A 55,056-nucleotide genomic window follows, 5' to 3' on the forward strand; every position below is an offset into this window, starting at 1 on the left:
GAGGAGGTGGAGGCGGAGGCGGGGGTGCCGGGGGCGTTGATCCCTTTGCGAGCACGTCCGCAGGCCAGAACAGAAGTACGCCGGCGCCGTCCTATCCAAATCGCTCCAACACGAAGGCCACCCAGAAGGGCAAGAGGCCCTACAACCAGTCGGGCATCGGCGATCCTGCCTTTGCGGCGGCCTATCGCGCCGCCTACGACACGATCTACGAGCGCAACGACTACGCCTCCGCGATCGCACAGTTGAAGGCGCTCGGCCGCGAAGACAACCCGAACGTCGCCAATCTCATCGGTTATTCCTATCGCAAGCTCGGTGACTACAAGCAGTCGCAGGTCTGGTACGAGCACGCCCTGGCGATCGATCCGAACCACGTGCTGACCTGGCAGTATTACGGCCTGTGGCAACTCGAACAGGGCAATCGCGAGCAGGCGATGTATCACCTGGAAAGGATCGCCGCGATCTGCGGTACGAGTTGCGAGGAATACAAGTCGCTCGCGGCGGCACTGGATAAGCCGACGGGCACGGCGTTGGTGTATTGAATTCGTAGGGTGGGTTAGCGAAGCGTAACCCACCTCTTCCGTCGCAGAACGGGAACACCTTTGGTGGGTTACGCCTTCGGCTAACCCACCCTACAAGGTGACAAGCCGCAAAAATTTCCGCATTGTCCCGGCCGGGGGCGCGATCGGGACAATTGGATGCCGCTGACGCGCGACAAGATCATTGGCCATGACCTCGAACGTCTGGCCTTCCGCTTCACCATGCTGAGTGATGGCGAGGAAGTGACGTGCCAGATCAGCGACGCCGCGATGGATGAGCTCGCCGGCATGCAAGGTACGGAAAGCAGCGCACGCCAGGCGCAATTCCTCTCGCTGCGCGAGACGATCGAACGGATGGCGTCAGACCTCTACGACGAGGCGCCGCGCTTCAGGGGATACGTGGTGCGGATTTTCACCAAGCATCTGGGGAGGTAGCAGCAACAGGCCCAATGTCGTCCTGGCGACGGCCAGGACGACACCGAGTGTGCGACGCGCATCTCGCGCTCACTGCTCCAAATTCTTCAGCAACAGCTTGAGCGCCGTCGCGGCAAACGTCTCCATGTTCGCCAAGCGGTCGTTGCTGCCGGTTTCCAGCGTCATCACCTCGGCCGCAGGGCCGGCGATTGCCATGCAGCTATGGCCGGCGGCGTCGCCGTAGCGATTGCCGGTCGGGCCGGCCGCGCCGGTCTCGGACAGGCCCCAGTCGCAGTCGAAACGCTCGCGCATCCGCTCGGCGAGCAGTTTTGCGTAAGGCTCGGACGACGAGCGAAAGCTCTTCATGCCGTCATCCGAAATATCCATCAGCACGCGCCGCGCATCGCGCGTGTAGACGACGGCGCCGCCGAGGAAATAGGCCGACGCGCCGGGCACCGCGAGCAGGCTTGCGGCGATCAGGCCGCCTGCGGAGGATTCCGCCACCGCAATCGTCTGTTTGCGCGCGATCAATTTGGCCGCGACCTGTTCCGCAATCCCCACGAGCTCTTTCATCTTGCGCTTCACTCCCGAGCAGCCTAGCTGCTCTCTTCTAGCATATGACAGCGGCGCTGGCCGAGTTGCAGGCGGCTTGCAGGCCTGCTTGAATGGCATCAACAAGCGATGCAGCCAAGCGCGCGTGAAGAGGAAGCGTCATGACGTCCCTGATCGCCGGCGGTGTGGACTGCGACGTGCACCCGGCGGTGCCGCACCTCACCAGTCTTTTGCCGTATCTGGATGATTACTGGCGTGACCAGGTGACGACGCGTGGCATGGTCGATCTGATCTCGCAGTCCTATCCGCAGAATTCGCCGATCACGGCACGCCCCGATTGGCGTCCTCAGGCCGGCAAGCCGGGATCGCAGCTGGAGGACATGCGGCGCCATGTGCTCGATCCCTTCGCGCTCAGCTACGCCATCTGCAACCCGCTCTATGGCGTACAGATGGTGTTTTCCGAAGACATGCAAAACGCCTTCTGCCGCGCGCTGAACGATTGGCTGGCGAGGGAATGGCTCGACCGGGAACCGCGGCTGCGCGGCTCGATCGTCGTCCCCTTGCAAAATGTCGAGAAGTCGGTGGCCGAGATCGAACGCTGCGCGGCGGACAGGCGCTTCGTGCAGGTGCTGATGCTCGTCATGGGCGACACGCCGCTGGGAAAGCGCGCGCTGTGGCCGATTTATTCGGCTGCGGAGCGGCTCGACCTCGCGGTCGGTATCCATGCCGGTTCCGCCTATCACAATCCGCCGACCGCAGTGGGATGGGGCTCCTATCACATCGAGGACTATGTTGGTCAGGCGCAAGCGTTCCAGACTCAGCTGACCAGCCTGATCGTCGAGGGCGTCTTCGCCCGCCATCCGCGGCTGAAGATGGTGATGCTGGAATCCGGCATCACCTGGATCGCGCCCTTTCTCTGGCGGCTGCACAAGTTCTGGCGCGGGGTGCGGATGGAGACGCCTTGGGTCGACCGCGCGCCACTGGAAATTGTGCGCAGCAACATCCGCTTCTCGTTACAACCATTTGACGCACCGCCGGACCAGGCGACATTAATTCGCCTGTTTGAGCATATGCAGTCCGGCGAATTAGTCCTATTCTCCACGGACTATCCGCACTGGCAGTTCGACGGCCAGGACGCGCTGCCCGAAGGTCTCGCCCCCGATCTCGTGCGCAAGATCATGATCGACAATCCGCGCGCCACCTATCCCCGCCTGAGTTAGCCGCTGCCAAAGGAGGCAAGGCGATGAATATCCAGTTCCGCGAAGCGTCCGAGTCCGCGTCTGCCCTGACTACCAAGACCGCAATTGCGGACTGCGATATCCACCCGTCGCGTGCGACCCGAACCGAGCTCTATCCCTATCTCGCCAAGCGCTGGCAGCATCATCTCGACGTCTACGGCGTGCATGCCTATCAAGGCATGATGGAAGGCCCGCCCTATCCGAAAGCCCAGCCCAACGCCTCGCGCCGCGATGCCTATCCACCGGAAGGCGGTCCGCAAGGCTCTTCGCTCTCCTTCATGCAGGAGCAGCATCTCGATCCCAACAACGTGCAACTGGGGGTCCTCAATCCGCTCGGCACCGGGCAGGGCATTCGCAATCACGAGCTCTCAGCGGCGCTGTGCTCGGCGATCAACGATTGGCAGATCGACAAATGGACCAGCAAGGACAAGCGGCTGAAGGCCTCGATCGTCGTCGGCAATGAGGATGCGATGACGGCGGCCGCCGAAATCCGCGAGCGTGCTGGTGACAAGAACTTCGTGCAGGTGCTGCTGCTGAGCCGCAACGTCGAGCCGCTCGGCCAGCGTCGCTATTGGCCGATCTACCAGGCCGCGGAAGAGGCCGGCCTCCCGGTCGGCGTGCATGCCTTCGGCTTCGGCGGCAATCCGATCACGCCGTCGGGCTGGCCGAGCTATTACGTCGAGGAGATGGTGGGACATTCGCAGTGCCAGCAATCGGCGCTCGCGAGCCTCGTACTGGAAGGCGTGTTCGAGCGCTTCCCGAAACTGAAGATGGTGATGATCGAGGCCGGCTTCGGCTGGGCGCCGTCGCTCGCCTGGCGGCTCGACAAGGTCTGGCAGCGGCTGCGTAGCGAGGTGCCGCATGTGAAGCGGCCGCCGTCCGAATATATCCGCGCGCAGGTGTGGTGGACGACGCAGCCGATGGAAGATCCGGAGCGGCGCGAAGACCTGTTCGACGTCATCAAATGGGTCGGCTGGGACCGGCTCCTGTTCGCGACCGACTATCCGCATTGGGACTATGACGAGCCGTCGCGCGTGCTGCCGCCGGGGGTGAATGAGGCCAACCGCGAGGCGTTCTATCTGGGTAACGCGCGGACGCTGTACGGGATCACCGCATGATCCGAAAAAGTGTGCAGCGGTTTTTCGATCAGATCATGCGAAAGACATAAGGCATGGCCCGTCACGTCATCGCCTCGGTGGAGGAGCTTCCGCCGGGGACGCGAAAATTTCTTGAGATCGACGGGCGGCCGATCGCGGTCTTCAACATCAAGGGCGAGTATTTCGGCCTGCTCAATCGCTGTCCGCATCAAGGCGCGGCGTTGTGCGAGGGACCGCTGATCGGGCTCGCGCAATCAAAAGATCCCGGCGAGATCGAATACACCAGGTTCGGCGAGATCATCCGTTGCCCCTGGCACGGCTGGGAATTCGACGTGCGCACCGGTCAATCCTACTGCGATCCGCGCCGCTTCCGCGTCAAGGCGTATCCGGCCCATGTCGAACCGGGCACAAGGGTCGTGAAGGGGCCGTATGTCGCCGAGACGATTTCGGTGCGCGTCGAGAGCGACTACGTGGTGGTGGAGCTGTAACCCCGCTGTCATTCCGGGCTCGATGCTGCGCATCGCCCCGGAATGACGATGCGGCTAGTGGCCGGCGACCGGCTCGGCCACCGGATCATACGTCGCGACCGCCTTGCCGCCGCCGCGATAGACGGTCGCCGCCGCGATGATGCCGAGCACGGCGGCGAACATCAGCCAGAAGCCGGGCGAGGCCTTGTCGCCGGTTTTGTCGATCAGCCAAGTCGCGGCGAACGGCGTGAAGGTGCCGAACAAGGCGGCCGCGAGCGCAAAGGCTAGCGAGAAGCAGGTGGTACGCACATGTGCCGGCACGATCTCGACGAGTGCGCCAAGCATGGTGCCGCTGTAGATGCCGAAATAAAACGAGAACATCATCTCGACCGCGAGCAGCTTGCCGAAGGTTGGCGCGGCCACCAGCCAATGCAGCGCCGGATAGGCGGTCAGCAGCGACAGGCAGGCGATGGTGAGCAGCACCGGCTTGCGCCCGATGCGGTCCGACAGCGCGCCGCCGACCGGATTCCAGATGAAGTTCGTCACGGCGACCAGCAGCGTGACCAGCAGCGCATCCTGCGTCGACAGCTTCAACACGGTCTTGCCGAAGGTCGGCGTATAGACCGTTACGAAATAGAACGTCGTGGTGGTGAGGATCGCGATCATCATGCCGAGGATGACGATGCGCCAGTTGGCGAGGGCCGACGCGAACACCTGTGCAGCGGTCGGATGTTTCTTCATCGCCAGGAATTCCGGCGTTTCCTGGAGTGTCCGCCGCAGGAAGAAGATCAACGGAATGATCAGGCAGCCGACGAAAAACGGAATGCGCCAGCCCCAGGCGGTGACGATATCGGCCGGCATCAGCTCGGAGAGGATGTAGCCGAGGATCGAAGCCACGAAGATCGCGACCTGCTGGCTCGACGATTGGAACGAGGTGTAGAAGCCGCGATTGCCGGGCGTCGAGATCTCCGCAAGATAAACCGAGACGCCGCCGAGCTCGACGCCGGCAGAGAAGCCCTGCAACAGGCGGCCGAGCAGCACGATGATCGGCGCCGCGATGCCGATGGTCGCATAGCTCGGGCAGAACGCGATCACCACCGTGCCGGCGGCCATGATCGCGAGCGTGACGATCAGACCCTGACGGCGGCCGATGCGGTCGATATAGGCCCCTAACACGATCGCGCCGACAGGGCGCATCAACGCGCCGAGCCAGAACACACCAAAGGTGTTGAGCAGCGAGGCCGTCTCATTCGTCGAGGGGAAGAACGCCTTGCCGATCGCCGCGGCATAGAAGCCGAACAGGAAGAAATCGAACTGTTCGAGGAAATTGCCCGAGGTCGCGCGCAGGATGGCGCCGATGCGCGACTTGATTTCGGGCGGATTGGTTGAAGTGGCCGGTCCAGCCATGACGCTTACTCCCTGAAGATGTAGCCGGACCGGAACTCATTTTCACGGCAGGCGACGGATCGTGCTGCGACAATCTGACTTACCCCTCTCGCGCAGGATTGCGCGAGTCAACCAATTTCGCCTCCGAAGCTGATGATTATTCAGGCTTTATTCTGCGCTGCAGCGACCAGCCAATCGCGGAAAGCGACCAATTTCGGCGCCTCGCGGCGGCCGTCCGGTGCGACCAGGTAGAACCCGGCATCCGCGGGAAGCGCGATGCGGAAGGGGACCACGAGGCGGCCCTTGGCGATGTCATCCTGGACGTAGGTGGTCCGTCCCATCGCCACCCCCATGCCGTCGATCGCCGCCTGCACCGTCATGAGCGTCATGTCGAAGGTGATACCGGGCTGCTTGGAAATGCTGGTCGAAAGCCCCGCAGCCGTCAGCCACAGCCGCCAGTCGTCGCCATTGTTGGTGTGCAGCAGCACGTGGTCTTTCAGGTCCTGTGGCGTGCGCAGCGGCTTGTCGCTCCTCAGCAGCGACGGGCTGCACACCGGGAACAGCTCGTCCCGCATCAACCATTCGGCGCGCACGCCCGGCCATTGGCCTCGGCCGTAACGAATCGCGGCATCGACATTGTCGCGCTGGAAATCCACGAGGCTCGTCGATGTGGTGATGCGGACGTCGATGCCGGGATGCTGCTCCTGGAAATTGGTCAGCCGCGGCAACAACCATTTGGCAGCAAGCGAGGCGATGGTCGAGACGGTCAGCACCTTGTCGTCGTCCTTGCGGAGTAGCCGGTCGGTCGCAAGCCTGAGATCGTTGAACGCCGCACGGACGCCCGGCAGGTAGTCGCGGGCCTCTGGCGTCAACCCCAGCGCGCGGTTCTGACGGACGAACAGGCGGATGCCGAGCTCCTCCTCGAGCCTGCGGATCTGATGGCTGATTGCGGTCTGCGTCACGTTCAGCTCGGCCGCGGCCAGCGTGAAGCTGAGGTGGCGCGCGGCGGCCTCAAAGGCACGCAAACCGTTCAGGGAGGGCAATCTGGCAGTCATTTGGCAGCAGGATGCATGAGCTTATTTCATGCGAATGGGTACAAATTGTCGTTTGTCGAAACGCCAACCAGAGCAGATATTACGCGTACAAGTTAGCTCTAGGAGCTGAAAATGTCTACGTTGACCCACAATTCGATGACAAATCATCATGCGCCGAGCCTGCTCTACCAGATCGGGGAGACCCTTCATGTCTGGCATGAGCGCTACCGCACCCGCCAAGAGCTCTACCAGTGGACCAGCCGCGATCTCCAGGACGTCGGCTTGTCCTGGAGCGACATTGCCTTTGAGGCTGAAAAACCCTTCTGGCGGGCCTGATTGGCCGCCCGGCCGGCGCCGCCTCCGGAGAGGGGCGCCGGCGGTCCTTTGTCCCGCGGGAGAATCCCATGAGCACGCTGCGCCTGGATGATCTCAAGCAATATTCGGATACGCTGCGCACCCGTCACGGGGAGGCGCTCACGTTGCGCTTCGTTGAGCCGCGCGACACCGATGAGCTCCAGCACTATTTCCGCTCGCTGTCGTCCCGTTCCCGCTACAATCGTTTCTTCGGCGCGCTGAGCGAGCTGCCCAAGGCGCTGCTGCACGACTTCACCCATGTCGGCGAGCGCGAGCGTTTCAGCGTGATCGCGACCCTGATGGTCGACGGTTTCGAGACCATCGTGGGAGAAGCGCGCTATGCCTTCCACGCCGAGAGTTCGAGCCTCGAATTCGGTCTGTCGGTCGACGACCACTGGCAGGGCCACGGCATCGGCACGGCGCTGCTCAAAAATCTCGAATGCCGTGCGGCGGCCTTCGGTGCCGAGCATCTCTTCGGCGACACGCTGCGCGCCAACGATGTGATGATTTCGCTCGCCCGGAAGTCCGGCTTCGCTTTCGTCAATCATCCCGACGACTGGAAGCTCGTTCGCTTCGACAAGGAGATCGCCGTCGAGCCGAAGGACATTCCCTGCGCAAGCTGGCGTCTCGCTGCCCTTTCCCGTCAGGCCGAAAGTCCCTCAGCCACAGCCTGACCGTACTCGAAGCCCGGTTCTGGTGAAGCCAGAATCGGGCTTGTTTTTTGCCAGATCACGAGGTGGCAGCGCCGCTAAAGTCGGTCGAGGTCGCCACCGTCAGCCACTCCGCAAGCTCCCGTTCGACAAAGGCGTTCTTTGCCTCGATCCGTTCCACGGTGTCGCTGCCGAGCGGCAAGCGCAGCGGCGGTGTGGCCGCGTCGGCCAGTTTGAGGAAGGCCTGCGCCAGCTTGCGCGGATCGCCGCGCTGACCGTGATTGACGTCGGCAGCGTGCGCCCGCGTCTTGCCGACGGTCTCACTGTAGTCAACGATCTGGAGTGCCGTGCGCGACAGTGAGGTCTCGTCGAGGAAATCGGTGCGGAAGAAGCCCGGCTCGACCACCGTCACCTTGATTCCGAGGGGAGCCACTTCGCCGGCAAGCGCCTCGCTGATCCCTTCGACCGCGAACTTGGTGGCGCCATAGACGCCCCAGCCGGGATAGCCGGTGTAGCCGCCGACCGACGAGACGTTGATGATGTGGCCTGAACGTTGGCGGCGCATATGCGGCAGCACCGCGCGGGTGACGCTCAGCAGGCCGAACACGTTCGTGCCGAACAGCCTCTGCGTTTCCGCAGCACTCGCCTCCTCGATCGCACCGAGCAGGCCGTAGCCGGCATTGTTGACGAGAATGTCGATGCGCCCGAACCGCTTGACCGCCTGGCCTGCAGCTTCATGCGCCTCCGTTTCGCTGGTGACGTCGAGCCGGGTGGCCAGGAGCCGCTCGTGACTGCCGAGCCGGGCAGTGACGGTCGAGGGATCGCGCGCGGTCGCAACCACGGCATCGCCGGCGCCAAGTGCTGCCTCGGCGATCAACGCGCCAAATCCGCGGGACGCTCCTGTGATGAACCAGACACGCATGATGTTGCCCTTCCATTAGAGGCTCCGGCGACGTGCCGAAGCTGATGGGCAAGGTGTAGCGCCTCGCCATAGATGAGATAATCCGCTATATATTCCACAAGCTACTGAGTAAAAATCATCAATGCGGATCGACCCGTCCGACCTCGCGACCTTCCTCGCCATCGCCCGTCACCGCAGCTTTCGGGCGGCGGCGACCGAGCTCGGCGTCACGCCGTCGGCGTTGTCCCATGCGTTGCGTAACATCGAGGAACGGCTCGCCCTGCGGCTGGTGAACCGCACCACGCGCAGCGTGGCCTTGACCGAAGCCGGCGAGCGGCTGTTCGCTCGCATCAAGCCGGCGTTTCGCGATATCGACGACGCGCTCGAAGACCTCAACAATTTCCGCGGCAGGCCGGCCGGCACGCTGCGGTTCACCGCCGCCCGCCAGTCCGCGCAGCTCGTTTTATTGCCGATCGTGACGCGCTTCCTGAAGGCGTTCCCGGACGTCGGCATCGAGATCATGATCAATGATGCCCTGATCGACATGGTCGCGGCCGGCTTCGATGCCGGCGTGCGCTTTGGCGAGACCATCGCCGCAGACATGATCGCGGTGCCGATCGGTCCGCGGCATCGCTTTGCGGTGATTGGCTCGCCTGCTTTCTTCAAGTCCCACAAGACGCCGGCGATGCCGCACGATCTGAAGGGCCTGCCCTGCATTCGCTACCGCTTCACCAGCGGCGCGGTCTATCATTGGGAGTTCGAGCGCGGCGGCATCGGGGTCGATATCGATGTCACGGGACCGCTGACGCTGAACGACCAGGATCTGATGGTCGATGCGGCACTCGACGGGCTCGGCCTTGCCTATGTGTTCGAAGGCCAAGTCGAAGCACTGCTGGCCAGGCGCAAGCTGGTTCGCGTGCTCGCAGATTGGTGCCCGGCCTATCCGGGTTTCTTCTTGTACTATCCGAGCCGCCGGCAATTGCCGGCAGCACTGCGGGCCTTTGTCGATTTTGCACGGACGCCTGCCGCGTAACCTGGATGGAGTGAAGCGCAATCCGGGATTCGTGGCACGCTGGCAGGCGTTCCCGGATTTCGCTTCGTTCATCCGGGCTACATTGTCGCTCCCGTATGAGCCGAGCTCCTACTTCCCCGTGAATACCGGCTTGCGCTTCTCGATGAACGCCTGCACCGCTTCCTTGTGATCGGCGGTCGTGGTCAGGCGGATCAGCCGCCCAGCCTCGTGGTCGCGAGCGGTTTCGAAATCGAACAGCAGCGCCTCGTCGAGATTGTCCTTCATGTAGCGCAGCGCGAGCCGCGGGCCCTCGGCCAGCGATCTGGCCAGCGCGAAGGCTTCATCCTGCAATTTGTCGTCCGGCACCACGCGATTGACGAGACCAATCGCCTCGCACCTGGCGGCATCGACCTTGTCGCCGGTGAACATCAATTCGCGCGCCCGCGCGGTGCCGACGAGCCGCGTCAAAAGCCAGGCAATGCCGTAATCGCCACTCAGCGCCACGCGGGCGTAGCCGGTGGTGACAAAAGCCGATTGCGCAGCGATGCGGATGTCGCAGGCCATGGCGATTGCGAGCCCGGCGCCAGCCGCAGGCCCGGGCAGGGCGGCGATCGTCGGCTTGCGCACCGAGACCAAAGCGCCGGTGAGCAGGCGCTGCCGTTCCTGGAGGTCGGCGACCTTGTCGTCGAAGGACATTTCGAGCTTGGCCTTGTCGCGATGCGCGCCCATGCCTTTGACGTCGCCGCCAGCGCAGAAGGCTTGCCCTGCGCCTGTGATCAGGAGCACGCCGACATTGGGATCCTCGCCACAGGTTCGGATCATCGTGCGCAGCGCCGGCGTCAGCGTGTCCGACAGTGAATTGCGCGCCTCGGGCCGGTTCAGCGTGATCACCGCGACGCGGTCGCGAATGACGCAAACGAGTTCGTCGGTGCCGGTGTCGATGGTGGTTTCGGTGGTCATGCTTCCCTGCTCCGGTAGGGTGGGCAAAGCGCAGCGTGCCCACCACTTCTGCTTCCCGTGTCGATCATGAGAGGTGGGCACGGCGCTGCGCGCCTTTGCCTACTCTACGGTAGTGCACCTCAAAACTTCTCCACCCAGGGCCGCAGCTCCATTTCCCAGGCCCAGGCGCTGCGCGGCTGTTGCAGGACGTTCCAATAGCTCTGTGCGATCGCATCGGGATCGAGCATCGAATCCGGCCTGTCCGACGCCTCCGCGCGCGCTGCGCTACGGATGCCGCCGTCGATGACGAAATGGGCGACGTGAATACCCTGCGGCGCGAGCTCACGCGCCATGCTCTGCGCAAGCCCGCGCAGCGCGAACTTGCCCATCGCGAACGGCGCCGACTGCGCATAGCCCTTCACGCTCGCCGATGCGCCCGTGAACAGGATCGCACCGTGCTTGTTGGGCAGCATGCGCTTTGCCGCCTCTTGCGCCACCAGGAAACCGCCGAAGGCGCTGACCGTGATCGACTGCGCGACATCGGCTGCGACGAGCTCGACGAACGGTCCACGCGTCCGGCCGCTCGCATTGTAGACCACGACGTCGGGCGTGCCGATCTCGCGCTCGACGAGGCCGAACAGCCGCTCGACCTCCTCCGGCTTGGTCGCGTCGCACGCAAAGGCCTTCGCGCTGGTCTCGCCGCAGAGCGCGCCGAGTTTTTCGATCTTCCGCGCGGCGAGCGCCACGCGCAGGCCCTGGGCGGACAACAGCCGTGCCAGCGAGGCGCTCAGGCCTTCGCCGGCACCGACGATGAGCGCGATGTTGTATTTGGGATGTTCCATGTTGCGATCCTCTGGGAAGCAGGAACAGCGGATTTATGCATGCTTCGTTCGAACGACCAGCCGCGCGCGCCAAAACGGCTGATCACAATTCCGCAGAGCGGTCTGGGCCATCGCCAGCGCTCATGCCTCCCTGACAATTTGCGGCTTTATCGGCCTCCTCGCCTGGAGCATGATCGACATCATCCAAAGCAGCAAGCACCAAAGCGGCAGGAAATCCCGCAGGACGGAAACGAGAGAGGTCGATCATGCACAAGCCGGGCACGTCACAGCAGGAGAGCGTCGCGGCCGAGCAACCGGGCCTGCTTGCGCCCGACACCACTGGCATGAACTTCTACCGCGCCGATCCGGCATTGACCGATCTCTTGCGCATTCATCTGCCCGATCCACTATTCCGTCACATCGAGCCGCACCTGGACCGTCTCGGCGAGCTCGCCGGCGGCACTCTCGACGAATGCGCGCGGCTTGCCGACCGGCATACGCCGGTGCTGCATCAGCGCGACAAGTTCGGCCGCGACGTGCAGTGGATCGAATATCATCCGGCCTATCGCGAGCTGGAAAAAGCTGCGTTCGGCGAGTTCGGCATTCACGCGCTGTCGATTCGCAAAGGCATCATGGGCTGGCCGGACAAATATCCGGTGGTCGCAAAGCACGCCTTCACCTTCCTGTTCAACCAGACCGAATTCGGCATGGGCTGCCCGATCAATGTCACCGATGGCTGCGCCAAGCTCTTGGCGAATTTTGGCAGCGAGGTGCTGAAGGCAAAATATCTGGACGGCCTGACCCAGACCGACATGAGCAAGCTGACCCAGGGCGGCCAGTTCATGACCGAGAAGGAGGGTGGCTCCGACGTCGGCACGCTGACTACTCGTGCGGTTCGGGAGGGCGACCATTGGCGGCTCTATGGCGAAAAATGGTTCTGCTCGAATGCCGACGCCAAGGTCGTGATGCTGCTGGCTCGCCCTGAAGGCGCAGGCCCCGGCACGCGTGGCGTCGGCCTGTTCCTGATGCCACGCTTCCTCGATGACGGTTCGCAGAACCACTACCGGATAGTTCGGCTGAAGGACAAGCTCGGCACCCGTTCGATGGCCTCGGGCGAGATCAAGCTCGAAGGTGCAATCGCTTATGCGGTTGGCAAGCTCGATCGCGGCTTCGTGCAGATGGCAGAGATGGTCAATTCGTCGCGGCTCTCGAACGGCGTGAAGTCGACGGCGCTGATGCGCCGCGCCTACCACGATGCGATGACGGTAGCGACCAATCGCGTGGTGTTCGGCAAGCGCATCATCGACCTGCCGCTCGGACGGCGCCAGATGATGAAGATCATGCTGCCGGTCGAGCAGGCACTGTCGATGAGCTTTCTGACCGCCGACGCGCTCGACCGCGCCGAGGCCGGCAGCCAGGATGCCGCGGCGCTGCTGCGCATCCTCACCCCGACGCTGAAGTTCCGCGCCACGCGCGATGCGCGAAAGGCCTGCGGCGACGCGCTCGAGATGCGTGGTGGCATCGGCTATATCGAGGAGTTCGCCACATCGCGGCTGCTCCGCGATGCCCATCTCGGCTCGATCTGGGAAGGCACCGGCAATATCGTGGCGATCGACACCTTGACGCGCGCGGTCGGTCGCCATGGCGCAGAAGCCGCACTCGCCGCCGATCTGCATGCGCGGCTCGACGACAGCCCGTCCGTGCCACAGGCCTGGCGCGATCGGTTGCGCGGGCTCACCGATCGTGCAGTCGGCTTCGCGCGCGAGGTCGCTGGTAGCGCCGACAACGAAGCCGATGCGCGGCGCGCCACGAGCCTGCTCTATCACGTCGCGAGCGCCGTGGCGCTCGCATGGGAATCGCACCGCATTCACGAGATGCGCGGTGATGCGCGACGGCTCCTGTTGTCGCGGCTCGTGATCGATCATCGGGTATCGCCAAGCGATCCGTTCCGGCTCACGGAAAATCGAACCCAGCAAGCCGTCGTGTCGCTGCTGCTGGGCGACCGCGCGGCTGCGATGGCCGAGGTTGGCGAACTGGTCTTGGCAGCGTAGGCTGCGCCGCGCGCATAAACCAAGAAAAGCGATAGGGAGTGCTCGATGAAGGCTGCCGTTCTCTATGAAGTCAACAAGCCGCTCGTCATCGAGGACATCAGCCTGCCGAAGCCGGGCCCGCGCGAGGTCCTGATCCGCACCGCTGTCGCCGGCCTCTGCCACTCGGATCTGCACTTCATGGAGGGGCTCTATCCGCATCCGCTGCCCGCGGTGCTCGGTCATGAGTCGGCTGGTGTCGTCGAGCAGGTCGGCTCCGACGTGACTTACGTGAAGCCGGGCGATCACGTCGTCACCTGCCTGTCCGTGTTCTGCGGCACCTGCGACAACTGCACGACGGGCCGCACGGTGCTCTGCACCGACACGACGGTGAAGATGCTGCCGGGCGTCTCCGATCGGATGCAGTGGTCGAAGCCGGAGAAGCTGCACCAGTTCCTCAATTTGTCGTCCTTCGCCGAGCAGATGCTGGTACATGAGAACGCGATCGTCAAAATCCGCAAGGACATGCCGCTCGAGCTTGCTGCGCTGATCGGCTGCGGGGTGATCACTGGCTATGGCGCGGTGGTGAACACCGCAAAAGTCCAGGCCGGCGAGACCGTGGCGGTGATCGGCTGCGGCGGCGTCGGCATGGCCGCGATCAACGGCGCCGAGATCGCCGGTGCCGGCCGCATCATCGCGATCGATACCAACCCCTCAAAACTCCAGCTCGCGACCAAGTTAGGGGCGACCGACATCATCAATCCCGCCGATGGCGATGTGGTCAAGCAGGTGCGCGACCTCACCAATGGCGGCGTGCAGCATTCCTTCGAGGTGCTTGGTCGCAAGGAGACCGCGGAGCAGGCGTTCGGCATGCTCGCCGCCGGCGGCACGGCGACGATCGTCGGCATGATCCCGTTCGGGCAGAAGATCGAGCTTCACGGCTTCGACTTCCTGCGCGAGCGCAAGATACAGGGCTCGTCGATGGGCTCGAACCACTTCCGCGTCGACATGCCGCGCCTGGTCGAATTCTATCTGCGCGGCCGCTTGCATCTGGAAGACTGGATTTCGGCCAAGCTGAAGCTCAGCGAGATCAACGAGGGCTTTGCCAGCATGAAAGCTGGTAAGACGCTGCGCAGCGTGATTGTTTTTGATAGCTGAGCGACAATTTCAGGCGTCGTCTGCTACTCAGGCGTCATCGCCCGGCTTGACCGGGCGATCCAGTATTCCAGAGACGGCTGTGGGATACGGAGAAGCTGCGGCGTACTGGATGCCCCGGTCAAGCCGGGGCATGACGGCGGAGAGTGTGGGGCGATGCGCCCGCCTCACCGCGACACGTGCCCTCGCAGCACCGCTCGCCTCACCGCGAGACGTGTGCCGACACCGCGAGCCACTTCCCGTTCTGCTTCGCCCAGCAGTCGGTGTAACGGCCGGTGGCCTGCTGGCCATCCGCGGTCGTATAGCTGGTCGCGCCGTGAATGATGGCGAAATCGCCCATGATGCGGATCTTGACGTCATGCTCCCTGAGATTGCGGATCGCGATCGGCTGTGCCGTCTGCTCCAAAAAACCGGCGCGATCGACCAGCGTCTTGTCGGGATTGGAGCAATAAAACTCCGGCGCGAGGATCTCGTCGAAGCGCCCGACGTCGCAGTTCTGCACGGACGCGACATAGTCGCGGTTGAGCACGGTCAGCTCTTCCAGATCTCTGTTCATGACATTTCTTTCCCTTCTGCTCGCTCCGGGGCGCGCGAGGTACGATCCCACAGTCTCAAGCTTCAGCGAGATTCGGTTGATGACGGACAAGAGCATGCCTGATCGCAATGATGTTTCGGTCTCGACCGAAGCGTCATGGCGCCATGATGGTGGCGCCATCATGGCTACGCTAGTCATCAAACATCGGCGGCGGCTTGAAGCCGCCGAATTCCCGCTCGATCAGTTCGGCGAGCTTCAGCGGTGTCCGGTCTTCGAGGAAGGGGCCGACGATTTGCACTCCGAGCGGCAGGCCATCCTTCGAGAACCCGAGCGGAACGGCCGTTGCCGGCAGGCCGGGCAGCGTTGCGATGCCGGGCCAGGCCAGCTGGTCGATATAAGGATAGTCCTCGCCATCGATCCTGATACGCCGGTCGTTCTGATCCGGGGTGTGGTCATGCGGATAGGCGGGCGTCGGCATGATCGGGCAGATCACCGCATCGAAGCTCTTGAATAGCGCGCGCCATTGGGCCCGCAAGCCGGCGCGGACGCTGGCATCGAGCACCCAGGCGCGATGACTCGCAGCGATGCCGCGCAGCCGCTCGGCGCCGAGGCTCTTGTCGGCCGGCGAAAGCTGGCTCGCGCCCGCCTGCGCGTCCGCATAGATGTCGGGCATGAAGAATGCGCCGAGGAAGCCGAGGAGCATACGCATATAGAGCCGAGAGGTCTCCGCGAAGTCCGGCAGCAGGGCGCTCTCGCGTTCGACGGTCACGCCGGCCTTTGCGAGGTTGGCTGCTAGCGTCTCGATCGCGCCGCGGACTTCCCGGTCCGGCGGCAGCAGCGGATGGCTGCCAATGACCAGCACGCGAAATTCCTTCAGTACCTGATGACGTGCGGCCGGCAGGTCGAGCTTGTAGCCGACGCCGGCCTCCAGCGGATCCGGCCCGGCCATGACGTCCAGCAGCAGGGTGAGGTCCGCCGCCGTGCGCGCCATCGGGCCGATGACGGCGAGGTCGTTGTCGCGGGGGATCGCCGGAAACGGCGGTGGCGTCTCGCCACGCGCCGCGCAAATATTGATGGTCGGCTTGTGGGCATAGATGCCGCAATGGAAGGCCGGCACGCGCAGGGAGCCGCCGATGTCGGAGCCGGTGGCAAGGACCGAGAAGCCGGCGGCAAGCGCCGCCGACGAGCCGCCGGACGAGCCGCCCGGTGTGCGGGTGAGATCGTATGGATTGTTCGTGGTGCCGTAGATCTCGTTGTAGCTCTGCCAGTCGCCGAGCCCCACCGGTATGTTGGTCTTGCCGAGGATCACGCCGCCAGCGGCCTTGATGCGGGTCACGGCAAGCGCATCTTCCGCCGGCTTGAAATCCTTTTGCGGCACGAGACCCCAGGTCGTGGGCAGGCCCGCGATGTTGAAGGATTCCTTGATCGTCACGGGCAGGCCGAGTAGCGGCCGCCTCTCGCCACGTCCGAGCGCGGCGTCAGCCTCGCGTGCGGCGGCCAACGCGCGCTCGAAATCGCGCACGCAGATGGCGTTGATCTTGCCGTCATGACGTTCGATACGGCTGATGGCGTCCTGCGTGAGTTCGACCGCGGACACTTTTCTTGCGGTCAGCGCGGCCGACAATTCGACCGCGCTCTTGAAACTCCATTCCGACTTGGCCACGGCGCTTCTCCTGCTCTTGTTGGAGGGATGATGCGCAGTTTGGCCGAACGCCGCAACCGCCGTTTGACGGTGGTTGCGGTGGGACGAAGGAATGCAGCAAGACCTATGCCGCCCCGATCAATATCCCCACCCCGAGCACGATGGCGCCGCCGAGCACGATCTGGAACACGGCCTGAAGGAACGGCGTGTCCATGTAGCGCGCGCGGATGAAGGCGATCGCCCACAATTCGAAGAACACGACGACGCAAGCAATCGCGGTGGCAATCCAGAACGCGTTCTGCCAGCTATCGGGCACCAGATAGGGCATGGTGTGGCCGAGCCCGCCGAGCGTCGTCATCAAGCCGCAGGTGATACCGCGCAGCCAGGGCGAGCCGCGGCCGGTGAGCGAGCCGTCGTCGGACAGCGCTTCCGCAAAGCCCATGCTGATGCCGGCGCCGATCGAAGCGGCGAGTCCCACCAGAAACGTCTGCCAGTTCTGGTGGGTGGCGAAGGCGGCGGCGAACAGCGGCGCCAGCGTCGAGACCGAGCCGTCCATCAGACCGGCGAGGCCCGGCTGCACATATTGCAGCACGAACATGCGGCGGCGCGTGCGGTCTTCCTCCGCGCGCACATCGGGCTTGAGAATCTCGTCCGTCAGCTTGGCAGCGGTATTCTCGTGATGCTTCTCCTCCTCGGCGAGATCGCCGAGGAGGCGGCGCACGCCGACATCCTCGGCCTGCTCGGCAGCGCGCGCGTAGAACCGCTCGGCCTCGAGCTCCATGGTCTCGACCTCTTTCCGGATCGTGTCGAGCGGCAGGTTCTTGGTCAGCCAGATCGGGCGGCGGCGCAGGAAGCCCCGTACGTCCTCGCGGCGGATCGGCGGCAGATGCGGGCCAAAGCGTTCTTCGTACAGCTGAAGCAGGCGATGGCGGTGGCCGCGTTCCTCCTCCGCCATCTGCTCGAAGATCTTGGCCGAGTCCGGATAGCGTTCGTTCAGGTCCTCGGCGAAGGTCATGTAGATGCGGCTGTCTTCCTCTTCGGAGGAAATCGCAACCGCGAGCACCTCTCGCTCGGTCAGATCGGCAAAATTCTTCACGGCGCGTCCCAATCAATTTAGAATGGTTCTAAATTGTTATAGAGCGCGCTGGTTCCGGGGTCAAATCATGCTGCTTGAGCCTTGGGCTCGGCGGGGCCGCGTCAGCGGGTCCTCGTCAGCGTGTCTTGGCGAGGAACTCGATCAGCAGCCGGCTGACCTCGGCGGGCTGCTCCTGCTGCACCCAATGACCGGCGCCGTCGACGAGATGGCAGCCGATCATGTTCGTGCAGGCGCGGGCCTGCATCGCCTCGAACCCGCCAGGTCGTTGATATGTGCCCCAATCCTGTTTGCCGGAGATGAAGCAGGAGGGCACGTCGATGGTGCGGCCCGCGAGCAGTTGCAATTCGTTGTTGAAGGCACCCGACGTGCCGCAGCGGTACCATTGCAGTCCGCCCTGGAATCCGGTGCGGTCATATTCGGCGCTGTAGTAGGCCAACTCGCGATCTGGCAGCCATTGATTGGCGGCGATCTCGGCCAGTGACGGCATCTCCTTTGCCACTGTCTGCGGCATGGTCTCGCCGAGATCCATCACGTAATAGGTCGGCAGCTTTGCGAGCTCGCTCGCGGACCAGAATTTCAGCGCATACGGCTTGTTGTCTTTCCAGTCTGCGCTCTTGTGATGATAGTAGGCGCGCAGAAAATCGTGCACGCCCTGCGGCGCGCGGTGCATGTCGGCATTCGCTTCGCGTGTCGAATAGTACCACTGGTAGTGTTTGCGCGGCCGCGGCAGCGCGGCGAGCTCGCGATGCACGGGATCATCGCTCGGCGGCGCCGCCGGCTTGTCGGCTGTGTCGAACGGCAAGGTTGGCGGTCCGCCGAACGGCGCGCTCATCATCACCACCGAGCGGAACACGTCCGGCCGCACCAGCGCGCACCAGGACGCAACCGGACTGCCGAAATCATGCCCGATCACGTCGACATGCCGATAGCCGAACGCCGACACCAGTCCGAGCGCGTCGCGTACCAGGTTGAAAAGCCGGAAGGGCGCGAGATCGCCGTCATAGTCCGTCTGCCATCCGGTGGTGCGCCCGTAGCCGCGCTGGTCCGGCGCGACCACGTGATAGCCGGCGTTGGCGAGCGCCGGCATCACCTTGCGCCAGGAGAAGGCGAGCTCCGGGAAGCCGTGCAGCAGCAAAACGCAGGGCCGACCCTGCGTCTCGAAGCCGGCTTCGAGCACGTGCACGCGAAGGCCGTTGATGCCGTCGACGTAGCGGGAGCGGATGCCGGCGGGCAGGGGGATGTCGGGGAGATCGGTCATTGCATTTCCTCGTCGTGGCCGCGGCCGCAGCAAGTTTTCTCGTGCCCCGGACGCAGCGCAGCATGCAATGACGCGCTGCTGAGCCGGGGCGCAGCCTTTCGACACTATACAGGAAATCGTCATGGGTCCCGGCTCAGCGCCGCACCGCTTGCGCGCCGCGCCGCGTCCGGGACACGAGAGCTCAGTTAAATCTTCACCGCGGTTTTCGGCCAATACCTGTCGCGCAAATGGCGCTTGACCAGCTTGCCGGTCGGCGTGCGCGGCAGCTCGGCTTCGAAGTCGATCGAGCGCGGGCATTTGAGGGCGGAGAGGTGGGTCTTGCAGTAGGCGATCAGGTCGGCTTCGAGTTCCTTGCTCGCGCGACTCATGTCGTGCGGCTGCACCACGGCCTTCACTTCTTCGCCCATTTCCTCGTTCGGCACGCCGAACACGGCGACGTCGGCGACCTCGGGATGGCCGATCAGCACGTCCTCGGTCTCCTGCGGATAGATGTTCACGCCGCCCGAGATGATCATGTAGGACTTGCGATCGGTGAGATAGAGGAAGCCATCCTTGTCGAGAAAGCCAACATCGCCGAGCGTCGACCAGCCCTTGGCATTATAGGCCCTCTTCGTCTTCTCGGGATCGTTGTGATAGGTGAACGCGGGAGCGTCGGCGAAATAGACCGTGCCGATCTCGCCGACCGGCTGCTCCTCGTCGTTCTCGTCCAAAATCTTGATATTGCCGACCACCGCGCGGCCGACGCTGCCGCGATGCTCCAGCCATTGCTGCGAGTTGCAGACGGTGACGCCGTTGCCTTCCGAGCCTGCGTAATACTCGATCAGGATCGGCCCCCACCATTCGATCATCTTTGCCTTGACGTCGACCGGGCAGGGAGCTGCAGCATGGATCGCGCCCTTCAGCGTGGAGACGTCGTACTTCGCGCGGGTCTCGTCCGGCAGCTTCAGCATGCGCACGAACATGGTCGGCACGAGCTGCGACTGCGTCGCCTTGTATTTCTCGACCAGCTTCAAGAACTCCTCGGCGTCGAAATGCTCCATGATGATCGAGGTGCCGCCGAGCACGATCGCCATCATGTTGAAGCGCAAGGGAGCCGCGTGATAGAGCGGCGCCGGTGACAGGTAAGTGGTCCCCGTATTCATACCGCACATGTCGGCGCAGAGCACGCGCAGGAAGGCGTTCGGCTCGTCGATGGGCTTGCCCTCGAACGCTTTCTTGATGCCCTTCGGGCGGCCGGTCGTGCCCGACGAATACAGCATGTCATAGCCGGCGACCTCGTCCGCGATCGGCGCCACCGGCTGCGCCGCGGCTTCCTTGTCGTAGGAACGGAAGCCGGGCAGCGCCTCGTCCATCATGTAGAAGATGGGTTCACTTGGCGCGCCCTTGACGAGGCCCTTGATCTGGTCGGCGCATTTCGGCGTGGTGATCACGACCTTGGCGCCACAGTCTTTGACGATGTAGTCGATCTCGTCCTGCTTCAGATAGCGGCTGATCGCGGTGTAATAGAGCCCGCTGCGCTGCGCGGCCCAGCAGATCTCCATGAAAGCAAGACGGTTCTCCATCAACAGCGCGATGTGATCGCCAGCCTTCAGCCCCAGCGAGCGGAAGAGCTGCGCGCCCTGGTTCGAGAGCTCGTCGAGCTCGCGATAGGTGATCGCCTTGCCGGTTCCGGCCATCCGGTAGGCGATCTTGTCTGGCGTGGTGCGGGCGTAGACGGAGGGGTGAGTCATCGTCCTGCTTTGCAGCTAGCTGTGGCGTTCCCCGGACGCAGCGCAGCACGAAGTGGTGCGCTGCTGATCCGGGGTCCAATGTACAAGCATGGGTCTCGGCTCTGCGATGCAGCGCTACGCGGTGCAGCGCGGCCGGGACACGAGAAGCTTACAGCCGCTCCACGATCGTCACATTCGCCATGCCGCCGCCTTCGCACATGGTCTGGAGGCCGTAGCGCTTGCCACGCTGCTTCAGCGCATGGACCAGCGTCGTCATCAGCTTGGTGCCGGAGCCGCCGAGGGGATGGCCGAGCGCAATCGCGCCGCCATTGACGTTGAGACGGGCAGGATCGGCGCCGGTGGTCTTCAGCCAAGCGGTCGGCACCGAGGCAAAGGCTTCGTTGACCTCGAACAGGTCGATGTCGCCAATTCCCATGCCGGCCTTTTCCAGCGCGCGCTTGGTGGCGTGCAGCGGCGCGTCGAGCATGATGACGGGATCGCCGCCCGTCATCGTCATGTGGTGCACGCGCGCGAGCGGCTTGACGCCGAGCGACTTGAGCCCGCGCTCGTTCACCACCATCACGCCGGAGGCGCCGTCGCAGATCTGGCTGGCGCTCGCCGCCGTCAGCCTGCCGTTCTCGGCGATCAGCTTGACGCTCCTGATGCCGTCAAGGCTGGCGTCGAAGCGGATACCTTCATCGATGTGGTGTGTGTCCTTCGAGCCGTCGGCGCGGGTGATCTCGAGCGGCACGATCTCGTCCTTGAAGTGGCCTCCTTGCGTCGCCGCAATCGCGCGCTGATGGCTGTTGTAGGAATACTCGTCGAGCTCATCCTTGGAGAGGCCGTACCTCTCGGCCATCATCTCCGCGCCGGTGAACTGGCTGAACACGATGTTCGGATAGCGCTGCTCGATGCCCGGGCTCTTGTAATGGCCAAAGCCGTTCTTCGCCGCGAGTTGCGAGGACAGGCCCATCGGTACGCGCGTCATCGATTCCACGCCGGCGGCGATCACCACGTCCATTGCGCCGGACATCACGGCTTGGGCCGCGAAATGCAGCGCCTGCTGCGAGGAGCCGCACTGCCGGTCGATCGAGGTGCCCGGCACGCTCTCGGGCAGTTTTGAAGCCATCACCGCGTTGCGCGCGACGTTGTTCGACTGCTCGCCGACCTGCATCACGCAGCCCATGATCACGTCTTCGACCTGGGCCGGATCGGCCTTGCTGCGGTCGACCAGCTCGTCCAGCACTTTTGCGGCGAGATCGGCCGGATGCCAGCCGGCGAGGCGGCCCCCCTTGCGCCCGCCGGCGGTCCGCGCAGCGGCGACGATGTAAGCCTCGGCCATGTCGGTTTCTCCCTGAATTCTTCTGAATGGTTGGTTGTCGGGGCCGGATTAAAGGGCTCGATGAAGATTTAGTCAATCGATCAATTAACTCTTGTGAGGAGGCGCTGCATGCGCTTATCTGCGGCCCTTCGTGCGGCCGAGACAGGGATCTCCGTGACTACCAGCGTACCGAGCAGGCTTCCGGGCGGCAAAAATTCCACGGCAGAGAAACTGCTGGTGGCCGCGAGCGAGCTGATGATCGAACGCTCCTCGATCGAGATTTCGCTCAGCGACATTGCCCAGAAGTCCGGCGCGAACGCCGCGCTGGTCAAATATCACTTCGGCAACAAGGACGGCCTCTTGCTCGCGCTGCTCGCGCGTGACGCCGCGACCGAGTTGTCGAACCTCGAATACCTCCTGGTGCAGCCGATCACGCCGACTGCGAAGTTGAAGCTGCATATCGGCGGAATCATCCGCGCCTATCACCGGTTCCCCTACATGAACCGGTTGATCCACTATCTCCTGCATGAGAGCACGGCGGAGTCCGCCGACGAGGTCTCGAAGTTCTTCGTCGCGCCCCTGCTCGACTTTCATCGCCGCCTGCTCGCCGACGGTGTCAGCCGCGGCGAGTTCCGCATCACCGATCCCGTGCTGTTCTACACCAGCCTGATCGGCGCCTGCGATCACCTGTTCTTCGGCCGGCACGCAATGTCTCGCGCGACCGGCGTCGGCCCGGTCACCGACGAAGTCTGCCGGCAATACATCAAGCACATGGAAACGCTGATCTGCGGCGGCATCCTCACGCAAGCCGAGGAAGCTGCCGCGGCCGGATAATCGGCCCAAATGTTCAAGTCCAGAGACGTTCAAGTCCAGAGAAGAAACGCCCAAGGAAAGGTACTAGCGATGCAGTTGAAAGACGTAGCCGTTCTCATCACCGGCGGTGGTTCGGGCCTTGGTGCTGCGACCGCCCGCGCCATGGCGGCCAAAGGCGCCAAGATCGGCGTGATCGACCAGAGCAAGGAGAATGCCGAGAAGGTCGCGGCGGAAGTGAAGGGCGTGGCCCTTCATGCCGACGTTACTGATGAGGACGGCATCAAGGCCGCGATCGCCAAAGCCGAGGCCGCGCATGGCATCGCGCGCGTGCTGATGAACTGCGCCGGCATCGGCGGCTCGCAGCGCATCGTCGGCAGGGACGGCATCTATCCGCTGGCGAAGTTCGCGCGCATCATCAACGTCAATCTGATCGGCACCTTCAACTGCCTGCGCCTGTTCGCCGAGCGTCTCGCTACGGCCGAGCCGATCGGCGAGGAGCGCGGCGTCATCATCAACACCGCATCCGTTGCGGCCTATGAAGGCCAGATCGGCCAGATTGCCTATTCGGCCTCGAAGGGCGGCGTCGTCGGCCTGACCCTGCCGGCCGCGCGCGACCTCGCGAGCCAGAAGATCCGCGTCAACACCATTGCGCCCGGCCTGTTCTTCACGCCGCTGCTGATGGGCTTGAGCGAAGAAGCACTGAAGAGCCTTGGCTCACAGGTCCCGCATCCGTCGCGGCTCGGCGACGCCGCCGAATACGGCGCGCTCGCCGTGCACATCGTCGAGAACGCGATGCTCAACGGCGAGACCATTCGCCTCGACGGCGCGATTCGGATGGCGCCGAGGTAACTCCACAGTCGTCCTGGCGAAAGCCAGGACCCATTACCACCGGCGTGAGCCCTGGCACACGTTTGGTCAACGTCGGTGGTCAACAATAAAGGCCTGTGGTTATGGGTCCTGGATCGGCGCTCGCTCCGCTCGCTTGTCCAGGACGACGATGGGGAGCCCGCATGTCGCAACCGCTGCTGATCGAGCGTGACGACGGCGTCGACCAGGACTTCCTCAGCAAGCGAAAGCCTGTCTATATCAAGCGCTGAACGAGAATGATCCGCAAAGGACAATAATTCCGGGAGACGCAAAATGAGTGGGAATGCGGCGGCGGTGATGACGAAGCCCGCTTTTCGCAAGATCGAATGGCTGCCGCGCGACATCGACGTCGAGCGGCGCGACGACGGCACGGTGGTGCTGAAGTCGCGCATTCCGCTGCAGGCTTACGAGACGCATATTCCCGCCTCGCTGGCGAAATGGGCGAGGGAAGCGCCCGAGCGCATCTGGCTTGCGCAGCGCGGCGGCCCGGATCGCGCATGGCGCAAGGTGTCCTACGGTGAAGCCAAACGCACGGTGGATGCGCTGACGCAAGGCCTGCTCAATCTCGGTCTCGACGGCCGGCCGGTTGCGATCCTCTCCGGCAATTCGATCGAGCACGCGCTGATGACGCAGGCTGCGATGCAGGCGCGCTCACCTGCAGCGCCGGTGTCGCCGGCCTACTCCCTGATGAGCCACGATCACGTCAAGCTGAAGTATCTGTTTGATCTGATCAAGCCGGCCGTCGTCATGGTGCAGGATGGTCCGACCTTCGAGAAAGCGCTGAAGTCGCTCGATCTCACCGGCGTTACAATCGTGCATGTGTTGCGACCCTGCGAGGGCATCAAGAGCGTCAGTTTCGCTGAGCTCGCAGCAACGCCGGTAACCGCGGACGTCGATGCATCGATCGCGCAGATCATTCCCGAGACGGTCGGCAAGCTCCTGTTCACGTCGGGTTCGACCGGCATGCCCAAGGCCGTCATCAACACGCAGGCGATGATGTGCGCGAACGCGGCGATGATGATGCAGGTGCGGCCGCGTCGCCCGGACGGCCCGATCGCGACCATGCTCGACTGGATGCCCTGGAATCACACCATGGGCGGCAATGCCGCCTTTCATCCGATCCTGGTCGACGGCGGCACGCTCTATATCGACGACGGACGGCCGATGCCGGGCCAGTTCGAGGAGACGCTACGCAATCTGCGCGAGATCTCGCCGACCTACTACGCCAACGTTCCAGCCGGCTACGCCGCGCTCGCCGCGGCGATGGAGAAGGATGACGCGCTTTGCCGCTCCTTCTTCAAGAACCTCTCCATCATGGCCTATGGCGGGGCACGGCTGCCTGACGATCTCTACGATCGCATGCAGGCGCTCGCGGTGAAGACCACCGGCGAACGCATCGTATTCTACACCGGCTGGGGATCGACCGAGACCGCGCCGACCTCGACCGGCACCTATTGGGATACCGAGCGCGTCGGCCTGATCGGCCTGCCGTTCCCCGGTGTCGAATTGAAGATGGTGCCGTGCGGCTCGAAGTACGAGCTGCGGCTGCGCGGCGTCAACGTCACGCCCGGCTATTTCGGCCAGACGGAGCTGACGAGGAAGATGTTCGACGAGGAAGGTTTTTACTGCATCGGCGATGCCGGCATCTTTGTCGACGACGAGGATCCCGTGCAGGGCATCATCTTTGCCGGCCGAGTGGTCGAGGATTTCAAGCTTACGACTGGCACCTTCGTACATGTCGGTTCGCTCCGCACCGATGCGATCTCGGCCGCGACGCCGGTCGTGCATGACGCGCTGGTCGCGGGGCAGGATCGTTGCTCCATTGGCCTGCTCGCGTGGCCGAACCTGCATGCCTGTCGCCAACTCGTCGGCAATCCCGAGCTGAGCTTCGATGACGCCGTGAAGCATCCCGAGGTTATCGCCTGCTTGAGGCGCGGGCTGGAGGCACATAATAGGGAATGCGAAGGCGCGAGCAGCCGCGTGATCGCGCGCGCCATGCTGATGGTCGAGCCGCCTTCGATCGACGGAAACGAGCTGACAGACAAGGGCTACATCAACCAGCGCGCCGGCCTGGAACGCCGCTCGGCGCTGGTCGAGCGGCTGTATGCCGAGAAGCCTGATGACGATGTGATCGTGCTGCGATGAAGCTCATCTCTCGCCACTCGTCATTCCGGGGCGCGCGTAGCGCGAACCCGGAATCCATCGGGCCACAGGGCGTGTGGCGAAATGGATTCCGGGCTCGCGACTTCGTCGCGCCCCGGAATGACGGCCTCAACGAACAACGAATAAAAAGGGTAAGCCGCCATGAACTTCGATTTCTCTGACGATCAAAAACAGCTCCGCGACCAGGCGCGCAAATTCCTCAGCGAAAAATGCTCGCCCAAGGCGGTGCGGGTCGTGCTTGATGGCAAGGCGCCCTATGACAAGGAGCTGTGGAAGGGTCTCGCCGAGATGGGTTTCCTTGGCGTCGCCATTCCCGAGGAGTTCGGCGGCGCGGGCGCCGGGCATCTCGAACTCTGCGTCATCGCGGAGGAGATGGGCCGCGCGAATGCGCCGGTACCGTTCTCCTCCACCGTCTATCTCGCTGCCGAGGCGCTGCTGATCGCCGGAAACGAGGCGCAGAAGACAAAATGGCTGCCGGCGATCGCCTCGGGCGAGGCGATTGGTACGTTGGCGCTGTTCGAGGGCAAGGGCAATCCGTTGCCGGGCAACGTGAAACTCGCCGGCTCCGGCGGCACGCTGAACGGCGTGAAGAAGCCGGTCGCAGACGGCGTAATCGCTGACTTCGCCATTGTCGCTGCGCGTACGGGATCGAGCGGTCGCGATAGCGATATCTCGTTGTTCCTCGTCGATCTGAAGGCTGGCGGCGTCGAGACGAAGAGCCTGACCAATCTCGATCCGACGCGCGGTCAGGCCGAGCTCACCTTCAAGAATTGCAAGGCCGAGCCGCTGGGAGCCGCCGGCGAAGGCTGGAGTATCCTGACCCAGGTGCTCGATCGCGCCGCGGTGCTCACAGCCTTCGAGCAGGTCGGCGGCGCCGATCGCGCGCTCGAGATGGGGCGCGACTACGCGCTCGACCGCATCGCCTTCGGCCGCCCGATCGGCTCGTTCCAGGCCATCAAGCACATGCTCGCGGACATGTATGTCGCGGCGACGCTGGCGCGTTCCAATAGCTATTACGGCGCCTGGGCGCTCTCAACCAATGCATCCGAACTGCCGGAGGCCGCTGCCGCCGCGCGCATCAGCGCGACGCAGGCGTTCCAGCATTGCGCCAAGAACAACATCCAGGTTCACGGCGGCATGGGTTTCACCTGGGAGTTCGACTGCCACATGTACTACCGCCGCGCCAACGCGCTCGCGCTGGGGCTCGGCGGCCTGTCCTATTGGGAAGACCAGCTGATCGACCGCATGCGCAAGAAGAACGCGGCGTAATCGCCGCACGTGTCCCGGACGCGATGCGGCGCGCAGTGCCGCTTCGCAGAGCCGGGATCCAGGGCCGCAATGGACCCCGGACGCTGCGCACCACTTCGTGCTGCGCAGCGTCCGGGGAACGAACCGAGAGACAGGACCATGAACTTCGACGACACCCCGCAGGAAGCCGCGTTTCGCGCCACCGCGCGCGCCTGGATCGCCGCGAATGCGCCGAAGCAGTATGAGGACGAGCTGCGCAGATCATCGCTCGGCCGCACGCAGCTCAGGAACGCTGACATCCTGGACGTCGCAAAGGCCTGGCAGAAGAAGAAGGCGGATGCAGGCTGGGCCTGCCTGCACTGGCCGAAGGATTATGGCGGCCGTGGTGCCTCGCCGATCGAACGCGTGATCTGGCAGCAGGAAGAGGGCGCGTTCGGCAAGCTCTCGGCGATGTTCATCATCGGCCACGGCATGTGCGGGCCGACCATGATGGCGTTCGCGCGCGAGGAGCATAAGCGCAAATATCTGCCGCCACTTGCCTCCGGTGAGAAGATCTGGTGCCAGCTCTTCTCCGAGCCGGCCGGCGGCTCCGATGTTGCGGGCCTGCGCACCCGCGCCGAGAAGGACGGCGACGACTGGGTGATCAATGGCCAGAAGATCTGGACCTCAGGCGCGCATTATTCCGACTACGGCATCCTGCTTACCCGCACCGATCCCAACGTGCCCAAGCACAAGGGCCTCACCATGTTCTTCCTGGACATGAAGAGCCCCGGCGTCGAGGTCAGGCCGATCAAGCAAGCCAACGGCAATTCCGACTTCAACGAGGTCTATTTCACCAACGTCCGCATTCCCGATCACCAGCGTCTCGGCGAGGTCAACGACGGCTGGAACGTCTCGCTGACCACGCTGATGAACGAGCGGATGTCGATCGGCGCTGGTGTTGCCACCGGTTTCCCGGAGCTGTTCGACTATTGCGCGAGCCTGATGCTCGACGGCGGTCCTGCGATCGAAGACCGCAGCGTGCGCTCGAAGCTTGCAAACTACGCGGTGAAGGCGAGCGGCTTGAGATACACCAGCATGCGCGCGATCTCGGCACTGTCGCGGGGCGAGCGGCCGGGGCCGGAGAATTCCATCGGCAAGCTGGTCGCTGGCTCCATGGTCCAGGAGGTCGCGATGTATGCGCTCGACCTGCAAGGCGCCGCCGGCGTCGTCAGTGGCCCGGAGGATGCCGAAGCCGCAGGCCGCTTCCAGGCCATGCTGCTGCGCGCGCCCGGCACCCGTGTCGAGGGCGGCACCGACGAGATCATGCGCAACATCATCGCGGAGCGCGTGCTGGGCCTGCCCGGCGATATCCGCGTCGACAAGGACGTGCCGTTCAACAAGATCCCGACAAGGGGAAGATGAACTCGAATCGTAGGTGGGCAAAGGCGCGGAGCGCCGTGCCCACCACTTCTGTTGAGAATAGCCGAAAGTGGTGGGCACGCTCCGCTTTGCCCACCCTACGCAGACAAGGGAAAGCGCCATGAATTTCGACGACACGCCGCAGGAAGCCGAGTTTCGCGCAACCGCTCGCACATGGGTCGCCGCCAACGCGCCGAAGGAGTTCGAGGAGGAACTGTCAAAATCCTCGCTCGGTCGCATCCGGCTCGCGAAACACGACATGGTCGAGGTCGGCAAGGCCTGGCAGAAGAAGAAGTCAGAAGCCGGTTGGGCCTGCCTGCACTGGCCAAGGGAATATGGCGGCCGTGGCGCAACGCCGATCGAACGGGTGATCTGGCAGCAGGAAGAGGGCGTCTACGGCAAGCTGACGCAACCGTTCCAGATCGGCGAGGGCATGTGCGGCCCGACCGTGATGGCCTGGGGCAGCGAGGAGGCCAAGCGCCGATATCTGCCCAAGCTCGCCTCCGGCGAGGAGATCTGGTGCCAGCTCTTCTCCGAGCCGTCCGCCGGCTCCGACGTCGCGGGGCTTCGCACCCGCGCGGAGAAGAAGGGCGACGACTGGGTCGTCAATGGCCAGAAGATCTGGACTTCTGGCGCGCATTATTCCGACCACGGGCTCCTGATTGCGCGGACCGATTCCAACGTGCCCAAGCACAAGGGCCTCACCATGTTCTTCCTGAGCATGAAGAGCCCTGGTGTCGAGGTGCGGCCGATCAAGCAGGCCAACGGCATGCAGGAGTTCAACGAGGTCTATTTCACTGACGTGGTGATCCCGGACAGCCAGCGCCTGGGCGCTATCGGCGACGGCTGGAACGTGTCGCTGACCACGCTCATGAACGAGCGCATGTCGATCGGCTCGCGGCTTGCGACCGGCGTACCTGAGATGTTCGAGTTCTGCTCGAACCTGATGCTGGAGGATGGCCTTGCGATCGACGATCCCGCCGTGCGCTCGAACCTTGCGAGCTGGGCGGTGAAATCGAACGGACTGAAATATACCAGCTACCGCGCGATCTCGGCGCTGTCGAAGGGCGAGCGTCCGGGCCCGGAAAACTCCATCGGCAAGCTGGTGTCGGGTATGATGCTCCAGGACATCGCGACCTACGCGATGGACCTGCAAGGCGCGGCTGGCGTTCTCACAGGCGCAGACGAGGAAACCGTCCACGGCCAGTTCCAGCAGATGCTATTGTCCTCGCCCTCGATGCGCATTGCCGGTGGTACCGACGAGATCTTGCGCAACATCATCGCCGAACGCGTGCTGGGCTTGCCCGGCGACATCCGTGTCGACAAGGATGTGCCGTATAACAAGATCCCCACGAAGGGGCGATGATCTCTCTCGTGTCCCGGACGCGGTGCGGCGCGCAGTGCTGCCTCGCGTCCGGCGAAATCATCGTAGGGTGGGCAAAGGCGCGTCAGCGCCGTGCCCACCTCGTCTGGAAGTGGTGGGCACGCTTCGCTTTGCCCACCCTACGAAGAAGAGAACGCCATGGATGCGAAATCGCCGAACGCCCACTACTCTACTGAGAACCGCATCGGCGTCCTCGAAGAGCTCCTCAACGAGCGCTATTCGGTGCGCGCCTTCCTGCCGAAGGAAGTCGACCGGGCAACCATCGAGCATGTCCTGATGACGGCGCAGCGCACCGCGTCCTGGTGCAACAGCCAGCCATGGCAGGTCGTGATTGCGAGCGGTGAGGCCAAGGAACGCTTTCGCAAGGCGATCTACCAGGAGGCCTCCGGCGGCCTCGGCGATGACTATGATTTCACACCGCCGCGCGAATATGTCGGCGTATATCTGGAGCGCCGCCGCGAGAGCGGCTTTCAACTCTACAACACGCTGGGCATCGTCCGTGGCGACAGGGCCGCCTATGCGAGGCAGGCGCTGGAGAACTACAACTTCTTCGGCGCGCCGCACGTCGCGATCATTCACTCCAACGAGCCGCTCGGCATCTACGGTGCGATCGATTGCGGCGGCTATGTCTCGAACTTCATGCTGGCCGCGCAGGCGCTCGGGCTCGGCACGATTCCGCAAGCCGCGCTCGCGCGCCACTCCGGCCTGATCCGCCAGCATTTCAATCTGCCCGACGACCGACGCGTCGTCTGTGGCATCTCATTCGGCTATGCCGATCACGCCCACAAGGTCAACAGCTACCGCACCTCACGGGCGAGGATAGCTGATACCGTGACGTTCGTGGACGAGTGATCCCCACGCGATGCAACGCTTGTAGCCCGGATGAGCGAAGCGATATCCGGGACCAGCGATTCCCCGGATGTCGCTTCGCTCATCCGGGCTACTCACCCTGGTGAGCCGCGGGTGACGAAAGCCCCGATCACCGAGATCGGGGCTTCGTTGTCGGACGTTGTCGCTTAAAGCGCGCTGAGATTAGGATGAATCATCATCGCGCTTTAGGTTGTTGTTTACGCATATCGTTTCGGAAAACCGCTTCGCACTTTTCCGGATCATGCTTCAGTAGATCCCGTACGCGCAGACGTTCACGACGCGCACGCGCGGGCCGTGGCGGGTGGGCACCACGCGCTCCTGGTAGCAGCCGCTCACGCCGGTGTTGACATAGATACCGCCATGACCCCAGCCCCAGCCGGGACCCCAGTGATGATGGAAGCCGTGGGCCGACGCGGCGCTGGGCGCAAGGGCGGCAACGCCGAGCGAACCGGCGGCGACGAGACCAAGGGCAAGCTTACGAAACATTCTCTTCTCTCCAGTGTGGCACGAAGCCGTTGTTGTGTCCCTGCGTCTCGGTCGGTGTGACTCCGAAACGCGTTCATTCGTGCACGCGGGAATCGTGTTTCAGGATTGTTTCGTAGAGAGGAGAAAGACCTTGGCCTCGGGCTTCCAGCGTCAAGAATGCTGCTTCCCGCGACGGGCCTGTTCTCAAAACCGCGGCGGCCGCTTCTCGGCAAAGGCCTTGATGCCTTCCTTGATCTCGTCGCCGCGCATGCTTTCGCGATGGCGGCGGGCTGCGGCCTCCTCGTCGAGCGCGCCGCGCGCGAATTCGTTGATCGCACGCTTCATGCCGCGCATCGCGATCGGTGCGTTGCCGGCGAGGATATTGGCCAGCTTGTCGACTTCCTCGTTGAGAAGCTCTGGTGCTACCATGGCGGTGAGATAGCCGATACGCAGCATCTCCGGTGCGCTGATTTTCTGCGCGGTCAGGAACAGCATCTTGGCGTTGTCGACGCCGAGCCGCGTCACATAACGCTTGATGCCGCTGGTGTAGTAGTGAAGACCAAGCCGTGCAGCCGGCATGAACATCTCGGCGGTGTCGGCGCCGATACGGAAGTCGCAGGCGAGCGCAAGGTCGGTCGAGCCGCCATAGACGCCGCCGTTGAGGCGGCAGATCGTGGGCACGCCGAGATCCTCCAGCCGGTCGACCACGACCTCGAACGCCGAGCCCGCGCTCTGCTGCTCCCTGGCGCTCACCGCGCGCTCGGCCACCGAATTGAGATCGTAGCCGGCGGAGAAGGCGCGTCCGGTGCCCGTCAGCACCAGCACGCGGATGGCGGGATCGGCCTCGATCCGGTCGAACAGCCTCAGGAGCTCGCCGAGATCTTCGGCCTGCAACCGGTTGAGATGCCGCGGACGGTTGAGGCGGATGGTGGCACGTGCGCCGTCGATGTCGAGCAGGGGCGTGCTGGCGGTCTCGGCCGCATCCGGCATTGCTGTCTCCATTTACTTGTTTTCGAGCGCCCGGCGTTTGGCTTCGGCATCGATGGTCTCGGCGAGATCGGGATGCCGTGCCATCAGTACGCGGAAATCGACGAGGTCGAGCACGAGCAGCCGCGAGACCTTCATGGTCGTGACGTTTGCGCCGCGCACGTTGTTGCCGAGCAGCGCCATCTCGCCGAAGAACGCGCCTTCGCCGAGCGCCACCTTCTTGCCGGGCAGATCGACTTCGACCTCGCCGGAGGCGATGAAATACATGCAGTCGCCTTGCGCACCCTTCCTGATGATCATGGTGCGGGCCGGCAGGTCCATGGTGCGCAGCATATGGGTGACGTCGGCGATCGCGGACGGTCCGAGAGCGGCAAAGAACGGCACCTTGCTGACGGTCTCCCAGGTCTTGAGGAAATTGTCGCGCCGCGTCTCGGCGGCAAAGCCGGTCGCCAGAATACCGGTCCAGAGGCCGAACACGCCAAGGCCCGAGATCATCACCAATGCGGCCACCATCCGCCCGAGCGGCGTGACCGGCACGACGTCGCCATAGCCGGTCGTCGTCAGCGTTACCACCGCCCACCATAGTGCCGACGGCACGCTGCCGAAGGTCTGGGGCTGTACGTCGCGCTCCAGGAAATATTCAGCAACCGAGGCGAGGAACACCACCATCAGGAAGATCACGAGCACGCTGAGCAGCGGCCCCGATTCCAGTACGAGCACGCGGCGAAGCTGGCGCAGGCCCGGGATGCCCGGCACGACCTTGAGCACCCAGAGCACGCTGAGGAGCCACGCCGTCTTGGGCTCGACGCCAAGCACAAGCGCGACCGGCACGGCGAGCGCCCCGATCGCATCGACCAGCCCGCTCGAGGACAGCACGTAGAGCCCCAGCCGCTGCTGTCTTGCCATGTGGCGCAGCCGGACCAGCCATTCGAACACGAAATAGGCCAGGCACGCCCACAGCAAGGCGTCCACCCAGTGATGCGCGGCTTCGTAGGCCGGGTTGACCGTCAACAGCGTCATGGTCACGACGCCGGCCGCGACCGCGACATAGGCCGCCGTGGTCATGTTCCGGCCGGCCGTCGCGGCCACGAATTTCGCCAGAGCGGGGATCAACGGCTTGGACATACGGAATTGAGGTCCGGTGTTGGCTGGATTAGCCCGTCCCGGTTGGGACTGCCGCGCCAAAGTGCCTGCACCGGCGGGGGCCGTCAACGATAGGACGCTGACAGCTTCATGGGGCCCGCCACGCAAGCCGCAATCACGGGGCCGAAATCGCCGAGACCGTTACTTGAAATGCGGCGGCTCGTCGTAGCCGCGGCGGCTCGAGAAGAACAGCAGCGCCATGAGGCCGACGCCGACGATCACCGAGAAGCCCGCGCCCAGTGCGAGCGCAATGTAGCCTTCGGTCGGAATCGGCTCACCGTCGACCGACATGGCCGAGTAGGCGAAATAGCCGACGCCGGCGAGCATAGCGAGCAGGATGATGACGAGCAGTGCACGCATGGCCGGTCTCCGGTTGCGCGGAGGATCAACGGTTGCAGGTCAAGTCAGTTCCAGGTCGGCGACGCCGTCACGCGCGCGGGTTCCTCGCGTCAAGGCCAGGCCTCATGCGCTGTGTGCGGTCTTCACCACCACCACGTTGGTGTCGTCATGCGCAGTGGCTTCGCGCCCCGAGGCCTCGCCAGGCTTCTCTGCATCGCCCGCGTGCCTCTCAGCATCGCCTGCGTGCCTCTCGGCATCGCCTGCGTGCCTCTCGGCATCGCCTGCGTGCCTCTCGGCATCGCCTGCGTGCCGCTTCAGGTGCTCGCGCCGCATGCCGAGATCGTCGCGGACGAATTCATAGCCAAGCTTGAACGTATCGAGCCCGTCGGTACTGATGGTGCCGTCTCTCAGTCCCACCACGGCTCTGCGCAGGATCGCTTCGAGCTCATCCGCCAGGCACTCGAGCTCATCGAGCGAATGGGCATGCTCGATGCGCTCGCCGACGTCGAGGATGGCGGTGGACAGCTCGCTGGCCTTCTCCGGTGCGATCCTGGTGATCTTGGCGTAGATCGCCGCGAAGATCGAGCCGATGACGCTGAGCGCGCCGGCGCCCAGATACATCATGTCGCTGTATTTATCCATGAACGACTTGGTGTCGTCGTTGATGTAGTCGGCCGCGCCCTGATGCGCCATGACGAAGGCGTCCTTGTCGACGGAGGCCGGCTCGATCCGGGTGGCGAACCCGTTTTCGAGGCCGAGCTCGGATTTGTTCTCGTAGAGGATGCGCGCGAGGTCACCGGCGGTGGACAACGACATCTTCGACTGCGCGACCAGCAGCCATTCGAGCCCGATCGTGTCTAAATCGTCGTCGGGAATCTCCGGTGCGGCCGACAGCGTGCCCGCCGTCAAGGTCTCCTCGGAAATGCCGGGAATCTTGCGCGTCAGCGCCTTGGCCTCGTCGATGGCGTTCAGTGTGAAGCCGCCGCGCTTGGCGACCTGCTCGTAGGCCTTGTCGCGGACCGCCTTCGAGGCGTGGACGATGGCGATCACTGCGGAATAGCCACTCGCGGGCGCCAGCAGCTTGTCCAGCGTTACGCCCTGCGGGGCCATCTGCACGCGTGCCGCGGCGTCCGGCGTTTCGGGAACATCGAGAATGCTGCGGACGAAGGCGAGCGACGAGTCGTTCTCGGCGAGCACCGCGACCTTCTTCTTTTTCAATTCCGCGAGCGATTTGACCTTCTTGTTGCCGGGGCCGAGCAGCAGCACCACATCATGCTCGAGGAGGGCGAGCGCGCGCGCCCGCGGCGGCACCTTGCCGTCGGTGCGCAGGATGGCGAGATCGGCCTGCTTGCGGTCGAATTGGGCAATCGCCTTGGCGTTGTCAGGATTGTTGACGATCTTGATCCGGAACCGCGAGGCATTGTTCTTGAGCACGGCGGCGAGCTTGGTGGCGAAGCGTGCCTCGTCGCTGTTGGCGTCACCGACGGCAAAGATCAGGGTCTCCGAATTGCGCAGCATGGCCCGGCCGCCCCAGACGGTGGCCAGCGACAGGATCAAGGTCAGCACGACATAGAGCACGACCTGCTGCTGATTGGTCTTGATGACCTTCGGGCGCGACGGTGGGGACTGTTCGGTCGATGACATCTGGCCTTCGGCACTCATGGCTGGCCTTATTCCGTTGCCAGGTGGCGGCCGGCTTGCCGGCAAAGGCCGCCCGAAAATTCGTAAACGCCTGAAAAAGTACGATAATCCTCTACTTGGGGATGATAGCTCTCCGGCCGCAGAATGCAAATTTCGAGCCGTGGGTAATGTTACTGCGAGGGAGCGCCGGCAATTGGTCCCCATCGTCGTTGGGCCACACCTTGTGATTTTCCGGTTCCTTCCGGGGTGCATTCCGCCGCGAGAGATGTCATAAAAGCGCGATCTCGGCGATTTGGCCGGGCCCAAGAAGAAGTCGCACTGAACGCTCTATTTTTTCTTCCACGTTCAATGAGGGCGTCCAGCTTTGTCGTTTCCACCCATGTCATCGGCGGTTCCGGTCGAAGCGCTCATTGGCTGGATGCTGCTGCTCACCTTCAAGCACATCATCGCCGACTTCGTCCTTCAGACCGCCTGGATGGCGCACGGCAAGGACCAGAAGCACGGCTGGGCTCTGCCGCTCCTGGTGCACTGCCTCGTTCACCTTGCGGTTGCGCTGCCGCTGATCCTGATATTCGCGCCTAAATTCTGGTTCGTCGCCCTGGTTGATTTCGCGATCCACATCACGGTCGATCGGGCCAAGGGGTTGGTCTCGGCCAATTTCGGCGTCAACCAGGAGCATCCCTGGTTCTGGACCTTGATCGGCGTCGATCAGGCGCTGCACCACCTCACCGGTTTTGGGCTGTCGATCTTCATGGCGGCGAACTGAGCCTGCCGGCTTTTGGCCGCGTTCCGATTCGGAAACGAGGCGCAAGACCCCGGGACACTACCGGCCTGTGTGGTTAACCTTTCGTTAGAGAATTGCGCGGCATCTTCGGCATACGAGGAGAATCGCAATGTTTTCAAGCCGAGACGCCTACGAAAGCGATTTCTGCCCGGTCCGCGACGAGCTCCTTGGCGAGATGTATCGCGCCAGCGAAAGCGGCCTGCCGAGGCTGGTTGAGAGTGTTGCCCCCGAGGCCCGCGCCAGGCTGGCCTTGTTCTGCTATCGCCGCAGCCACCTGCATTCGCTGGCGGTCGCAATTGCCGCAAGCTGCACGGAGCGCGAACTGATCGAGAGCGGCGGGCGCGTCGGCTCGACGCTCTACGCGCTGTCGCGTGAAAACACGACCAAGGCGTCGCCGTCGCCGTCTGGCAACCGCAAGCCGATTACGCTGTCGACCAAACCGCTTTCGGTGCTCGCCCCACTCGAGGACGAACTCGACGACGATCTCGCTGAAGCGGTTCCGGCTTAAGTTCTTTGTTGGCGCATGATCTCTGCGCAAACGCGTGCCGCGTTTGTCGCGAGGGAAAACCGCTGCACGCTTTGCGCTGACGCGGCCCTTCGGGTCCGGATCATACGCTGACCTCGATCACCGGCAGTCCGAACTTCCGCCGCGCCATCGCGCATTCGGCATCGCCCGGCATGCAGGTACGGCACACCTCCGGCCGCACGGCATAGATGCCGCAGGCGGTCGCATCGCCGATCTTCCCTTTCAGTGCCGAACAACGATCGCCGTCGCAGCGCATGCCCGATTGCCGCTCGTTGACGAAGGCTTGCGGGATAGCTGCGAGCTCCGCCTCGCTCTCCATCGAGAAGCGCGGCCAGTTCGCCGAATAGGCGCAGCAGGCGCCGCAAGCCTGGCAGAGCTGCGATAGGTCGATCGCGGAATTCTGGTCCATGTCGCTCAATTGTCCTTCGGCGGCCCCCAGACCAGGCTCTGCCGCCACTTGGCGCGCAGCACGTCGCGCCGCTCCGGATATCTCTCGTCGAGATAGGCCGCATCCACCACACGGTCGGTGCGGAAGCTGCGGAAATCGCTGCGCAGCTCGCACCAGGCTGCGAGCAGCCGCACGGCCTCGAGATAGCCGACCGCAATCGGCCAGATCGTGCGCTGGCTGTCGCGGCCCTGCTCGTCGCGATAGCGCAGGGTGATCTTCTTGCCCTCATGAATTTGAGTGCGCGTGCGCACCATGTCCATGCGGTCGGGTTCACGATTCCAGCTCGGCCGCGCGCGGCTTGCCGGCTCCAGCACGAAGGGACGCAGGCGCTCGGGCACGGTGTCGGCGATCTTCGCCATCAGATCTTCGGCGGCGCGCGCCAGCGCCGTGTCAGCGTGGCCGGCAACCCATTGCGCTCCCAGCACCGCCGCTTCGATCTCGTCGGGTGTCAGCATCAAAGGCGGCAGGTCAAAGCCCTTTTCGAGGATGTAGCCCATGCCGGCCTCGCCGCGGATCGGAACACGCTGGCCGATCAGCGTTGCGATGTCCCGATAGACGGTACGCTTGGAGGTCTCGAGCTCGGCCGCGATCGCGTCTGCCGTCTGTGGTTTGCGGCTGCGTCGGAGTACCTGGATGATCTGAAACAGCCGGTCGGCACGTCTCATGACACGTCTTCCGATTTGGCGCCGTTTAAAATCCGACGCGCGGATGCTGACAGGATGTTGGCAGCAGGGGAGTTCTATACCGGGACAACACTTCGAATGAAGAGGATTTGTCCATGATGCTCCCCACCACCTTCAGCCAGGCGAGCCCGCTGTGGCGGGTGCAGGCCTTGCTGCAAACCTTCACTCTTGGCCGTCTCGGCGCGTTCGATCTCATGTTCGTCGACCTTCGTCTCGCGATCGTCGCTCTGATCGCGCGCTCGCTATTCGGGGCTGCGGAAGCCGTGGTTCGCCACGTCATGGGCCGCGCCTGGCAGGGGGCCCGTTTCGCGCAGCATATCACGGCTGCTGCCACCATGGTGGCAGCAGCCAGTCGTTAGGTTCCAACAACTCTTTCGGGGGATCAGGAGCAATTTGCATGATCACGCTTTACGGCTTTGGCGTCGGCTTCGGCCTGCCGGAAATCAGCCCCTTCGTCACCAAGACGGAGGTGCAGTTGAAAATGGCAGGACTGCCCTATCGGAAGGAGCGGGCGATGCCGCCCGCTTCGCCCAAGGGGCAGCTGCCGTTCATTGACGATGACGGCGAAGCGGTCGCCGATTCCACCTTCATTCGGGCGCATATCGAGCGCCGCTATGGTTTCGACTTCGACGCCGGCCTGTCGTTGCAGGAACGCGCGCAGGCCTGGGCCTTCGAGCGCATGATCGAGCATCACGTCTATTGGGGGCTGGTCGGCGCGCGCTGGGTGGACCCGGTCAATTTCGCCAAGGGCCCGGCGCATTTCTTCGACGGCGCGCCGGAGCACAACCGCGAGAAGCTGCGCGAGGACGCGCAATTCCGCGTCGCCGAGAACTACCTGCTGTCGGGTCTCGGTCGGCATGCACCCGATGACGACGTCGATCTCGCCGTGCGCTCGCTGTTCGCGCTGTCCGTGCAGCTCGGCGACAAGGCCTATCTGATGGGCAACAGGCCTTCAGGCGTCGACGCCACGGCCTTCGGCGCGCTCGGCGGAATCCTGACGCCGTTCTTCGAATCCAAGCTGCGCGAGCGGGCGGAAGAGTTTCCGAACCTCACCGCCTATGTCGACCGCATGATGGATCAGTACTATCCGGATTTCGCATGGACGAAGCTGCGGGAGGCGGCGTAGCGCATGTAGGTCAAAGTGCTTCCGCAGACGCGGGAGAGGGAGCGCACCGGCGTCGCGTTTGCAGTCGATCTCTACGGCAACGTGAGAAAAGAAAAGAGCCGACCCTTAGGGGCCGGCTCTGGTCGCGTTCGAATGATCGCTGCTCTCACTTCACCAGCTTGTACTTGCCGTTCGTCACCGTGAGCAGGATGCGCGAGCGCTCGTCGAGGCCGTAGCGATCCTTTTCGGTGAAGTTGTAGACGCCCTGGCTTGCGGCCAATTCCTTCTCCGACAGCATGGCCTGGCGGATCGCCTCGCGGAATTCCGGCGTGCCGGGCTTGGCGGTTTTCAGCGCCGTCGGAATGATGCGCTTCAGGAGCTCGAACGCATCGTAGGAGTGGCCGGCGAACTGGCTGCGGCTGTTCGGGCCATACTTCGCTTCATAGGCGGTGTTGAGTGCAAGGCCCGGCTTCTTGGTCTGCGCTTCGTCCGGCTGGTCTTCCGGATCCATGACGGGTCCTGAAGCCATCAGCACGCCTTCCGCCGCCTTGCCGGCGATGCGGATGAAGTCCATGCTCGCCGCACCATGGGTCTGGTAGATCAGGCCCTGATAGCCGCGCTCACGCAGCTCGGTCTGCGGCAGTGCCGCCGCGGTGCCGGACGCGCCGACCAGGATCGCGTCGGGATTGGCGGCGACGAGCTTCAGCACCTGTCCGGTCACAGACGTATCGGGACGCGCGAATCGCTCCTCGTCCGCGATGGTCATGCCCATCGGCCCGGTCTGCGCCTTCAGGTCGTTGAACCAGAGGTCGCCATAGGAGTCTGAATAGCCGATATAGCCGACCGTCTTCACGCCCTTGGCCTTCATGTGGTCGTACAGCACCTTGCCCACGATCGGGATCGGCTGCGGCATCGCGACCGACCACTTCATGCGCTCGGGGGTGATCGGGAAGGGGGCGAGGCCGAAATGCGGAATGCCGGCTTCGTTCGCGACGTTGGAGACAGCGATCGTCGGCGGCGTGAGCGCCGAGCCCATGATGATGTCAGCCTTGGATTCCGTGACGAAGCGGCGCGCGTTGGTGGTCGCGGTGGTCGGATCGCCGCCGTCATCGAGCACGATCACCTTCAGCGGCACGCCGGCGATTTCCTTCGGCACGAACTCCAGTGCGTTACGCTCGGGAATGCCGAGCGCCGCGCCCGGGCCGGTCGTGGTGGTGGTGATGCCGATGGTGATTTCGTTGGTCTGGGCCATCGCGGGCAGTGCTGGCAGGGCCAGTGTCGCCGCCGCAATAGCGGCGCTCAGGTAAAAGCGTTTCATCTATTCCTCCCTTAAGGTGTGCCTTTGAAAGCAGACTTTGTGATCGAATTCAGCCCCGTCTTTGGGCGGTGCGGCGATTTAGCTCCAGAAATCTAACCCACGAATTTGGCCACCATTTCCGGCGGAAACGGTGCGGATTTCAGCTTGTCGGGATTGGCTGGGTCGCGGCCGACGAGGACGCGGGTCTCGAAGGCCTCGATCGCCAGGGCGTCGCCCTTGTACACGTTGTGCTTCACCTCGAAGCTCGAGCGCTTGATGCTCTCGATCTTCGTCTCGATGGTGATCCAGTCGCCATGGGTCGACGGGATGTAGAACTTCGCCCGCGTGTCGACCATCGGAATGCCGACCAGTCCGTATTTGTGGACCAGGTCCTGTTTCGAGAAGCCGGCCTTCTCGAACAGGACCGAGGTCGAATCGTCGAACATCGAGAAGTAGCGCGGGTAATAGACGATGTTGGCGGGGTCGCAGTCGCCCCACTGGATCTGGACGTCGCGCCGATGAACGAACATGTGTGACGGCTCTACTTGGGCGCCATGCGCAGCGAGCCGTCGAGCCGAACCACCTCGCCGTTGAGATACGCATTCTCGACCATGTGCAGCGCGAGCGACGCGAACTCGTCGGCGTTGCCGAGCCGGCGCGGGAACGGGATCGCGGCGGCGAGCGAGTCCTGGGCCTCCTGCGGCAGGTTGGCGAGCAGCGGGGTGAGGAACAGGCCGGGTGCGATGGTCAGCACGCGGACGCCGAACTGTGCGAGTTCGCGTGCGATCGGCAGCGTCATGCCGACGATACCGCCCTTGGACGCCGAATAGGCGGACTGGCCAATCTGGCCGTCATAGGCCGCGACGGAAGCGGTGTTGATGATGACGCCGCGCTCGCCGCTCGCCTGCGGCTCGAGCTTGGACATCTCGGTGGCGGCAAGACGCAGCATGTTGAAGGTGCCGATCAGGTTGACCTTGATCACCTTGTCGAAATCGGCAAGCGCCATCGGACCATCGCGGCCGACCACGCGTTTGGCAACGCCGATGCCGGCGCAGTTGACGAGCACGCGGGCCGGGCCGTGGGCCTTGGTGGCTGCCGCGATCGCGGCTTCGGCCGAGGCGGCGTCGGAAACGTCGCACGTCACGGCCACGCCCTTGATCTCTGCCGCGACGGTTTCGGCGAGCTTGGTGTTGAGGTCGCAGACCGCGACCTTGGCGCCCTGCGCCGCCAGCTTGCGTGCGGTCGCCGCACCCAGTCCCGATGCACCGCCGGTGACGATGGCTGCCTGATCCTTCAACAACATGGCGTTCTCCTTTGGCGGATTGTTTCTAGGCGACCGATATCACACGGTCCGATGGATTTGCAGCATAGAGCTCGTCAATCAGTGCGGTGCGATGCTCGAGCACGGCGCGCTGGTTGATCGAGCCTTTGTCGGTAACCTCGCCCTTGTCGATCGAGAGCGGCATGTCCAGAAGGATCGCGCGGGTGATCCTGGTCGAGGAACCGGTGGCCGAGCCGAGGAACTGGGTGAGGCGCTCGCGGAACGCCTCGCGGACCAGGCGGTCGCGTGCGGTGACGACGAGATCGTCGGCTGGTAGTGTCGGGTTGATCAGGCGGCAGCCATCGAGATCGAGCACCACGAGCGCGGAAATCTCGTCGCGGTTGATGCCGGCGATGATGACGTCGCGCACCAGCGGCGCGCAGGCCGCTGTGAGGCGCGCGCGCAACGGGCCGACGCTGACCCAGGTGCCGCTCGCGAGCTTGAAGTCCTCGCTGACGCGGCCGTCGAAGTCGAAGCCGGCATTGAGATCATTAGGGTTGGCGGGCTTCAGCGCATCGCCGAGCTTGTAAAAGCCTTCCTCGTCGAAGGATTTTGCCGTGACTTCGGGCTGGCGCCAGTAGCCAGGCATGACGTTCGGGCCCTTGCAGCGGACTTCCAGCTTGCCGTTATTGGGCACGAGCTTGGCATCATTGCCGGAGACGGGCAGGCCGACATGGCCGGAGCGGCTGGTGCGTGGATTGACCGACATGAAGAACGGCGCGGTCTCGGTAGCTCCCAGGCCCGTCAGCATCGGGATGCGATAGCCCTTCTCCTTCACCGCGAGCTCGTCGAGGCTGTCCCAGACGAAGGGCGAGAGCGCCGCGCCCGAGAAGAACATCGCATGCAGGCGGTCGAAGAACTTTGCGCGCAGGCCCTGGTCGTCGCGCAGATAGGGCAGCAGCGATTCGTAACCTTTGGGGACGTTGAAATAGACCGTCGGCGAAATCTCCTGGAGATTGCGCACGGTCTCCTCGATGCCGCCGGGCACCGGCTTGCCGGCATCGAGATACATCGAGCCGCCGTTATAGAGCGTCAGGCCGATATTGTGGTTGCCGCCAAAGGTGTGATTCCAGGGTAGCCAGTCGATGATGACCGGCGGTTCGTCCTTCAGGAACGCCAGCGTCTCGCGCAGCATCACCTGGTTGGCGCAGATCATGCGCTGGGTGTTGATGACGGCCTTGGGATTGCCGGTCGAGCCCGACGTCAGCAGGAATTTTGCGATCGTGTCCGGGCCGATTCTCCCATGCAGCTCGTCGAGCGCGGGATGGATCGGCGTCGCCATGAGGTCGGCGAGCAGGGTGACGTCGCGCCCCGGCACCGTGCCGTAGGACGCAGCGATCTCGGTGCCGAGCGAGACGTTGGTAGCAAGCGCGTCCGCGAACTTGTCGGCGTCCTCGGCAAATACGAGGCCCGGCGTCAACAGCTTCATGAGATAAGAGAGCTTGCCGTAGTCCTTCGAGACCAGCGAATAGGCCGGCGATACCGGGCAGAAGGGCACGCCGGCGTAGTACGCGCCGAAGGCGAGCAGCGCATGGTCGATCGAATTGCCGGAGAGGATGACGACCGGCTTCTCCGCCGACAAGCCACGCTGGATCAGGCCGGAGGCGATGTGCCGGCTCGCGGTGAGGAGCTCGGCATAGGTGATCTTGCGCCAGCCCCGGCCGCCTTCGCGCTCGGCCATGAAGACGCGGTCCGGTGTCGTCTTCGCCCAATGATGCAGGCGGTCGGTGATACGCACCGGATAGTCGCCGAGCGGCTGTCTTGGCCGCAGGTAGATCGTGCCGTCATCGCGCCGCTCGATGTTGACGACGGGATCGCCGAACGAGATCGGCCGCAGCGGGGAGGTGCTCGCGCCGCGCTCCGTGGTGGAAGAGGACGGCTGTGCGCTCATGACTTGGGCTTCACCTTGGCGGTCTTGTGCTCGAGGAACTCGCGGATCCGGCGCTTGGCTTCCTTGTCGCTCTGGGCAACCGTCGCCATCAGCGATTCCATCAAGAGGCCGGTCTGCGGATTGGCCTCGGCGATCATCGGGAGCGCCTGGAGCACGGCGAAATTCGTCAGCGGCGCATTGGAGGCGATGCGCGCGGCGAGTTCGAGCGACTTCGTCAGTGAGCCGCCCTCCTCGGTCAGGTATTGCGCAAAGCCGTAGGAGGCGCCTTCGGTCGCCGAATAGACGCGGCCGGTCAGCATCATGTCCATCATTCGCGCGACGCCAATCAGCCGCGGCAGCCGCACCGAGCCGCCGCCGCCGACGAAGATGCCGCGCTGGCCCTCCGGCAGTGCGTAATAGGTCGAGGGCTCGGCAACGCGGATATGCGCGGCGCAGGCCAGTTCCAGCCCGCCGCCGATCACGGCGCCCTTCAGCGCCGCGATCACGGGCACCCGGCTGTACTGGATGCGGTCGAACACCCGGTGCCACATCTGGGAGTGCAGGAGGCCGCCGGTGGCGTCGTGGTCGGTCAGCTCGGACAGATCGAGGCCGGAGGAGAAATGGTCGCCAATGCCATGGATGACAACCGCGCCGATGTCATCCGGCAGCGTCGCAAAGCAGTTGCTGATCTCGTGAATGATGCCGTCATTGAGCGCATTGCGCTTGGCAGGCCGGTTCAGACCCACGGTCAAGACCTTGTCCGCCCGCTCGATCTTGAGCAGCGCATCAGGTCCCGCGGCTGCGGTATCGGCGTTTCCCTGTGTCATTTGCGTCCTTTTCAGAATAGTTATGTTGTATAACGAATTTCGAGGGAGTCAATATGGAAGGGCGGCCGTGGGCGGACCGGAGGTCAGGGGCGGTAACGAGGCGCCCCATTCTCGCCGTCGTCCCGGGCGAAGGCCGGGACCCCCGCGCGAGCGCTTGCGCTCGTCGAGATAACCCCAGGGAGACGTTTGGCGAAGGCTCGCGGCCCGAGTTTCCCCCAACAACTCTATCCTGGGGTTATGGGTCCCGGGCTCGCGACTTTGTCGGCCCCGGGACGACCAGCGGAGTGTGAGGCGCTGCCGTTGCAATATCGTCGTCATTGCGAGCGCAGCAAAGCAATCCAGGGTCTTTCCGCGGAGGAATTCAGGATTGCTTCGTGGCTTCGCTCCTCACAATGACGAGGGGGCCGAATTGGGATCCAGTTGCAGCGCTCGCGAAAAAACCTCACATCACCTGATGCACGTCGATCACCACGCGGTCTGCGTGCCGCGCGGCTGAAGCCACGAAGATGTGCTGCATCAGCCAGCGGTAATTGTCGTGCCCGGTCTCGAACTTCGGTACGGTGCGGAAGTAGATCAGTTCGGGGTCGACGGGCTCGCCGCGCTTGAGCTTCTGCAGCAGGTCCACCGGGCCGAAGCGAATGCCCTTGTTCTCGACATAGACGGTGGCGCCGTCGTCGGTTTCGAAGGCGTATTTGGCCTCGAGGTCGATCAGCTCGCTCGGACGGATGATCTGGAAGTCGGCGCCGAACGGCAAGACCCTGCCGTTGATCGCGCCCCGTACCTCGCCGCCGATGATCGGGATGATGCGGCGGACACCCGTGCCGGTCTCGCCCGCGGTGACGACGTCACCGATACGGGCGGTGATGGTGAAGACGTATTTCGTCTCGAGCTTGGGCGTGGTCATCACGCCACCCCTAATGTGCCATCATTCGCGTCGGCAGCCAGGTCGCCAGCAGCGGGAAGGCGATCAGGATTACCAGCCGAACCAGGTCGGTGGCCACGAACGGGATCACGCCCTTGAAGATGGTGGAGAAGGACACGTCCTTCACCACGCTCTTGATGACGAAGACATTCATGCCGACCGGCGGATGGATCAGGCCGAGCTCGACGGTCATGACGATGATGACGCCGAACCAGATCGGATCGAAACCGAGATGCGTGATCACGGGGAAGATGATCGGCACCGTCAGGATAATCATTGCCATGGCGTCCATCAGGCAGCCGAGCACGAGATACATCACCATGATCAGCGCCAGCACGCCGTAAGAGCCGAGGCCGAGACCGGTGAGGAATTCCGTCACCTTCTGCGGGGTCTGCGTCACCGTCAGGAAGTAGCCGAAGATCAGCGCGCCGATCAGCACGGTGAACACCGCGGCCGCGGTGCGCGTTGCCTGCAGGAGCGAGGCCAGAATCTTCTCGCGATCGAGCCGCCCCGTGAGCACGCCGATGATGAAGGCGCCGGTGGCGCCGACGCCGCCGGCTTCGGTCGGCGTGAAGCGGGGCAGGAATGGCAGGCCGTAGAGGCCGCCGATCACGAACACGAACAACAGGACCGGGGCCCAGATGTCCTTGAGGCCCGCGAAGCGCTCGTTCCACGGCAGCTTCTTGCCCTTGGGCAAAAAGTCCGGACGGACGTATCCGATCAGGCCGATGGTGATCATGTACATGCTCATCGCGAGCAGGCCCGGGATGATGCCGGCGATGAAGAGTTTTCCGATGTCCTGCTCGGTGATGATGCCGTAGACCGCGAGCACGGTGGAGGGTGGCAGCATCGCACCCAACGTGCCGCCCGCCGCGATCACGCCGGTGGCAAAGGATTGCGGATAGCCGAAACGGCGCATCTCCGGATATGCGACGGCGGAGAAGGTCGCCGCGGTTGCGACGGAGGAGCCGCAGATCGCGGCAAAGCCGCCGCAGGCGCCGACGGTTGCGATGCCGAGCCCGCCGCGCAAATGGCCGACAAAGCCGTTGGCGGCGCGGAACAGTTCGCGGCTCATGCCGGAATTGCTGACGAAGGAGCCCATCAGCAAGAACATCGGGATGACGCCAAAAGTGTAGTCGGTGACCGTGCGCATCGAGGTCTGGCCGACGAGCTTGAGCGCCGGCGTGGCGCCGACGAGGTAGGAGAAGCCGGACACGCCGACGAGGCCCATGGCCATGCCGACGGGCACGCGCAGCAGCATCAGGGCGAACAGGGAAACGAAGCCGATTACGGCAACGGCGTCGGTGCTCATGATTACTCCGTCGCCTTCAGCTTGGGATCGTGCATTTCTTCGGGATGGAAGATCAGCCGGTAGGTGCGGATCGCGATCAGCAGCACCGCCGAGACATCGCCGATCCAGGCGATCGCGAAGAACGGCCAGGTCGGCATGTGCATATCGAAGGTCTGCACATTGTCGTTGTAAGTGCCGCGAACCTTGTCGAACAGCGTCCAGGTCTGCACGGTGACGACGAACAGCAGCACTAGGGTTGCGAACACGTCGATCCAGCGTTGATAGCGCGGGCTTGAATTGGCCCAGATCAGGTCGACCGTGATGTGCGTGCCGCGATAGGAAGTCGCGGCAATGCCCCAGAAGATCAGGATGCCGAGCAGCATGCGGCCGATGTCGAAGCTGTCGGGGATCGAATAGTTCAGCGTGTTGCGCAGCAGGACAGAAACGAAGATGTCGAGCGCGACGAGGCCGACGAAGCCGGCCGCGATCCATTCGATCGTATCGATAAAGCGATCCATCCAGGCGCGCTTCATGGGGAGGAATCCTATTCAAGAGTCAGGCGTGCCGCTGCTGTAGCCGCGACCGAACTGCTTCCTCCCCCGCAAAGCGGGAGAGGTACAGCGAGTTCGCGGCGATAGCTTGCCGTCACTCCGCCAGCGCGTTGTATTTCTTCAGCGAGGCCTTCAGCTCGGTGAGCGCTGCGTTCGGATCAGTGCCGGTCTTCTTCACGCCCTCGCCCCAGGTCTTGACCAGTGGCTCGGCGGCCTTCTTCCAGGACGCGGTCTGCTCCGGGTTGAGCTTGTAGACCTCGTGACCTTCTTCTGCCTTGATCTTGTCGATGCCGGCATCCTCGAACTTGCCCCAGTGCTCGCCGACCACGCCGGCCATCTCGGTCGTGCAGTTCTTGTCGATCGCCGCCTTCTGCTTGTCGGACATCGCGTTGTACTTGTCCTTGTTCATCACAAAGGCGAACGTCGTGACATAGAGCGGCGCGTCCATGTGATACTTCGTCACCTTGTCGATGCCGAACAGCAACATCGAGCCCCAGGGGAAGGTGACGCCGTCGGCGACGCCGCGCTCGATGATGTCGCGCACTTCGGGCGCGGACGACTGCACATTGGTGCCGCCGAGCGAAGTGACGAAATTCGCCATGGTGGCGTGGGCGGGGCGGATCTTCAGGCCCTTCACGTCCTCCGGCACCACGATCTTCTTGGTGCGGGAGTGGAAGGAGGAGGGCGAGTGGACGAAGGCGAGACAGAATTTGACGTCCTTCATCTCCTTCTCGGCATATTTGCGGTACCAGGCATCGAGCCCCATCGAGCCGCCCTTGGCGTCCGAGACCAGAAACGGCAGTTCGCCGGCACCGATGATCGGGAAGCGGCCGGGCTGGTAGCCGGGATTGACGTAGGTGACGTCGGCGATGCCGTCGCGCGCCATGTCGTAATGATCGAACGCCTTGCCGAGCTGCTGCGCCGGGAACACCTTGCTCTTGATGGTGCCGCCGGAGTCCTTCTCCACCGCGGCTGCCCAGTCCTCCAGCGATTTCTGGAGCGGATGCGAGGCCGGCACCCAGTGCGAGATCTTCAGGTCGAAATTCTTGTCCTGCGCGAAGGCAGGCGACACGCTTGCTGCCAGCAGCAACGCCAGACAGGCTTTCCTCATCGCTCGTCTCTCCCTGTTCTTGACCGCAGGCTGCTTCGGCCCGGTCTCGTTAGTTAACATGTTATATAATTGGATCGCGCGTTCAAGCCGGAAGTGGCAGCGCTGCTGCTTTCGTCTCGCGGAAAGCCGTCACCCGGATATCGCGCTGCGGCGAATGGCACTCCCCTTTGCTCAAACGTTATATGTTATAATTATCGCGCGCGGACGACGGCGACAAGCAAGCTCGCGCCGCACCCTACAGGATCGGAAGGAGCAAGTATTGCGGACAAAAGTCGCAATCATCGGTGCTGGGCCGGCGGGACTGCTGCTTGGCCAATTGCTGCACAGCTATGGCATCGACAATGTCATTCTCGAGCGGCAGAGCCCCGACTACGTGCTCGGGCGCATCCGCGCCGGCCTTCTCGAAGAGGGAACCGTCGCGCTGCTCGACGAAGTCGGTGCGGGAGGGCGCGCGCATGCCGAAGGCCTCTTGCATGAGGGCATCGAGCTTGCCTTTTCCGGCCGTCGTCACCGTATCGACATGAAGGCTGCGACCGGTAAGACGGTCATGATCTATGGCCAGACCGAGGTGACGCTCGATCTGATGAATGCGCGGAAAGCGACAGGGTTGACGTCGGTCTACGAGGCCAAGGACGTGCAGCCGCACGATTTCGACGGCAGTCACCCGCGCGTAACCTACGTCAAGGATGGTGTCAGTCACGAGATTTTCTGCGACTTCATCGCCGGCTGCGATGGTTTCCACGGCGTCAGCCGCGCCAGCGTCAAGCCGTCGGCGATCGAGGAGTTCGAGCGGATCTATCCGTTCGGCTGGCTCGGCATCCTCTCGGATACGCCGCCGGTCAGTCATGAGTTGATCTATTCCAACCACGCCCGGGGCTTTGCGCTCTGCACCATGCGCTCGACCAAGCGCAGCCGGCATTATGTCCAGTGCTCGCTCGACGATCACGTCGACCAGTGGCCGGATGATCGCTTCTGGGACGAGTTGAAGCGCCGCATCGACCAGGAGGCGGCCGACACCCTCGTCACCGGGCCCTCGATCGAGAAGAGCATTGCGCCCCTGCGCAGCTTCGTCGCCGAACCGATGCGCTTTGGCCGGATGTTCCTGTGCGGCGATGCCGCACACATCGTGCCGCCAACCGGCGCCAAGGGACTGAACCTCGCGGCGTCAGATGCGCACTACCTCGCAACCGCGCTCCGCGAATATTACGACGAGAAATCGAGCGCGGGCATCGACGCCTATTCCGCGACAGCGCTGGCGCGGGTCTGGAAGGCCGTGCGCTTCTCGTGGTGGATGACCTCGATGCTGCACAAGTTCCCCGACACCGGCACCATCGGCGCGCGCATCCAGCTCGCCGAGCTCGACTACGTCACGCAGTCGCAGGCCGCGATGACGTCGTTGTCGGAGAATTATGTGGGGCTGCCGTTTTAGGCACAGTTTGTAGGGTGGGCAAAGCGACTTGTCCGCCGTAGCTCGAAGAGCGAAGGCGGAAGCGTGCCCACCTCTTCTGTCGCAATCGCGGAGAGATGGTGGGCACGGCGCGATGCGCCTTTGCCCACCCTACGCATCGAAGGCTGCTTCCACATCGTCATTGCGCGCGCAGCGAAGCAATCCAGACCGCTCCGTGGAAAGATTCTGGATTGCGTTGTCGCTGCGCTCCTCGCAATGACAGGGGCGGGCGTCCGTTTCAAACGCCCGCGCAAATGTCGTTTAAAACTTTGTAGGTGATGCATCCGTCGCGTCCATCGCGTTCAATGGCGGCAATCAACGACGCGAGACGCACATGACGACCACCGCCGTTCCCGACGGCTTCGAGCCGCATTTCCGCAAGAGCCCGCTCACCGATCCCTGGGAGCCGCTCTATTCAAAACGCACAGAGAAGGCCGTGATCGTCGGATTGCGGCTGGCAAAGCCGCACACCAACGCGCGCGGGCTCATCCACGGCGGCCTCATCGCAGCTCTTGCCGATGCCGCGATGGGCTATAGCTGCGCGCAGGTGACGGGCTGGACGACGTCGTTCGTGACGATCTCGCTCGCCGTCGATTACGTCGGCGCGGCCGAGATAGGCCAGTGGTGCGCGGTCGAGAGCGAGGTGATCAAGACCGGCAGCACGATCTGCTTCGCGCAATGCCTGATCAAGGCCGACGGCGCCGTGATCGCGCGCGCCAACGGCACGTTTCGCGTCGTGCCGAAGAAGGAGTGAGCTCTCGTGTCCCGGACGCGGTGCGGCGCGAAGTGCCGCTCCGCAGAGCCGGGACCCTTGAGGCATGGGCCCCGGCTCTGCAGCGCATCACTGCGTGCTGCGCCGCGTCCGGGGCACGAGAGTTAGCCGAACCGCCAGTTCGTCGTCTCCACCACGAGATCGATGAACGCGCGCACCTTGGCCGAGAGCAGGCGCGAGGTCGGATAGACGATGTGGATCGGCATCGCCGGCAGCTCATACTTCGCCAGCACGATTTTCAGGCGCCCGCGCCTCAAGCCCTCGGCGGCCTGATAGGCCAGCACGCGCGTCACGCCGCCGCCGGCTTCGGCATATTGCAGGGCCGCGTCGGCGCTGTTGCTGATGAAGCGGGGAGAGGGCGTTACCTCGATCTCGCGGCCGTCGAGCAGGAAGCGTCGATCGGTCGCCGGGCCGAACTGGATGGTCTGATGCTCGAGCAGCGCCTCCGGCGTCTTCGGTTCGCCGTACCGCTTGAGATAGCCGGGCGAGGCCACGACGATGCGCCGCATCTCGCCGACCTGGCGCGCGACCAGAGACGAGTCGGCGAGATGGCCGATCCGCACCGCGGCATCGACGGCGTCTTCCACGAGGTTGACGAGATGATCCGACAGCCTGAGTTCGCAGGCGACTTCGGGATAGCGCTTGAGATAGGTGGTCATGACCGGCCCGACATGGAGCCGGCCGAACCCGACCGGTGCCGAGACCACGAGACGTCCGCTCGGCCGATTGCGCTCCTCCCGCGCGGAGCCGTCGGCCTCCTCGACATCCGCGAGGATCCGCCGCGCACGTTCGAGATACCGCGTGCCGACGTCGGTGAGTGTCACGGAGCGCGTGGTCCGCTGCAGCAATCGCGCGCCAAGATGCTCCTCCAGCGAAGCGATCAGCCGGGTCACCGCCGACGGCGACAGCCGCAGCTTGCGCGCCGCCTGCGCAAAGCCACGCAATTCGGCGACGGTGACGAAGGCGTGCATGGCCTCGAGCCGGTCCATGACCATTATTGCATATATCGCAATGATGAAGTGTCAAGCAGGTCGATTGTTTTAGTCCGAAAAGGGGCCATGCTTGAGATGAAAAACGCAAGACGAGCCAGTTTCCTGGAGATGCTCCGATGCAGTCCTTCCACAGCTACGCCAGCGACGTCGCCTTCACCCCGGCCGTCAAATCGATTCAGACACGAAAAGGCTCGCGCGCGGCCTATGCCCACGCCGAGCAGCGCGGTTGGCGCACCGAGGTCGACGAAAACCTCGCTGCGTTTCTGGCCGACGCCAGCAGTCTCTATCTCGCCACGGCCTCAGCCGACGGCCAGCCCTATATTCAGCACCGTGGTGGCCCGAAGGGTTTTTTGAAGGTGCTGGACAAACATACGCTTGCCTTCGCCGACTATGCCGGCAACCGGCAATATCTCACGCAAGGAAATCTCTCCGAAAATCCAAAAGCGTATATCTTCGTAATGGACTACGCCCATCGCCGCAGGGTGAAGATCTGGGGCGAAGCGCGCGTGGTGGAGGACGATCCTGCGCTGACGCAATCGCTCATGCCGAAAAGCTACAAGGCTCGCCCCGAGCAGGTCATCATGTTCACGATCACCGCCTGGGACACCAACTGCCCGCAGCACATCCCGCAGAAATTCGACGCGGCGGACGTGGCGGCAGCACTCGCTGCGCGCGATGCAAGGATCGCGGAGCTGGAAGCGGAGGTGGCGGCGCTGAAGGGGCAGGCGGCGGCAGCCGCTGAGACACCGCATTGAAACCAATGCCACGCCGACGGAGCAGCCTCGCCCCTTGTGGGAGAGGGTGGCTCGCCGCGTAGTGGCGAGACGGGTGAGGGGGTCTCTCCACGGGTGAATCTCTAGCGATGGAATTGGCCGATGCAGACCCCTCATCCGGCGCGCTACGCGCGCCACCTTCTCCCGCAAGGGGAGAAGGGAAGTGGAGTTCGTGGAGAGCTACAGCGCGCTGGCGCCTTCGTGCTGGAAGCCGAGATAGCTCGCCGCGACGCGCTCGTTGGCGGCGACGTCGCTGGCTTTGCCGGAGAGCACGAATTCGCCGAGCTCCATCACATAAGCATGATCCGCGATCTTCAGGGCGGCCTGCGCGTTCTGTTCGACCAGCAGCACCGAGACGCCGCTGGCGCGCAACTCGGTGACGATGCGGAAAATGTCGGCGACGATGATCGGCGCCAAGCCGAGGCTCGGCTCGTCCAGCATCAAGAGTTTCGGCTCTCCCATCAGCGCGCGGCCCATTGCGAGCATCTGCTGCTCGCCGCCGGACAGCGTGCCGGCGAGCTGCTTGCGCCGCTCCTTCAGCCGAGGGAACAGCGCGTAGATCCGCTCGATCGAGCTCTTCGCCCTGCTCTTCTCGATGCGGAAGGCTCCTAACTCCAGATTGTCCTCGACATTCATCGTCACGAACAATTCGCGGTGCTCCGGCACGAGCCCCAGCCCCATTGCAACGCGGTCCTCGATGTCGAGCCGTGCGAGGTCCTGCCCGGCAAAGGCGACGCGGCCCTTGAGCGGCAGGATACCCATGATAGCGGAGAGCAGCGTGGTCTTGCCGGCGCCGTTGGCGCCAACGATGGTGACGATCTCGTTCGCGCCGACCTCGAGCGAGACGGAGCGGACCGCCTCGACCTTGCCGTATGACACATGCGCGTCGGTGATTGACAACAGCGCGCTCATGCCGCCACTCCGAGATACGCTTTGATCACTTCGGGATTGGTCTTGATCGTGGCGGGCGTGCCTTCCGCAATCTTGGTACCGAAATCGAGCACCACGATGCGGTCGGCGAGATTCATCACGAAGCCCATGTCGTGCTCGACCAGGAGCACGCTCATGCCGCCGTCGCGGAGCTCTCGCAGCAGCCTGGCGAGCTGCTGCTTCTCCATGTGGCGCAGGCCGGCCGCCGGCTCGTCGAGCAGCAGCAGCATCGGATCGACGCACAGCGCGCGGGCGATCTCGACGATGCGCTGCTGTCCGAGCGAGAGCGAGCCTGCGAGCTGATGCATCTGCCCGCCCAAGCCGACGCGCTCGATCTGGCGCGCGGCTTCCGCGAGCAGCCGTGCCTCGTCGGCGCGGTCGAGCCGCAGCATCGACGCAATCGGGCCGGATTGGCCGCGCAAATGTGCGCCGATCGCGACGTTCTCCAGCACGGTCATGTCGGGCACCAGCTTCACGTGCTGGAAGGTGCGGGAAATGCCGAGCTTGACGATCTCCTGCGGCGGCGCCTTGTCGACCTTCTTGCCGAGCACCGAGATCGAGCCCGAAGTGGCCGACAGCACGCCTGTGATCAGGTTGAACGTCGTGCTCTTTCCGGCGCCGTTCGGACCGATCAGTGCGACGATCTCGCGGGCCTGGACGTCGAATGAGACATTGTTCACCGCGATCACGCCGCCGAACTGTTTTCGCGCTTTTTCGACTCGGAGCAGCACGCTTGCCTCGGCGGCTGCGCGGACGCGCGCCGGTAGCGTCAGCGAGGTGTCCGGCTTCCTGCCGCCAGCCTTCTGCGGCAGGAGTGACATCAGCCACGGCCAGACGCCGCCTGGCGCAAGCTGCAAGAGCGCCACCAGCATGATGCCGAACACGATGGTCTCGACCTGGCCGGAGCCCGGCAGGATGAGCGGCAGATAGCTCTGCAGCACTTCCTTCAGGACAACGACGATCGCCGCGCCGAGCACGCCGCCCCAGACATAGCCGGCGCCGCCGACCACCGCGATGAAGAGATACTCGATGCCGGCCTGTGCGCCGAACGGCGTCGGATTCACCGCGCGCTGGAGATGCGCATAGAGCCAGCCGGAGAGACCTGCGAGCACCGCGGCATGGATGAACACCAGCAACTTTGCACGCGGCGTCTGCACGCCAAAGGCTTCGGCTGCGACATGTCCGCGCCTGAGCGCGCGGATGGCGCGGCCGGTGCGGGAGTCCAGCAGGTTCATGGTGAGGAGCGCCGAGACGATCACCGCAACCCAGATCGCGTAATAGATCGAGTCGGGCGAGAGCATCTTGAACGTGCCGATCGACAGCGGGGGGATTGCGGAGATGCCGTCGTTTCGTCCCAGAAATTCGAGCTTGCTGAAGAGATAGAACAGCCCGAGCCCCCAGGCGAGGGTGCCGAGCGGCAAATAGTGGCCCGACAGGCGGACCGTGATCAGCCCGAGCAGCACCGCGAGCAGGCCGCTGACCAGCAGCGAGAGCGGCAAGGTCAGCCAGGGCGACAGGCCATACGCCGTCGACAGCACAGCGGTGGTGTAGGCACCGAAGCCGACGAAGGCCGCCTGTCCGAAAGAGGTCAGGCCGCCGACGCCGGTCAGCAGCACGAGGCCCATCGCGACCAGCGCAGTGAGACCGATATTGTCCAGGAGCACGATCCAGAACGGCGGCATGCCGGGAAGATGCGGGATCGCCGCCATGACAAGCGCGAAGACGAGAATGGGGAGCCGGTCGTTCATCGTGCTCAGTCCTTCTCTTCCTCGACCGCGGGGGCTGCGAGCGAGCGCAGCAGCAGCACCGGAATCAGGAGCATGAAGACGATGACCTCCTTGTAATTGCTGGCGTAGAAGGACGAGAACGCCTCGACGATGCCGACAAAGAGCGCCGCGATCGCGGTCAGGGGATAGCTGACGAGGCCGCCGATGATCGCGG

At 63.9% G+C, this 55,056-nt stretch carries 56 protein-coding genes (1 of these 56 only partly in view); 24 read left to right on the top strand and 32 right to left on the bottom strand.

Translation table 11 applies throughout. The features are described 5' to 3' along the window. Both Q3C01_RS12435 and Q3C01_RS12440 read left to right on the top strand, forming a co-directional pair. On the top strand, positions 1 to 539 hold a 539-nt coding region (locus Q3C01_RS12435; RefSeq protein WP_458145613.1), incomplete at its 5' end, for a tetratricopeptide repeat protein. 156 nt (positions 540 to 695) lie between these two features. Next, on the top strand, positions 696 to 971 hold the full coding sequence (locus tag Q3C01_RS12440) for a DUF1488 family protein (protein ID WP_458145614.1): 276 nt from the start codon (positions 696 to 698) through the stop codon (positions 969 to 971). Between the two features lie 69 nt (positions 972 to 1,040). Here the strand turns inward: Q3C01_RS12440 and Q3C01_RS12445 are convergent, their stop codons facing one another. Then, positions 1,041 to 1,523 carry a CinA family protein gene (locus Q3C01_RS12445; protein ID WP_458145615.1) on the bottom strand — a complete coding sequence of 161 codons (483 nt, stop codon included), beginning with the start codon at positions 1,521 to 1,523 and terminating at the stop codon, positions 1,041 to 1,043. Between the two features lie 140 nt (positions 1,524 to 1,663). On the opposite strand from Q3C01_RS12445, the gene Q3C01_RS12450 reads away from it, so the two are divergent. The 3 genes from Q3C01_RS12450 to Q3C01_RS12460 are packed head-to-tail and all read left to right on the top strand — an operon-like array spanning position 1,664 to position 4,325. Continuing rightward, the gene (locus Q3C01_RS12450) at positions 1,664 to 2,722 is read left to right on the top strand and encodes an amidohydrolase family protein (RefSeq protein ID WP_458145616.1); all 1,059 of its coding nucleotides are present in this window, start codon (positions 1,664 to 1,666) and stop codon (positions 2,720 to 2,722) included. 23 nt (positions 2,723 to 2,745) lie between these two features. Continuing rightward, positions 2,746 to 3,858 carry an amidohydrolase family protein gene (locus Q3C01_RS12455; RefSeq protein ID WP_458145617.1) on the top strand — a complete coding sequence of 371 codons (1,113 nt, stop codon included), beginning with the start codon at positions 2,746 to 2,748 and terminating at the stop codon, positions 3,856 to 3,858. Between the two features lie 53 nt (positions 3,859 to 3,911). After that, the gene (locus Q3C01_RS12460; RefSeq protein WP_458145618.1) at positions 3,912 to 4,325 is read left to right on the top strand and encodes a Rieske (2Fe-2S) protein; all 414 of its coding nucleotides are present in this window, start codon (positions 3,912 to 3,914) and stop codon (positions 4,323 to 4,325) included. 54 nt (positions 4,326 to 4,379) lie between these two features. Here the strand turns inward: Q3C01_RS12460 and tcuC are convergent, their stop codons facing one another. Both tcuC and Q3C01_RS12470 read right to left on the bottom strand, forming a co-directional pair. Further along, entirely contained in the window at positions 4,380 to 5,711 is a 1,332-nt protein-coding gene (tcuC, locus tag Q3C01_RS12465; protein ID WP_458145619.1) for an MFS transporter, read from the bottom strand. Between the two features lie 140 nt (positions 5,712 to 5,851). Beyond that, on the bottom strand, positions 5,852 to 6,745 hold the full coding sequence (locus tag Q3C01_RS12470; RefSeq protein WP_458145620.1) for a transcriptional regulator GcvA: 894 nt from the start codon (positions 6,743 to 6,745) through the stop codon (positions 5,852 to 5,854). Between the two features lie 111 nt (positions 6,746 to 6,856). On the opposite strand from Q3C01_RS12470, the gene Q3C01_RS12475 reads away from it, so the two are divergent. Further along, the gene (locus tag Q3C01_RS12475; RefSeq protein WP_458145621.1) at positions 6,857 to 7,060 is read left to right on the top strand and encodes a DUF1127 domain-containing protein; all 204 of its coding nucleotides are present in this window, start codon (positions 6,857 to 6,859) and stop codon (positions 7,058 to 7,060) included. A 68-nt stretch (positions 7,061 to 7,128) separates the two neighbouring features. Further along, positions 7,129 to 7,752, top strand: a complete 624-nt coding sequence (locus Q3C01_RS12480) for a GNAT family N-acetyltransferase (RefSeq protein ID WP_458145622.1) — start codon at positions 7,129 to 7,131, stop codon at positions 7,750 to 7,752. Positions 7,753 to 7,807: 55 nt separating this feature from the next. Here Q3C01_RS12480 and Q3C01_RS12485 read toward each other — a convergent pair whose 3' ends face one another. Further along, positions 7,808 to 8,650 carry an oxidoreductase gene (locus Q3C01_RS12485; RefSeq protein ID WP_458145623.1) on the bottom strand — a complete coding sequence of 281 codons (843 nt, stop codon included), beginning with the start codon at positions 8,648 to 8,650 and terminating at the stop codon, positions 7,808 to 7,810. A gap of 121 nt (positions 8,651 to 8,771) precedes the next feature. On the opposite strand from Q3C01_RS12485, the gene Q3C01_RS12490 reads away from it, so the two are divergent. Beyond that, positions 8,772 to 9,662, top strand: coding sequence for a LysR family transcriptional regulator (locus tag Q3C01_RS12490; RefSeq protein ID WP_458145624.1), 891 nt, complete (start codon positions 8,772 to 8,774; stop codon positions 9,660 to 9,662). Between the two features lie 108 nt (positions 9,663 to 9,770). On the opposite strand, the gene Q3C01_RS12495 is transcribed toward Q3C01_RS12490, so the two are convergent. Further along, positions 9,771 to 10,601: an enoyl-CoA hydratase gene (locus Q3C01_RS12495; protein ID WP_458145625.1), complete on the bottom strand. Its 831-nt coding sequence runs from the start codon at positions 10,599 to 10,601 to the stop codon at positions 9,771 to 9,773. A 119-nt stretch (positions 10,602 to 10,720) separates the two neighbouring features. Further along, positions 10,721 to 11,422 carry an SDR family NAD(P)-dependent oxidoreductase gene (locus tag Q3C01_RS12500; RefSeq protein ID WP_458145626.1) on the bottom strand — a complete coding sequence of 234 codons (702 nt, stop codon included), beginning with the start codon at positions 11,420 to 11,422 and terminating at the stop codon, positions 10,721 to 10,723. Between the two features lie 245 nt (positions 11,423 to 11,667). Here Q3C01_RS12500 and Q3C01_RS12505 point away from each other — a divergent pair, with 245 nt between their 5' ends. Continuing rightward, positions 11,668 to 13,452 carry an acyl-CoA dehydrogenase family protein gene (locus Q3C01_RS12505; protein WP_458145627.1) on the top strand — a complete coding sequence of 595 codons (1,785 nt, stop codon included), beginning with the start codon at positions 11,668 to 11,670 and terminating at the stop codon, positions 13,450 to 13,452. Between the two features lie 45 nt (positions 13,453 to 13,497). Beyond that, complete coding sequence (locus tag Q3C01_RS12510; RefSeq protein ID WP_458145628.1) at positions 13,498 to 14,586, top strand: Zn-dependent alcohol dehydrogenase; 1,089 nt, start codon at positions 13,498 to 13,500, stop codon at positions 14,584 to 14,586. A gap of 199 nt (positions 14,587 to 14,785) precedes the next feature. Here Q3C01_RS12510 and Q3C01_RS12515 read toward each other — a convergent pair whose 3' ends face one another. The 6 genes from Q3C01_RS12515 to Q3C01_RS12540 all read right to left on the bottom strand — a co-directional run bounded on the left by Q3C01_RS12515 (position 14,786) and on the right by Q3C01_RS12540 (position 22,165). After that, on the bottom strand, positions 14,786 to 15,139 hold the full coding sequence (locus Q3C01_RS12515; RefSeq protein ID WP_458145629.1) for a nuclear transport factor 2 family protein: 354 nt from the start codon (positions 15,137 to 15,139) through the stop codon (positions 14,786 to 14,788). Positions 15,140 to 15,308: 169 nt separating this feature from the next. Continuing rightward, positions 15,309 to 16,781, bottom strand: coding sequence for an amidase (locus tag Q3C01_RS12520; protein WP_458145630.1), 1,473 nt, complete (start codon positions 16,779 to 16,781; stop codon positions 15,309 to 15,311). Between the two features lie 103 nt (positions 16,782 to 16,884). Then, positions 16,885 to 17,856, bottom strand: coding sequence for an iron exporter MbfA (mbfA, locus tag Q3C01_RS12525; RefSeq protein WP_458145631.1), 972 nt, complete (start codon positions 17,854 to 17,856; stop codon positions 16,885 to 16,887). 115 nt (positions 17,857 to 17,971) lie between these two features. Then, positions 17,972 to 19,114, bottom strand: coding sequence for an alpha/beta hydrolase (locus tag Q3C01_RS12530; protein WP_458145632.1), 1,143 nt, complete (start codon positions 19,112 to 19,114; stop codon positions 17,972 to 17,974). Positions 19,115 to 19,299: 185 nt separating this feature from the next. Continuing rightward, positions 19,300 to 20,844 (bottom strand): acyl-CoA synthetase, encoded by a 1,545-nt coding sequence (locus Q3C01_RS12535; protein ID WP_458145633.1) that lies wholly within the window; start codon positions 20,842 to 20,844, stop codon positions 19,300 to 19,302. Between the two features lie 148 nt (positions 20,845 to 20,992). Further along, positions 20,993 to 22,165 carry an acetyl-CoA C-acetyltransferase gene (locus Q3C01_RS12540; RefSeq protein WP_458145634.1) on the bottom strand — a complete coding sequence of 391 codons (1,173 nt, stop codon included), beginning with the start codon at positions 22,163 to 22,165 and terminating at the stop codon, positions 20,993 to 20,995. A 108-nt stretch (positions 22,166 to 22,273) separates the two neighbouring features. Between Q3C01_RS12540 and Q3C01_RS12545 the strand changes: the two genes are divergently transcribed. From Q3C01_RS12545 to Q3C01_RS12575, 7 genes are all read left to right on the top strand, one after another. Continuing rightward, positions 22,274 to 22,978, top strand: coding sequence for a TetR family transcriptional regulator (locus Q3C01_RS12545; protein WP_458145635.1), 705 nt, complete (start codon positions 22,274 to 22,276; stop codon positions 22,976 to 22,978). A gap of 69 nt (positions 22,979 to 23,047) precedes the next feature. After that, positions 23,048 to 23,806, top strand: coding sequence for an SDR family NAD(P)-dependent oxidoreductase (locus tag Q3C01_RS12550; RefSeq protein WP_458145636.1), 759 nt, complete (start codon positions 23,048 to 23,050; stop codon positions 23,804 to 23,806). 291 nt (positions 23,807 to 24,097) lie between these two features. Next, complete coding sequence (locus Q3C01_RS12555; protein ID WP_458145637.1) at positions 24,098 to 25,969, top strand: AMP-binding protein; 1,872 nt, start codon at positions 24,098 to 24,100, stop codon at positions 25,967 to 25,969. A gap of 159 nt (positions 25,970 to 26,128) precedes the next feature. Beyond that, positions 26,129 to 27,256: an acyl-CoA dehydrogenase family protein gene (locus Q3C01_RS12560; RefSeq protein WP_458145638.1), complete on the top strand. Its 1,128-nt coding sequence runs from the start codon at positions 26,129 to 26,131 to the stop codon at positions 27,254 to 27,256. Between the two features lie 138 nt (positions 27,257 to 27,394). Beyond that, entirely contained in the window at positions 27,395 to 28,639 is a 1,245-nt protein-coding gene (locus tag Q3C01_RS12565; protein WP_458145639.1) for an acyl-CoA dehydrogenase, read from the top strand. A gap of 118 nt (positions 28,640 to 28,757) precedes the next feature. Then, complete coding sequence (locus Q3C01_RS12570; RefSeq protein WP_458145640.1) at positions 28,758 to 30,002, top strand: acyl-CoA dehydrogenase; 1,245 nt, start codon at positions 28,758 to 28,760, stop codon at positions 30,000 to 30,002. Between the two features lie 156 nt (positions 30,003 to 30,158). Continuing rightward, positions 30,159 to 30,872: a nitroreductase gene (locus tag Q3C01_RS12575; RefSeq protein WP_458145641.1), complete on the top strand. Its 714-nt coding sequence runs from the start codon at positions 30,159 to 30,161 to the stop codon at positions 30,870 to 30,872. A 264-nt stretch (positions 30,873 to 31,136) separates the two neighbouring features. Here the strand turns inward: Q3C01_RS12575 and Q3C01_RS12580 are convergent, their stop codons facing one another. The 5 genes from Q3C01_RS12580 to Q3C01_RS12600 all read right to left on the bottom strand — a co-directional run bounded on the left by Q3C01_RS12580 (position 31,137) and on the right by Q3C01_RS12600 (position 35,486). Then, entirely contained in the window at positions 31,137 to 31,376 is a 240-nt protein-coding gene (locus Q3C01_RS12580) for a hypothetical protein (protein ID WP_458145642.1), read from the bottom strand. Between the two features lie 183 nt (positions 31,377 to 31,559). Next, positions 31,560 to 32,345, bottom strand: a complete 786-nt coding sequence (locus Q3C01_RS12585; RefSeq protein WP_458145643.1) for an enoyl-CoA hydratase/isomerase family protein — start codon at positions 32,343 to 32,345, stop codon at positions 31,560 to 31,562. Between the two features lie 12 nt (positions 32,346 to 32,357). Further along, the gene (locus Q3C01_RS12590) at positions 32,358 to 33,467 is read right to left on the bottom strand and encodes a cyclic nucleotide-gated ion channel (protein ID WP_458145644.1); all 1,110 of its coding nucleotides are present in this window, start codon (positions 33,465 to 33,467) and stop codon (positions 32,358 to 32,360) included. A gap of 159 nt (positions 33,468 to 33,626) precedes the next feature. Further along, positions 33,627 to 33,845 carry a hypothetical protein gene (locus tag Q3C01_RS12595; protein WP_458145645.1) on the bottom strand — a complete coding sequence of 73 codons (219 nt, stop codon included), beginning with the start codon at positions 33,843 to 33,845 and terminating at the stop codon, positions 33,627 to 33,629. Between the two features lie 102 nt (positions 33,846 to 33,947). Continuing rightward, complete coding sequence (locus Q3C01_RS12600) at positions 33,948 to 35,486, bottom strand: TAXI family TRAP transporter solute-binding subunit (RefSeq protein ID WP_458145646.1); 1,539 nt, start codon at positions 35,484 to 35,486, stop codon at positions 33,948 to 33,950. A gap of 397 nt (positions 35,487 to 35,883) precedes the next feature. Between Q3C01_RS12600 and Q3C01_RS12605 the strand changes: the two genes are divergently transcribed. Beyond that, complete coding sequence (locus Q3C01_RS12605) at positions 35,884 to 36,231, top strand: DUF3307 domain-containing protein (protein ID WP_458145743.1); 348 nt, start codon at positions 35,884 to 35,886, stop codon at positions 36,229 to 36,231. A 127-nt stretch (positions 36,232 to 36,358) separates the two neighbouring features. Beyond that, entirely contained in the window at positions 36,359 to 36,757 is a 399-nt protein-coding gene (locus Q3C01_RS12610; RefSeq protein ID WP_458145647.1) for a hypothetical protein, read from the top strand. Between the two features lie 100 nt (positions 36,758 to 36,857). Here the strand turns inward: Q3C01_RS12610 and Q3C01_RS12615 are convergent, their stop codons facing one another. Next, on the bottom strand, positions 36,858 to 37,184 hold the full coding sequence (locus Q3C01_RS12615) for a YkgJ family cysteine cluster protein (protein ID WP_458145648.1): 327 nt from the start codon (positions 37,182 to 37,184) through the stop codon (positions 36,858 to 36,860). A gap of 5 nt (positions 37,185 to 37,189) precedes the next feature. Further along, on the bottom strand, positions 37,190 to 37,888 hold the full coding sequence (locus Q3C01_RS12620; RefSeq protein WP_458145649.1) for a helix-turn-helix transcriptional regulator: 699 nt from the start codon (positions 37,886 to 37,888) through the stop codon (positions 37,190 to 37,192). Positions 37,889 to 38,001: 113 nt separating this feature from the next. Here Q3C01_RS12620 and Q3C01_RS12625 point away from each other — a divergent pair, with 113 nt between their 5' ends. Continuing rightward, positions 38,002 to 38,265 (top strand): hypothetical protein, encoded by a 264-nt coding sequence (locus tag Q3C01_RS12625; RefSeq protein ID WP_458145650.1) that lies wholly within the window; start codon positions 38,002 to 38,004, stop codon positions 38,263 to 38,265. A 38-nt stretch (positions 38,266 to 38,303) separates the two neighbouring features. After that, complete coding sequence (locus tag Q3C01_RS12630) at positions 38,304 to 39,032, top strand: glutathione S-transferase family protein (protein ID WP_458145651.1); 729 nt, start codon at positions 38,304 to 38,306, stop codon at positions 39,030 to 39,032. 145 nt (positions 39,033 to 39,177) lie between these two features. Here Q3C01_RS12630 and Q3C01_RS12635 read toward each other — a convergent pair whose 3' ends face one another. The 9 genes from Q3C01_RS12635 to Q3C01_RS12675 form a co-directional block, all read right to left on the bottom strand. Continuing rightward, entirely contained in the window at positions 39,178 to 40,329 is a 1,152-nt protein-coding gene (locus Q3C01_RS12635; RefSeq protein ID WP_458145652.1) for an ABC transporter substrate-binding protein, read from the bottom strand. Between the two features lie 92 nt (positions 40,330 to 40,421). Then, the gene (locus tag Q3C01_RS12640) at positions 40,422 to 40,838 is read right to left on the bottom strand and encodes an acyl-CoA thioesterase (RefSeq protein WP_458145653.1); all 417 of its coding nucleotides are present in this window, start codon (positions 40,836 to 40,838) and stop codon (positions 40,422 to 40,424) included. An 11-nt stretch (positions 40,839 to 40,849) separates the two neighbouring features. After that, positions 40,850 to 41,611: an SDR family NAD(P)-dependent oxidoreductase gene (locus Q3C01_RS12645; RefSeq protein ID WP_458145654.1), complete on the bottom strand. Its 762-nt coding sequence runs from the start codon at positions 41,609 to 41,611 to the stop codon at positions 40,850 to 40,852. 25 nt (positions 41,612 to 41,636) lie between these two features. Further along, positions 41,637 to 43,520: a feruloyl-CoA synthase gene (locus Q3C01_RS12650; RefSeq protein WP_458145655.1), complete on the bottom strand. Its 1,884-nt coding sequence runs from the start codon at positions 43,518 to 43,520 to the stop codon at positions 41,637 to 41,639. Continuing rightward, entirely contained in the window at positions 43,517 to 44,326 is an 810-nt protein-coding gene (locus Q3C01_RS12655) for a crotonase/enoyl-CoA hydratase family protein (RefSeq protein WP_458145656.1), read from the bottom strand. Before Q3C01_RS12655 ends, Q3C01_RS12650 begins: the two co-directional genes overlap by 4 nt. A 442-nt stretch (positions 44,327 to 44,768) precedes the next feature. Further along, positions 44,769 to 45,230 (bottom strand): DUF3237 domain-containing protein, encoded by a 462-nt coding sequence (locus Q3C01_RS12660; RefSeq protein ID WP_458145657.1) that lies wholly within the window; start codon positions 45,228 to 45,230, stop codon positions 44,769 to 44,771. 10 nt (positions 45,231 to 45,240) lie between these two features. Further along, entirely contained in the window at positions 45,241 to 46,560 is a 1,320-nt protein-coding gene (locus Q3C01_RS12665; RefSeq protein WP_458145658.1) for a TRAP transporter large permease, read from the bottom strand. Between the two features lie 2 nt (positions 46,561 to 46,562). After that, positions 46,563 to 47,072 (bottom strand): TRAP transporter small permease, encoded by a 510-nt coding sequence (locus tag Q3C01_RS12670; protein ID WP_027521323.1) that lies wholly within the window; start codon positions 47,070 to 47,072, stop codon positions 46,563 to 46,565. Between the two features lie 112 nt (positions 47,073 to 47,184). Then, positions 47,185 to 48,201 (bottom strand): TRAP transporter substrate-binding protein, encoded by a 1,017-nt coding sequence (locus tag Q3C01_RS12675; RefSeq protein ID WP_458145659.1) that lies wholly within the window; start codon positions 48,199 to 48,201, stop codon positions 47,185 to 47,187. Positions 48,202 to 48,460: 259 nt separating this feature from the next. Between Q3C01_RS12675 and pobA the strand changes: the two genes are divergently transcribed. Both pobA and Q3C01_RS12685 read left to right on the top strand, forming a co-directional pair. Further along, positions 48,461 to 49,630, top strand: a complete 1,170-nt coding sequence (pobA, locus tag Q3C01_RS12680) for a 4-hydroxybenzoate 3-monooxygenase (RefSeq protein ID WP_458145660.1) — start codon at positions 48,461 to 48,463, stop codon at positions 49,628 to 49,630. 352 nt (positions 49,631 to 49,982) lie between these two features. Beyond that, positions 49,983 to 50,402 (top strand): PaaI family thioesterase, encoded by a 420-nt coding sequence (locus Q3C01_RS12685; RefSeq protein WP_458145661.1) that lies wholly within the window; start codon positions 49,983 to 49,985, stop codon positions 50,400 to 50,402. 122 nt (positions 50,403 to 50,524) lie between these two features. Here Q3C01_RS12685 and Q3C01_RS12690 read toward each other — a convergent pair whose 3' ends face one another. Then, positions 50,525 to 51,409: a LysR family transcriptional regulator gene (locus Q3C01_RS12690; protein ID WP_458145662.1), complete on the bottom strand. Its 885-nt coding sequence runs from the start codon at positions 51,407 to 51,409 to the stop codon at positions 50,525 to 50,527. 119 nt (positions 51,410 to 51,528) lie between these two features. Here Q3C01_RS12690 and Q3C01_RS12695 point away from each other — a divergent pair, with 119 nt between their 5' ends. Then, complete coding sequence (locus Q3C01_RS12695) at positions 51,529 to 52,167, top strand: pyridoxamine 5'-phosphate oxidase family protein (RefSeq protein ID WP_458145663.1); 639 nt, start codon at positions 51,529 to 51,531, stop codon at positions 52,165 to 52,167. Between the two features lie 198 nt (positions 52,168 to 52,365). On the opposite strand, the gene Q3C01_RS12700 is transcribed toward Q3C01_RS12695, so the two are convergent. The 3 genes in view from Q3C01_RS12700 to Q3C01_RS12710 are tightly spaced (at most 5 nt apart) and all read right to left on the bottom strand, a layout consistent with a single transcriptional unit that may run on beyond the window. Beyond that, on the bottom strand, positions 52,366 to 53,097 hold the full coding sequence (locus Q3C01_RS12700) for an ABC transporter ATP-binding protein (RefSeq protein WP_458145664.1): 732 nt from the start codon (positions 53,095 to 53,097) through the stop codon (positions 52,366 to 52,368). Continuing rightward, a complete protein-coding gene (locus Q3C01_RS12705; RefSeq protein ID WP_458145665.1) occupies positions 53,094 to 54,863 on the bottom strand; it encodes a branched-chain amino acid ABC transporter ATP-binding protein/permease in 1,770 nt (589 codons plus the stop codon). Before Q3C01_RS12705 ends, Q3C01_RS12700 begins: the two co-directional genes overlap by 4 nt. A gap of 5 nt (positions 54,864 to 54,868) precedes the next feature. Next, positions 54,869 to 55,056, bottom strand: the final stretch of a protein-coding gene (locus Q3C01_RS12710; RefSeq protein WP_458145666.1) for a branched-chain amino acid ABC transporter permease. It continues 853 nt past the right edge of the window; the window shows 188 of its 1,041 coding nt (coding positions 854-1,041); the start codon falls outside the window, past its right edge; its stop codon occupies positions 54,869 to 54,871.

It is taken from the genome of Bradyrhizobium sp. UFLA05-109, assembly GCF_054185165.1.

Excerpts from the sequence above, each read along its gene's own strand:
- Q3C01_RS12440 (WP_458145614.1), top strand. The coding sequence starts at position 696 with ATGCCGCTGACGCGCGACAAGATCATTGGCCATGACCTCGAACGTCTG.
- Q3C01_RS12445 (WP_458145615.1), bottom strand. The coding sequence starts at position 1,523 with ATGAAAGAGCTCGTGGGGATTGCGGAACAGGTCGCGGCCAAATTGATC.
- Q3C01_RS12450 (WP_458145616.1), top strand. The coding sequence starts at position 1,664 with ATGACGTCCCTGATCGCCGGCGGTGTGGACTGCGACGTGCACCCGGCG.
- Q3C01_RS12455 (WP_458145617.1), top strand. The coding sequence starts at position 2,746 with ATGAATATCCAGTTCCGCGAAGCGTCCGAGTCCGCGTCTGCCCTGACT.
- Q3C01_RS12460 (WP_458145618.1), top strand. The coding sequence starts at position 3,912 with ATGGCCCGTCACGTCATCGCCTCGGTGGAGGAGCTTCCGCCGGGGACG.
- tcuC (WP_458145619.1), bottom strand. The coding sequence starts at position 5,711 with ATGGCTGGACCGGCCACTTCAACCAATCCGCCCGAAATCAAGTCGCGC.
- Q3C01_RS12470 (WP_458145620.1), bottom strand. The coding sequence starts at position 6,745 with ATGACTGCCAGATTGCCCTCCCTGAACGGTTTGCGTGCCTTTGAGGCC.
- Q3C01_RS12475 (WP_458145621.1), top strand. The coding sequence starts at position 6,857 with ATGTCTACGTTGACCCACAATTCGATGACAAATCATCATGCGCCGAGC.
- Q3C01_RS12480 (WP_458145622.1), top strand. The coding sequence starts at position 7,129 with ATGAGCACGCTGCGCCTGGATGATCTCAAGCAATATTCGGATACGCTG.
- Q3C01_RS12485 (WP_458145623.1), bottom strand. The coding sequence starts at position 8,650 with ATGCGTGTCTGGTTCATCACAGGAGCGTCCCGCGGATTTGGCGCGTTG.
- Q3C01_RS12490 (WP_458145624.1), top strand. The coding sequence starts at position 8,772 with ATGCGGATCGACCCGTCCGACCTCGCGACCTTCCTCGCCATCGCCCGT.
- Q3C01_RS12495 (WP_458145625.1), bottom strand. The coding sequence starts at position 10,601 with ATGACCACCGAAACCACCATCGACACCGGCACCGACGAACTCGTTTGC.
- Q3C01_RS12500 (WP_458145626.1), bottom strand. The coding sequence starts at position 11,422 with ATGGAACATCCCAAATACAACATCGCGCTCATCGTCGGTGCCGGCGAA.
- Q3C01_RS12505 (WP_458145627.1), top strand. The coding sequence starts at position 11,668 with ATGCACAAGCCGGGCACGTCACAGCAGGAGAGCGTCGCGGCCGAGCAA.
- Q3C01_RS12510 (WP_458145628.1), top strand. The coding sequence starts at position 13,498 with ATGAAGGCTGCCGTTCTCTATGAAGTCAACAAGCCGCTCGTCATCGAG.
- Q3C01_RS12515 (WP_458145629.1), bottom strand. The coding sequence starts at position 15,139 with ATGAACAGAGATCTGGAAGAGCTGACCGTGCTCAACCGCGACTATGTC.
- Q3C01_RS12530 (WP_458145632.1), bottom strand. The coding sequence starts at position 19,114 with ATGACCGATCTCCCCGACATCCCCCTGCCCGCCGGCATCCGCTCCCGC.
- Q3C01_RS12535 (WP_458145633.1), bottom strand. The coding sequence starts at position 20,844 with ATGACTCACCCCTCCGTCTACGCCCGCACCACGCCAGACAAGATCGCC.
- Q3C01_RS12540 (WP_458145634.1), bottom strand. The coding sequence starts at position 22,165 with ATGGCCGAGGCTTACATCGTCGCCGCTGCGCGGACCGCCGGCGGGCGC.
- Q3C01_RS12545 (WP_458145635.1), top strand. The coding sequence starts at position 22,274 with ATGCGCTTATCTGCGGCCCTTCGTGCGGCCGAGACAGGGATCTCCGTG.
- Q3C01_RS12550 (WP_458145636.1), top strand. The coding sequence starts at position 23,048 with ATGCAGTTGAAAGACGTAGCCGTTCTCATCACCGGCGGTGGTTCGGGC.
- Q3C01_RS12555 (WP_458145637.1), top strand. The coding sequence starts at position 24,098 with ATGAGTGGGAATGCGGCGGCGGTGATGACGAAGCCCGCTTTTCGCAAG.
- Q3C01_RS12560 (WP_458145638.1), top strand. The coding sequence starts at position 26,129 with ATGAACTTCGATTTCTCTGACGATCAAAAACAGCTCCGCGACCAGGCG.
- Q3C01_RS12565 (WP_458145639.1), top strand. The coding sequence starts at position 27,395 with ATGAACTTCGACGACACCCCGCAGGAAGCCGCGTTTCGCGCCACCGCG.
- Q3C01_RS12570 (WP_458145640.1), top strand. The coding sequence starts at position 28,758 with ATGAATTTCGACGACACGCCGCAGGAAGCCGAGTTTCGCGCAACCGCT.
- Q3C01_RS12575 (WP_458145641.1), top strand. The coding sequence starts at position 30,159 with ATGGATGCGAAATCGCCGAACGCCCACTACTCTACTGAGAACCGCATC.
- Q3C01_RS12580 (WP_458145642.1), bottom strand. The coding sequence starts at position 31,376 with ATGTTTCGTAAGCTTGCCCTTGGTCTCGTCGCCGCCGGTTCGCTCGGC.
- Q3C01_RS12585 (WP_458145643.1), bottom strand. The coding sequence starts at position 32,345 with ATGCCGGATGCGGCCGAGACCGCCAGCACGCCCCTGCTCGACATCGAC.
- Q3C01_RS12590 (WP_458145644.1), bottom strand. The coding sequence starts at position 33,467 with ATGTCCAAGCCGTTGATCCCCGCTCTGGCGAAATTCGTGGCCGCGACG.
- Q3C01_RS12595 (WP_458145645.1), bottom strand. The coding sequence starts at position 33,845 with ATGCGTGCACTGCTCGTCATCATCCTGCTCGCTATGCTCGCCGGCGTC.
- Q3C01_RS12600 (WP_458145646.1), bottom strand. The coding sequence starts at position 35,486 with ATGAGTGCCGAAGGCCAGATGTCATCGACCGAACAGTCCCCACCGTCG.
- Q3C01_RS12605 (WP_458145743.1), top strand. The coding sequence starts at position 35,884 with ATGCTGCTGCTCACCTTCAAGCACATCATCGCCGACTTCGTCCTTCAG.
- Q3C01_RS12610 (WP_458145647.1), top strand. The coding sequence starts at position 36,359 with ATGTTTTCAAGCCGAGACGCCTACGAAAGCGATTTCTGCCCGGTCCGC.
- Q3C01_RS12615 (WP_458145648.1), bottom strand. The coding sequence starts at position 37,184 with ATGGACCAGAATTCCGCGATCGACCTATCGCAGCTCTGCCAGGCTTGC.
- Q3C01_RS12620 (WP_458145649.1), bottom strand. The coding sequence starts at position 37,888 with ATGAGACGTGCCGACCGGCTGTTTCAGATCATCCAGGTACTCCGACGC.
- Q3C01_RS12625 (WP_458145650.1), top strand. The coding sequence starts at position 38,002 with ATGATGCTCCCCACCACCTTCAGCCAGGCGAGCCCGCTGTGGCGGGTG.
- Q3C01_RS12630 (WP_458145651.1), top strand. The coding sequence starts at position 38,304 with ATGATCACGCTTTACGGCTTTGGCGTCGGCTTCGGCCTGCCGGAAATC.
- Q3C01_RS12635 (WP_458145652.1), bottom strand. The coding sequence starts at position 40,329 with ATGAAACGCTTTTACCTGAGCGCCGCTATTGCGGCGGCGACACTGGCC.
- Q3C01_RS12640 (WP_458145653.1), bottom strand. The coding sequence starts at position 40,838 with ATGTTCGTTCATCGGCGCGACGTCCAGATCCAGTGGGGCGACTGCGAC.
- Q3C01_RS12645 (WP_458145654.1), bottom strand. The coding sequence starts at position 41,611 with ATGTTGTTGAAGGATCAGGCAGCCATCGTCACCGGCGGTGCATCGGGA.
- Q3C01_RS12650 (WP_458145655.1), bottom strand. The coding sequence starts at position 43,520 with ATGAGCGCACAGCCGTCCTCTTCCACCACGGAGCGCGGCGCGAGCACC.
- Q3C01_RS12655 (WP_458145656.1), bottom strand. The coding sequence starts at position 44,326 with ATGACACAGGGAAACGCCGATACCGCAGCCGCGGGACCTGATGCGCTG.
- Q3C01_RS12660 (WP_458145657.1), bottom strand. The coding sequence starts at position 45,230 with ATGACCACGCCCAAGCTCGAGACGAAATACGTCTTCACCATCACCGCC.
- Q3C01_RS12665 (WP_458145658.1), bottom strand. The coding sequence starts at position 46,560 with ATGAGCACCGACGCCGTTGCCGTAATCGGCTTCGTTTCCCTGTTCGCC.
- Q3C01_RS12670 (WP_027521323.1), bottom strand. The coding sequence starts at position 47,072 with ATGAAGCGCGCCTGGATGGATCGCTTTATCGATACGATCGAATGGATC.
- Q3C01_RS12675 (WP_458145659.1), bottom strand. The coding sequence starts at position 48,201 with ATGAGGAAAGCCTGTCTGGCGTTGCTGCTGGCAGCAAGCGTGTCGCCT.
- Q3C01_RS12685 (WP_458145661.1), top strand. The coding sequence starts at position 49,983 with ATGACGACCACCGCCGTTCCCGACGGCTTCGAGCCGCATTTCCGCAAG.
- Q3C01_RS12690 (WP_458145662.1), bottom strand. The coding sequence starts at position 51,409 with ATGGACCGGCTCGAGGCCATGCACGCCTTCGTCACCGTCGCCGAATTG.
- Q3C01_RS12695 (WP_458145663.1), top strand. The coding sequence starts at position 51,529 with ATGCAGTCCTTCCACAGCTACGCCAGCGACGTCGCCTTCACCCCGGCC.
- Q3C01_RS12700 (WP_458145664.1), bottom strand. The coding sequence starts at position 53,097 with ATGAGCGCGCTGTTGTCAATCACCGACGCGCATGTGTCATACGGCAAG.
- Q3C01_RS12705 (WP_458145665.1), bottom strand. The coding sequence starts at position 54,863 with ATGAACGACCGGCTCCCCATTCTCGTCTTCGCGCTTGTCATGGCGGCG.